Origin of the sequence: Vibrio navarrensis (assembly GCF_015767675.1) — a bacterium.
Taxonomy (GTDB): Bacteria; Pseudomonadota; Gammaproteobacteria; order Enterobacterales; family Vibrionaceae; genus Vibrio.
In genome coordinates, this window is record NZ_CP065218.1 from 1,268,255 (window position 1) to 1,325,925 (window position 57,671).

Sequence of the window (57,671 nt, forward strand, 5' to 3'; positions counted from 1 at the left end):
GCTTTAGAGCAGCAACTTGCGACGCCAGCGAATGTGGAACAGCAGATCGAGGTGAGTATTGCACAGAATCAGCAAGAACTGGTGGCCTTGATGTCGGGCGGCGACGCATGGCAAGTGACCGCAGAAGAGACCACGTTTGTGCACCACTACGCCAACGTACTGTTCAACAGCATGCGCGGCGGCGTGATTGAAAACAACTACCAGCTCGACAAGCGAGATGTGCTGAAAACCATGCGCAAAACTAACCAACAGGTGGTGGCGCGTCAGCAAACCTTCTTCGCTGATCTGCCAGAGAGTTTCACTCACGCAGAACTGGTGCGCCTGGCGAAGCTCACTGGAGACGCGCAGTTGGTGCGTTTGAGTTACGAATATTTGCCACTGACCTTTGGCCGTCGTCATGGCGACCCAAGCCGCCCGTGGAACCACTACGAAATCAAACTCAAAGATGAACACGGCGAACGTCTGCTTTCCTACCAAGGTAACTGGCGAGACATTTTCCAAAACTGGGAAGCGATGGCGCTGAGCTATCCCGGGTTCATCTCTTCGTTTATGGCAAAGTTTGTCAACGCTTCGACCATGGATGGCTACAACCCCTATCGCATCACCAAAGAGGGCATCGACTGGGAACTGTTGGAAGCGGATGACCCGTGGAGCAACATCGGTTACTGGGGCGATCACCAGATCATCTACTTGCTGAAATTCCTCGAGTTAGCGAAGAAATATCAGCGTGAAGAGCTTAGCGAGTTGCTCACTAGCGATCTGTTTAGCTACGCCAATGTGCCGTACGAGCTGTGCGGCGTGGACAAGCTGTTCGCCAATCCAAAAGATACGGTGGCATTTAACTATGCTCGACAAAAGCGCATCGAAGAAAAAGTCGCGCAACTGGGCAGTGATGGCCGCTTAGTTCTCGAAGGGGAAGAGAGCGTTTACATGGTGAACTTGTGTGAAAAAGTGCTGGTGCCTCTGCTGTCGAAACTGAGCAATTTGGTACTGGATGGCGGTATTTGGCTAAACACTCAGCGCCCGGAATGGAACGACGCCAATAACGCGATTGTCGGCAATGGCCTCTCTATGGTTACCTTGTACTACATGCGCCGTTATGTCGCCTTCTTGCAGGGATTAATGAGCGAACTGCCGTCATCTGTCTCGATGTCGAAAGAGGTGTTTGATTGGATGCTCGCCATCACCCGTATTTTGCAAGACGCAACCAAAGAGATCCGTCAAGGTACGGTGAACCGTCAGACACGCAAAGCGATTTTGACCCTGCTAGAAAAATCGGCCGATGACTATAGACAGCGCGTTTACCGCATGAACGGCTTCTCGGGCAAAACCAAGGTGGAGAAAAGCGCGCTAGAGAAACTGCTGGAAGCCAGCCTTGTGGTACTTGATTCGAGCATCGAAAACAACTTGCGTGAAGATGGTTTGTACAACGCTTACAACATCCTGACTTACTCGGGTGAAAGCTTAAATATCGAGAATCTCTACCCTATGCTGGAAGGGCAAGTGGCGGTATTGAGTGCGGGTGTGCTGACTCCGAAACAAGCCGTTGAGTTGTTGGATAAGCTGTTTAGCAGCGACATGTACCGTGACGATCAGCAAAGCTTTATGCTCTATCCAGATCGCCAGTTGCCCGCGTTTGTTGAGCGCAATCGCATCGCGCCTGAGCAAGTTGAAGAAACTCGTGTCATTAGCGAGATGCTAGCGAAGGGTGATCAACGAATTGTGCAACGCGACATTCAAGGCGATTGCCATTTCCACGCTGCGTTTGAAAATGTCGATGGGCTGCGCAAGGCAATCGCACAGGTAAAAGCAGACTATCCTGAGCTTGGCAAAGAGCAGTGGGACGAGCTGAATGCGCTTTACGAGCAAGTGTTCAACCACCGCGCCTTTACTGGCCGCTCCGGCACCATGTTTGGTTACGAAGGTTTGGGTTGTATCTACTGGCACATGGTCTCCAAACTGCTGCTGGCAGTACAAGAAAACTACCAGTTTGCATTGGAACAAGATGCAAACAGCGATGAAACCAAGCAGTTGGCGCACTACTACTACCGCGTTCGTCAGGGCATTGGCTTTAATAAAACGCCGCAAAATTACGGCGCGTTCCCGACCGACCCATACTCACACACGCCAAAACACGCGGGTGCACAGCAGCCGGGCATGACAGGCCAAGTGAAGGAGGAAGTGTTGACGCGCTTTGTCGAACTGGGCATCGAGGTCAAAGAAGAGGCGATTCGCATTCAGCCGACATTGTTGAGGAAGCAAGAGTTCCTTACCCAAGCGACCACGTTTAGCTGTTTGGCGCTGTCGGGTGAAAAGCGCAGTTATGTGCTTGAAGCGGGTCAGCTTGCGTTTACCTATTGTCAGGTACCGTTTATCTACCAGATCAGCGAACAGGCGCAAGGGCATATTGAAGTGATGATGAACGATGACAGTGTGCAGCTTTTTGATCAACTGGAACTTGACCGAAATATCAGCCAAGCGATTTTTGCTCGCACGGGTGAAGTGGAAAAAGTGCTGGTGAGCATACCAGAATCCATGCTTTATCGCGGTTAAATTCTACAAATAAGCCGATGAAAACAAAATGGCCTCACTAAGATGTGAGGCCCTTTTTTCTTTTACTAACGTGCTTTTACTAACATGCTCTTACTAACAAAAGATCAAGGCGGGGAACTCGCTGCTTTTGGATTGAATCGTCGCCGTCTATTGGCAGGCTTTCACCGAATCTCGCACCACCAGCTCTGGCGTCAGTTTGTGCTTTAGTGGGTAGCTCTGCTTGTTGACCAGCGCCAATACCCCTTTGGCGGCTTCGCAGCCCATTTCCATCACAGGGAAGTTCACCGTGGTTAAGCGTGGGCGAATGTGCTGGCTGTGAGTATCGTTATCAAAACCGACCACAGAAAGATCGTCGCCAATCGCCAATCCGCGTTCTGCGGCCACGTCATAAACTGCGAGAGCAATGTTGTCGTTTTGGCAGAAAATGGCGCTGATTTGTGGATCGCGATCGAGCAGACGGCGCGCCGCTTCATGGTTGCCTTGGTGGTCAAAACGTCCTTCAACAATCAAGTTAGCATCATAAGCAATACCAAACTCGGCCAGCGCATTACGATAACCTTGCAAGCGCTCTCGGCTATCGCCTTTGCTCAGTTGTCCTGTAATACACGCCACTTTCTTGTGACCATGTTCTAGAAGGTGTTTGGTCGCCAAATAGCCGCCGAGTTCGTTATCAATAAAAATGCAGTGATCGGCAATTTCAGGAATGTAGCGGTTCAAAACAATCGTGGCGTTTTGACGCTCAACCACCTCAATCAGTTCATCATCAGAGAGCTTGTCGGAATGAACAATCAAGCCATCCACTTGCTTTGAGCGCAGGAAGTTGATCGAATCTTGCTCTTTGGTGTGAGATTCCTGACCACTGGTGACGATCAAGTGAATGTTGTTTTGTCTTACAGTATTTTCCGCGTGGTGCATGAGTGGTCCATAAAATGGACCATCCAGCGAGCCGACTAACATGCCGATGCTGTTAGAGCGGCTTGAAGCGAGCGCCTGTGCAAAGGCGTTCGGTTTGTAACCGAGCTTTTCAATCGCTTCGAAGACTTTCTTACGGTTGGCTTCTTTTACCGTTGGATGGTTATTAAGTGCTCTTGAAACCGTTGATTGAGAGACATTCGCCAGCTCAGAGACTTCTTTAATGGTGATCAATGGAACTCCCCTTATGTTGCCTTTTGAGTTCAAGTCGACAGTGTAACCTCGTGTTCTCACAGCACCTAGCGCTCTTGACATCGAGATTAAAAATATTGGAACTGAACAAGGTTCAGCGCATCTGCGTCAAATTCCATCACAATTAAAACGTGGTAGAAGCGATTATAATGTGATCTATGCATAAAGAAAGCGCTTGCTTGGTGATAAGGGTCGCGTTTTATACGATTTATAGCCGCTACAATGGTCAGTAACGGTGTGTTTCATCGATTGCAATATAACGTACCGCTCATAGTGGTAACAAATTGGTTTCAATGTTATGGCTTTATTAACATTTGGAGCTATTTTTTAAACTTATAAAGAAAGCGCTTTCTTTATGGCTTGCCAAAGTCGAAAGCATTTAATCCAATCGTGATCGCCTTGTAATCAAGGGCTTAGGGACAAAAGGGAGAACCACAGTGGTCAATCAATTTCACTTCATAAAATCGAAACTTGCGCTCGGCGTTGCTATAGGCCTCGCTTTCGCTTCTCAAGCGCATGCCGCGGAGATGAGTAGCATTGAATTTCATGGGTATTTTCGTGCTGGTGTGATTAATAGTGTGGAGAATGATCTAAAACGCTCTAATTTTGCTGGTCAGAAGGAAACGTTAGGTCGTTTAGGCATTGAAGCCGACAACGATTACAAAGCCAACCTCGTTAGCAATTGGGACTTTGACGACGGTAGAAATTTCCGTATTAATTTTGGTGTTGGAGCAAAAGGGAAAGAAGCAGGATTATCCTCCAGCGCGGATGGATTTGATGCCGCGATCACTAATGCGTTCGTTGAGTTAAAGGGTGTTTCACCAACGGGAACGTTTTGGGCTGGTAAGCGCGAATATGGTAAGAGCGATAATTATATTTTCATGACCGACTTCTTTTACACAGATATGTCCGGTATAGGGATTGGCTTAACGGATTTAAGCCTTTTTGGCAATGAATTTGATCTTGCGTATATAGCCAGTGATCGATATGACGAAAATACAGACCGATGGGCAGATTCTCCAACACAAGTTGGTAACAATGGAACTAACTTAAATAATCTTCTCCATGCAATCCATATTGGAACCAGTTTTGATAATCTCTCTGTATCCGCTTTATTAAAGACGATGCCAGACAACTGGGATGCACAGGGGAAAGAGTGGGCTGAAACCGGTTTTGATTTAACACTGACGTATAAAATGTCGAGCTTCTTTGGTCTAGCTGGCAATGGCTTTTCAAATATTATCGCTCAAGCGGGTAAAGGTTTGGGTGCTGGCAATTTGTTGGGTGGCACCATAACGGACTACAACGCTTATGCTCCCGGATCTTTAGCTCAGGGGCAGCATGACGACTGGGGTGCGGCAGGCGATGCGCGTCAGCTACTCTCAAAAGTAGAGGATGATGATACCTCTGCAAGAGTGATGCTCTGGGGGGGCTATACTTTTGATAACGGAGTCGGGTTTTTCCCATCCATTCAAGGTCAGTATAACCATATGGCGTCAGGGGATGCTCGTTCACAGAGCGACTACAACTACTGGTTGTCTGCAATGACAAGAATGACAGTGCCTGTTAGTTCTCATTTCTACGTTCAAGGTGAAGTAGGCTACGCATACAACAATTGGGGTGGGAGTTCGTGGAACCAATCTAAGTTGACCATTGCACCAACGTTTATTTTGCCAACCTCCGTTGGAGTGAATCCGGAAATCAGACTATTAGCCTCATATTTACCTAAATCTTGGACTAATTTAAATGAGGTTTCAGGTAAGCCTGAGGATGACTTTATTGTTGGCTTCCAAGCTGATCTTTGGTGGTAAGTTAATTACGTTAAATGAAATAGCATAAGAAATTATTTAATTAATTTAACTTAAATTTAATTTATATAAGCAGTAAAGCTAAATAATTAAATTTCGAATTTTTATTCGCTCGTAGTCGCTCTTTATTGAGCGATGAGTGACGATTGATCACAACCAAAATTATCATGGATATATTTTAAGGACATTTGGATGAGCAACGAAATAAAGCATTTCAGGCTGACTAATCTTGTGTTGGCCAGTGCGATAGCATTATTGATCAGTGGATGTGGTGAAGAGAGCCTAACGAATCCACCGACAACCCCTGAACCACCAACGACAAATCCGCCAACCACGAACCCAGGTACGGACTTCGTGATTTTTCAAGATCAAGTTAATAGTGCTTGGCCAGCATGGGATTGTTGTGGTGGTACGACACCCACCAATCCCGTGGAGCTGGGGGACTATGGCATTGTGACGGAGTTTACTGTGGGAGCAACACCGGCCGTTTTGGGTTTTGTTCGCTCTCAAACTGCAGGGCCACTCGATATTAGTGCGTATCAAGCCAAAGGGACGGTTGAATTTGATATCAAATTGATGAGCGCGCCGATTGCTGGCCCGACCAACTGGTTTATCAAGTTGGAAAGCAATGGTGGGGCGATTAATGCAGGCAGTGAAGAAGCGGAAGTATCGATCACCGCACCTCAGGTCAACACATGGCAAAAGGTCGCCATCCCGGTGGCGGACTTGGCCAACTTAGGGCTTGATCTGACGAGTGTGGATAACTTCTTGATTTATCCAGCTTGGGGTACAGGAGAAGGGGCGGTATATCGCGTTGATAATATTAAGTTTATCCTCGACGGCGTGACGGAGCCGCAACCAGATCCTGACCCGACACCAAGACCCGATGCAGACAGCGGACTTAAACTGGATCTCACTCAAGCGGTGACGGATTTCGGTGGTTCGGTCTCTCAGTTGGGGGTTGCCGATCCTGCGGTTTTAGCCGCCGCATCGTCGAGCAGTCAAATCATCAAAACCACCAAAACCGACGGCGCTGAAACGTGGGCCGGGACAACCTTGGGCGATCTGGCAGCGATTCCGTTTGCCGACGATCGGCAAAAAGTCTCCGTGTGGATCTACTCTGAAGAGAGCAGCATACCTGTATTGCTCAAGCTTGAAGACCAAAATGACGGAGAAAAATTTGTCGAAGCGCTGGCGACAACCACGATTGCGGGCGCTTGGGAAAAAGTGACGTTTGATTTCTCGCTTCCTCACGCTGGCGTTGTGGATTCCAGTGTCGTTTACGATAAGAAGTCCATTTTCTTCGATTTTGGCCAACCGGGCACTGGGACGGTGTTCTACTGGGATGACATGACTTTCGTTGATGCCGATAGCACAACCAATCCCGATGAACCGGATTTACCCACCGATCCTGCCCAAATCACACTATTTAACGATGCAGCTAATCCCAAATGGGTGGCGTGGGACTGTTGTGGTGGCTCGACACCTAGCGTTATCACAGACTCAGATAGCCAATATGGTGAGGTCACGGAGTTTGTGATTAACGGCCCCACCGTGGTTGGTTTTTCATCGCGCGCTGATGCCGGTGCTGTTGATGGTCAACCAATCGACGTGAGTGCTTGGCAGGACAAAGGAACGGTTTCTTTTGACCTCAAACTGACCAATGATGCGGGCGCGACGGATTGGAAATTTAAAGTGGAGTCTGTGAACGCAGCAACGGCAGTGGAAATGAGCTTGGTTGAAGCACCTGAACTGAATACGTGGAAGCATTACCAATTTAGTCTCAATGATCTTGCCAGTGCGGGATTAGACCTAACGAACATTGACTTGCTGATGATCTTCCCTGCATGGGGCTCGGGTATTGGTTCGAGCTATCTGGTAGATAACGTGGTCTTCTCCTCAACCGGTGCAACGTCGCCTTCAGATCCCACTGATCCGCCACTCCCACCAACACAAGATGGTGCTAATCTATTGATTAATGGCGATTTCTCCTCAAACAAGCTTGACCCTTGGTATCAAGTTGGAGCGGGCAGCGTTGAAGTGATTGATGGTGTGTTGAAGACAGCGGCGTATTCAGGGGGCGAGGCGCGCATTAAGCAACAGCGAATTGGTGCTGGTCAGTTGACGGCCAATCAATCTGTCACTGTGACTTTTAAGATGAAAGGTGAGCTTAGCGATGGCGGCGTGGTTAACGGTATTGTTCACACTGAATCGCCAGCAGGGGTATCGGGTACTGAAGTTCTCTCGTTGCCTGCACCGACATCTGAATGGGTGGAACACAGTTTCACGTTCAACATTGGTAACGATCCAGAATGGGGTCTTGGCCTAACGCTTGGTGGTGTGTGCGGTGCGGTAGATAGCTGTACGGCAAAAGTCGAGTTCGATGACATACGCCTTATCGCCGTTGTGACGCCACCAACAACAGACCCCGATTTGCCAAATCCAGACCTACCACCGGTCGACAACACCGGCAACTTACTGGTTAACGGTGACTTTGCGGCAGATAAACTCGACCCATGGTTTCAAGTGGGCGGTGGTAGTGTTTCCGTGATTAATGGCTCCGTTCGCACATCTGCGGGTTCCGGCGGAGAAGCTCGAATCAAACAACAGCGTATTGGTCAAGGGGCGTTAGTTGCAAATCAATCTGTTACGGTCACGTTTAACATGAAAGGGCAAGTGACCGATGGTGGTGTGGTCAATGGTGTGATTCACACAGAGTCACCTGCCGGCGTTTCTGGTACAGAGGTGCTCTCTTTACCTGCGCCAACCAATGAGTGGGTAGAGCACAGTTTTACCTTCAATATTGGCAACGATCCTGAGTGGGGTCTGGGCTTTACCCTTGGTGGCGTATGCGGTGCGGTAGCGGGCTGCTCGGTTGCCGTCGACTTCGACAACATCCGCTTAACAGCAAACTAATCGGTCGGTCTGTGCGTGTGATTTCACAGACCTAATTCAACGATCACTATCGATGATGACGTCTCAAAGAGTTAGGAAACAGAGATGAAAAAACAGAATTTGAAACTCCTCGCTTTCGCGGTTAGCACACTGTTGTTAAGCGGCTGTGGCGATGAAGCCTTGAGCAGTAATCCCGGAACAAATGATGGCAGTGGAAGCGTCGTGCTCGCGCCACAACCTAAACCGACTCAACAACCCACCTCGCGTAATGGCGACGCCTTATTAGGTAATCCTCAATACCCGGCTATTTCTTATGGGGCTTGGCGGTCAAATGTGCGTGAATCGGGGGATAAAGTTCCGAGTGTTGCGCAGCAGATTGAAGATATGAAAATCCTCTCTGCACTCGGCATTAAGGTTATCCGTACTTACAACACCCAAGGGTTTATTGGCACGGACGGTAAGTCCAACACGGAAAACCTGCTGGAGGCGATAAGCCAACTCAAGCAGCAAGACCCCAATTTTGAAATGTATGTCATGCTCGGCATTTGGATTGATGCTTTGAACTCATGGACCAATCTCACTGTTGAACATGACAAAGACAATCCGAAGAATTTTGATGAAATCGCCAAAGCAAAGGAGCTTGCGCTCAAGTATCCCGATATCGTTAAAGTATTGGCGGTAGGTAACGAGGCCATGGTGGATTGGGCGCCGTACCATGTCACACCGCAAATCATCCTTAATCATGTTGAAGATCTGCAACAGTGGAAGCTTGGCAGCGAATCGACCAAGGACATTTGGGTTACCTCTTCAGACAATTACGCGGTTTGGTCTGGTCAAGATGCCAATGGCAATCAGAGTGAACAGGCGGTGTTGAAAGCCCTGATCAAAGCGGTGGATTATGTGTCACTGCATACCTATGCGTTGCATGATACTCACTATCATCCCGACTTCTCACAGCAGTGGAAAGTGCCGCAAAGTGAGCAGAATCTTACCAAGCAAGAGCAGATTGACTCGGCCATGGATCGTGCCTATCAACATACATTAGGTCAGATACAAGTAGCGCAGAGTTTCATCAATCGTGTTGATGCAATGAAGCCCATTCACCTAGGTGAAACCGGTTGGTCCTCCATCTCGACTGATGGGTTGGGAGTTGGAGGCACACAAGCGGCTGATGAGTATAAACAGAAGCGTTTTTATGACGACATGCGCAACTGGAGTGATCAATTTGGTGCCTCGCTGTTTTTCTTTCAGGCTTTTGATGAGCCATGGAAAGGGGATGCCAACAACCCATCACATTCGGAAAAGCACTTTGGGCTTATTGATATCAATTGTTCCGTGAAGCATGTGCTTTGGCAGCAAGTTGGTGCACTAAACAATCTGGGGTTAACCAGAGATTGCCCGGGAGCAGGCTTTACAGCCAGTTACTCGGGGGATTTCGCAACCTTAATGGACGCGGTTTTAGCACCACCTAAAGCGCCGATTGACACGCCACCCGCCGAGGGAGAGTTCAAAGTGCTGGGCAACAATGTCTATTCGGGCGCCAGTGTCTATGGTTGGGACAACCCCATTACGGCTTGGGCTGGTGTCAATGATGAGACTGGCGTTTTGACTGTGGCGGCCGATCCGGCGTTAGCGGCGGTTTGGGGATGGGGCGCAGGCATTGGCAATAGTGCCAATCCGACCAATCTTTCTTCCTCCAGTAAAATGACCTTTGAGATCCGCGGCCTCGATGGCGGTGAGAGCCAGCTTGCGACATTTGGTTTTTACCTTGGTTTTCAAACCGCGGCGGGCGGCGGCAGTAACCATTGGGTACGTTTTAATGCAGGACAGGGTTACACACTGAGTAAAGATTGGGTCAAGTACACCATTGATCTCAACAAATTTTCTCAGTTTTCCTCAGCTGATCTAACTAAGGTCACCTCGCCATTTACTATCGCTGATATCTATGAAACGTCGGGTGGCAGCGCGCCAACTCGCAGTGATATCGAGGTGAGAAACATCTCTTGGCTTGAATAGTCAACCTTGTTTAATCGGGGATATCGCAAGCTATCCCCACCATAGCCTATTTACACTATTCGTATCCGATCAAAAACGTATCGGAGGGAGATCTATGTTAACTATCAAGTATTTACCCCGTTTAAAGCCAAAGGGTTGTGTTGAGAAAGCGAGAAAACCACCCCGTATTTTTTACCTGTTGGCCCTGCTTTTGTCGAATACTGTGTATGCGGGCTGGGAAGTTCAGTGGATTGATACTTTCGAGGGAGAGGGGGTGAATTGGAGTAACTGGACGGCGCAAACTCAGGCAAATTACAACAACGAGGTGCAATGCTATACCGCCGATGATCACTCCAATCAAAGGAACTACGACGTTTCCAACGGGACTCTTAAGATCATTGCGAGAAAGGAAAGAGTCAATTGCCCCTCGCTCGGCGGCCAAAGCAAATCTTGGACGTCGGGACGCCTTAACTCGAAAGACAAACGCGAGTTTCTGTATGGAAAACTTGAGGCAAGAATTCGTTTTCATAACCTAGAAAAAGGGACTTGGCCTGCATTTTGGATGCTGGAGAACCGCATTGCGGAGCAACCGATAAAAGGCGATGGAGACAGTGCTCAATGGCCGCAAAGAGGGGCTGGGGAAATCGATGTTTGGGAGTGGTATGCGCACCAACCTGATCGCTATATCACCAACTTCTTTAATGCCGAGGGCTGTGGTGCTGAATACCGTTATTCTTATCCAAATGGTGCCGCCGATGTACTGGATTGGCACCGTTATTCGATTGAATGGACAAAGGAGAAAATTGATTTCTTTATCGATCAAACTTTGGTGGTTTCACGAGATATTCGTCAGTGTCAGCAATATCATGAACCGATGTTCGCCTTAATCAATCTCGCGATGGGGGGGATGCTGGGTGGGGCTATTGATCCGAACTTGCAGCAAGCAACCTTGGAAGTGGATTATATCGCACACTGCCAGACGAGTGAGACAAGCCAGTCACTTTATTGTAACGAAGAGGCTCCTCGTAAAGAGCCCAACCAACCAGAACAACCCGCGGTTAATGCCTCATTAAGCATGTATCAAAATGGTCTTGCGACCACAGAGATCAGCCGAACATCAGGGCAAGTGACGGTGCTGGCCGACCTCGAACTGGATCCCGCCGAAGCCGACAATTATAGCCTCTACTGGCAGGCTCAATCGCTACACAACCCAATTATCGACGGTAAGCAATTGCGCTTTGATCCAATCTCGATGGATAAGGGGCAATATCAGGTCGGTTTATCTCTCGTACACATCGATGACCTTGATTCAACCTTCTCAAAACAGCTGTATTTTTCCGTGACTGAGCCAAACAACGCAAACGGGGAAAGTAATACCTCTTCAGCAGGCGCAACACACTTCTTCTCTTTTGCGGCGCTGCTATTACTGGCGATTTGGCGCCGAAAATCCAACCTCTCTATTGATTAATATAAGGAAATAATCTCATGAGAAAGATGCCTTCAATATTGGGTGCATTGCTTTGCTCTACCTTGCTGGCCGGATGTGGTGGTGATTCAGGTACGAAACCGTCACCAGACACAAATCTGCCGTCTTTAAACCAGTTAACCGTAGCCATTCGTAATGCCAATGATCAACAACCGATCGGCAATGCAGAGGTGATCGTCACATCTGAAACGCAAAAAAACTATCGCCGCACCACCGATGCACAGGGAAGAGCGCAGTTTCAGTTAGAAAGCGGTCGTTATCAAATCGCCTCTGCTCCAACAGGTTTTCAAGCTGGCCAACTGAATGTCACGTTGGCCGATAGCGATCAGTCGGTCAATCTTGATTTGGAAAAAGAGGCCATTGTGGGTGGATCCGATTTGTATCTGTTTCACTCCGACTATGAAGATTCCCACTACATGCAATTTTGGGGTGATACTTGGGGATCCGGTGCTAATGTAGAAAATATTAGTAACGATGCAACCTTCACTCGTGCTCTTAAGATATCCAGTGGCACGAACTGGGGATTTGGCGCCGCAATCGCTTGGGGAAATGAGCAAGCTAACGCCATTGATGCGCGAGCTTACAACTATGCGCAGTTCTACCTCAAGCCAAGCGGTTTCACTCAGGTGGAAGTGGTGGTTAACGGGTTTAGCATTCCTGAACAGAAAATCACCTATCCAATGAGCGATGGAGAGGCGATCGGCAATGGTTGGCTCAAATTTGAAGTGCCAATTCCCTCAGTGGCGGATTTGAGTTGGTTTGGTCTTGTTTTTCTCTCGGATCAAAACAGCAGCGTGATGCTGAGCAACCTCTCCTTCATTCATAAAGAGGTACAACTCAGCGAACCAACCGGTCCTGCACCCGTGCCCAATGTGACCGACTCACAGGCGTTCTCTATTTTCAGTGATTCACTGCAAGAGGATAAGTTTGTCTCGTTGTGGAATGAGAACTGGTGGAATGCGCCAATTTACTCATCCGGCGTTATCGAGGGCAACCACTACAGTCGTTATGAAATCGCAGGGGCGGGAAGCAATGGCGGTGTTGTAGGCATTCAGTATGGTATTGAGTATGGCAGTGTCGATGTGTCCAAACATGATGTCTGGAATATTGACCTGTATGCCGAATCTGGCATCGATCGTATCTCTTTACAGCTCGTTTCTACCGATGGCTCGGCAAGCTACGAAATTACCAATCCCTTTACTAACCAGTGGGTTAGCTATGCGATTCCGATGTCCAGTATGCTGGCCAATGATCCCAATGCCCTGAACACCAAACAGATGCAAATGGCTGGTATTCAGATGTGGGGGGCGGCAGGAAAAGCGCTCTTTGTCGATGATTTCTATTTCTCTGGCAGCGCAGAGCAACACCAGTTGGCCGTGACTGTCAAAAATGAAAAAGGGCAACCTTTGCAAAACGCAACGGTTTTTGTCGGTCAAGATGGTGAATATGACACCGCATACAAACAGAGCACCAATGCCAGTGGTGTTGCCAGTTTGCAACTGTCAAAAGGCAAGCAAAAGGTCAAAGCCACGGCAGAGGGGTATGGTGTGGCTCAATGGTTGACAACACTAGATAACTCGCTTCAAACAACGATTTCCCTTGAGCCTCTGAAGCCTGGTCCTACAACGCCAGCACCAGTACCAAATGTTGACAGCAAAGCAGTGATCTCGCTGTTTAGTGATGCATTAACGAGTGATTCATGGATAACCTATTGGTCAGATAACTGGTGGAATGCACCCAAGCATGAATTGGTTAATATTTTGGGCAACCAGAGCGCGAAATTTACACCAACACCTGATGGCGTCAGTGGTGGTGTGACAGGAATACAGTATGGTATTGAACGCCCTGTTGATGCGAGTAACAAATCCGGCATGCATCTTGACCTTTATCTCACCTCTGGCATCAACAAAGTACAGTTTCAGTTACTCTCATCTGGCGGACCACTTATCTATACGTTAGATAGTCTAGAGACGGGAAAGTGGCTGTCGGTTGAGCTGCCTTTTACAGCAGCCGATGGTAATAACGCCAGCTTCGATCAAAGTAAGATGCAGCAGTTAGGTATGGCACTTTGGGGATCAACCAGTGATAGCGTCTATTTAGACAATATCTACTTTTACTAGCGCTTAACGCCAAGGCCATTGTAGGACGCGATAAGTGACTATGTTTTATGATTTCGGAGTGTGTTGGTTTGCCTAAGGGATAAAAATCGATAGAACTGTGATTTAGGTTCATCCGGAAAATCGATACTTCGCCTCATGACTGGCTTTGATTTTTAACTCAAAAAATTCCCAATCACGATACCCATAGGCGACTTTGTTCAGCGTCTTTATTCGGTTGTTCACACCCTCTACTCGACCACTATTCATCCTTTCATCATAAAATGCCAATATCCCATCCTTATGCTTCCTCAGGGTCTTAGTAAACTTCTCTAGCATCACAATGCCTGAGTGGTTCGCTTCATCTATCCAGCTTTCTAGCCATCTCTCACCCTCTATCTTTGATGGCTGCGACCACAGCATTCTTAACTTCTCTTTTAAATAATAAACCACCGCTAAGGGCTGATTGGCTGCGAGTGCTCGCTCCAATCTCGCTTGGCCTTGCTCATCTAACCTATCGGGATTACTTACCAATAACCAACGAGTATTCTTAAGGTATTGAGCGTCATTTTTGTTACTCATCGAATTTTGTAGTTCACGCCTGAACTCTGTCAGCTTTTCATTAAAACGCTTCACCACGTGGAAACGGTCAATGACCAACTTCGCCTTCGGGGCGTGCTGTTTTACCGAAGAGATGTATGCCTGTCCCATATCGGTGGCGACGGCTTCAATCGGCTTTTTACAACGCAGCTTCCGTTTCCAAAAACCGTCAAGGCTTTCGGCCTTCTTTCCTTTCTCTGTATAAATGACGGCACTTGTCTTCATATCAATCACAACCGTCATGAAGCCACTTTTTGAGCCACAGTAAATCTCATCAATTCCAATGTGAGTGACGTTTTTAAGACAAGGTTGAGAGTATCGCTTTTGCAGGTAATGCTTCTGAATATCTTTCACTGTATCCCAACAGACACCACATAGCTTGGCAATGGCATTGATGGTGACGTTCAATGCTGACAGCGAGAGAACATACTGTTCAAAGCCCTTTGTGTAACGCACTTTGGGACGAGGAACAAAGTTAAGCGGCAAATACCCGAGTGTATTACAAGCTCGGCATTCAATCCGCTGGTTTGCTATCTGGATGTAACAGGGGCTAGTGCCGATTGGCGTAGCGATGAAACGGCGAACCTTACCTCCTTTTTTTTATGACATCACGACTACGACATGATGGACATTTAATATGAGGATTGTGTGCTACGTGAAAGATGGTCGCGTCACCATCAAACTCTGTAGAGCAATAATGGAAAGGGCCGCGTATTCCAAAGCGATGGTAAAGAAGTGAAGTTGACATTAACTGGCTATTTTTGGCGATATGGTATCAGAAAAGCCATTCAGGTATCGATTTTCCGGATGAACCGTGATTTACTTCAATTGAAAGCGCTTTCTTTTATTGTTGTCATCACAGTTTTGACCATCTCGGAAACAGTAAGATAGTGGCTGAGTCTCCTCTTGGGGGCGTTTCTTGTGGGCCGTCACGTGCCCACATTTTTTCTCGCACAAAGAAAGCGCTTTCTTTGTGTAAGGGATAAACGTGCACATTAGACGAATTAGCATGATGAAATACTCTTGAGGGATAAAACATGAGAAAAAACAAATATTTTCAGTGCCATCAAATCGCCATTGCCATTTCAATCGGTTTGCTAGCGGGTTGTAGCCAAACAGGTTCGAGTGAGAGCGCTTCCGGTACCGATTTTGTTCAAACTAAAAAGCCAGTGATGCTACAAGATAAACCTACGACACCGAGCGCAAAGTGGCAGCTGGTATGGGCGGATGAGTTTGATGGGAGTGAAATCAACAAACGCAATTGGAGCCTTGAACAAAACTGTTGGGGTGGTGGCAACAACGAGCAGCAGTGTTATACCAAGCGCAGTCGCAATGCTTTTGTGCAAGATGGCTACTTGCACATTGTGGCGCACAAAGAGAGTTTCACTGGCCCGGATGATGCCGATGGTAAACCGGGGATGAACAAAACTTTGCCGTTTACCTCGGCACGTCTGCGCTCTAAAGACAGGCGTGACCACAAATATGGCCGCTTTGAAATTCGCGCCAAACTGCCATCTGGTCAGGGAACTTGGCCAGCAATTTGGATGCTGCCGACCGATAACAAATATGGCACTTGGGCGGCCTCTGGTGAAATCGACATTATGGAAGCGGTTAACTTAAAAGCACAATCCGATGCGCCGGGAGCGCAAGCGGGTGATGCTGAAAATCGCATTTACGGCAGCCTGCACTATGGCAAAACGTGGCCAGACAATGTCTACAGTGGTCAAGGCGCTTCGCTGCCGAACAATATCAACCCAGCAGATGACTTCCACACCTATGCGATTGAGTGGGAAGAAGGGGAAATTCGTTGGTACGTCGACAACATTCACTACGCCACACAAACTCAAGATGAGTGGTACAGCCAATACAAAGTCGATGGTTCTTTGGTCAACGCCAAAGGCGCAGCACCGTTTGATGAGCGTTTTCATTTGCTGCTCAACCTTGCCGTGGGCGGCTCTTGGGCGGCCAATGCGAATGAGAAAGGCGTGGACAAGTCGGACTTCCCCAAAACCATGCTGGTGGATTACGTGAAGGTGTATCGCTGCTCGGTTGATCGCTGGAAAGGCAAAGGTTGTGCGAGCATCGGTGAGCAAGCGGTGAAGGTCAAAGGGCATAAAGCCCCAGCGATTTTGGCGCAAGACGATAGCTACGCCGATGGGCCAATGTTGGATATTTTCTCCGATAGTCTCAACAGTAACTTGGCCTACGGCAGCTATGATCCAATGGATATCGTGTCTCACCAAGAAGTGGCCGATGGCGAACACGGTCAAGTGTTGAAGATCACCAAACAAAATGGCGCAGGCAACCTCTATTTCCGCTCACCCACCACCGATGTGAGCCATTGGTTAGAGAGTGGTGAGTTGATCTTTGATATCAAGGTGGAGTCGATGACCGATGGCAGTGAGTTGATGGTGAAAATCGACAGCGGCTGGCCAAAAACCAGTGATATGACGGTGGCACTACCACCGACGGGTCAGTGGGGCGAAGTGCGTATTAAGCTGGCGGATTTGCTGGCGCAGTCCAACCGCTTTGCGGCTGGCAACAAAGCAGATCCGAGTATAATCAATAATTTATTGGTGTTTGAGCCGACAGCCGCGATGACGTTCAGTTTGGACAACATTCGTTTCGAAAAGCGCTAATTGGCGTGTATCAAAAAGCTCGTGGTGAAAATCACGAGCTTTTTCGTTTTTCACTATGATAAGCCGAGAGAAATCTTTTCTTCATTGATTGATTAGTGAAATAGCAATTTGTGATAAATGTCCGAGAAAGCGCTTTCTTTAGTGGGGACGATCACGGTTTTACGGCAGAGGATCCTTTTATACTTTACCTGCACTGAACAAAGCCTTTAAGGCCTTATTTTATTAGCCTTGCTTGATGAAATAGATGTGGAGTGTTGGTCTGCATCTTTTTATATATGTTCAGTTTTTTTATACATAACAAAGAAAGCGCTTTCTTTAAGGGCTGATGATGGAACATGGAGTTAATATGAAACTTTCTAAGCTTACCCTTGCTTGTCTAGTCGCGACGGCAGGTTTATCCGCTACACCGATGGTTCACGCTGAAAAATCCGATGGTTTTGAGTTCCACGGTTATTTCCGTGCTGGTGCGCTTTACAGCGAAAACGACGATTTCAAACGTGCGAAATTCCCAGCATCGAAAGAACGTCTAGGTCGCTTAGGTATTGAATCGGATAACCACTTTGAGCTTGCGCTACAGAAAAATTTTGAAAACGATGACGGGCAAAAAATCCGCATCAAAACCCGCGTCGGTGCCGATAACGCACAGTCAGCCGGCAACAACCAACTTGGCACTAACGCCGATGCGGCGAACAGCAGCATCGGTATGGTGGAAACCTTCGTTGAGTTTGATGGTGTGACCGAAACGGGCACGCTTTGGGGCGGTACGCGCTTCTACGGTAAAGACAACTACATCTTCATGACCGACTTCTTCTATACCGATATGTCCGGCACCGGAGCGGGTATCGAAGGTGTTCAACTTGGTGGTTACAAATGGGATTTCGCTTACATCGCCAGTGACAATGCCGAAGGTGAGTGGTGGGCGCTGAATGCGAACAACCCAATGCACTCTGTTCACGTTGGTGTCGATTTAGATGGCGTTGAATTGCATGCCATGGCGAAATATTTACCAGATAACATGGTCGATGGTAAAGAGTACGCGAGTAATGGTATGGAAATGACGGCCATCGTCCATACAGATAGTGTGTTTGGCCTGTCAGACAAAGGCTTTACTAAGTACATCGCGCAAGCAGGTAAAGGCCTTGGCTCTGGTCAGCTACTTGGCGGCACGCTCACCACTTACAACGCATGGAAACCGGGCAATGGCGCGTTGGAAGGTCCGGCCAACATGAAAAAAGTCGAAAGTGGCGATATTTCTGCTCGAGCACTGGTCTGGGGTGGTTACTTCTTTGAAAATGGCGTGAGCATCTTCCATTCGATTCAAGGTCAATATAATGATCTGGATAACGGTGGCAAAGACAGCTGGGCATCGGCGATGATTCGTCCTTCTTTCCCGGTTTCAAAGAACTTCTTCATCGCGACAGAAGCGGGTTATCAGTACAACAAGTGGGAAGACGCAAACGGCGTGGGTGACGATGCGACCAACTACAAACTGACGGTTGCACCAACCATTATCGTCCCAACCGGCTTTGGCCCTGCGCCGGAGATTCGTTTCCTCGCTACGTACCTCGACGGTTCTGCGCGTGACAAAGCGGACCTTCTAGTGGGTATTCAAGCAGACATGTGGTGGTAAACCACACGAGGTAATGGGAGAGATTACCTAGTAGGGCGTGAGATCGTTGGGGAACGCCACGCCCATTTTGCGACAAGCAAGTCGACGACACGGGGGAACTTGTTTTTGTTGCATGAATGCAAACCACTGCCATTCATCACGCCGCTCAACCGAGCGGCTTTTTTTCATTTTTGTTGCGCCACGTATTGGCGTGGGCTTTGACCAAACTTCTGTTTAAAGCGTTTGGAAAAATAGTTGCTGTCACTGAACCCACACTGCTCCGATACTTGCTGAATTGACATACCAGGTTCGTTACTCAAGAGATCGCGCCCGTAATTGAGCTGCATTTCACGCAAATAAAGGTTAGGCGAGGTGTTGAGAAACTGCTTAAACAGCCGCTCGAGTTGTCGCTGGCTGACAAACGCCGCTTGGGCAATTTCTCCGCTGTGAATGCTGCCATCGGCAAAATGCTGCTCAATAAAAATCAGCGCGCGGCTCAGTGCCAGTGTGGTTTTCGGCAGATCGTGCGTTTGCTGCTGATACATACGCGCCAGAGTAATCACCAATTGCTGCATCAAACTGGTGAGCATGGTTTCAAAGCCGCTTTCCCCGTTCTGATACTCACGGTGAATCGCTTCAATCAACTGGGCAATTTGCGGCAGTTGCTCGCCATCGAGCGTGAGCTTGGCGCGATATTCACCGGTTTGGCGAGCAATCGGCTCGACCTTGAACATCGCCTGATAGCCAGAAAGCATTCTCAATGAAGGCGTTTCGAAAAAGGGCGTGCCTGCTTCAAACATCAAATTGATGATGATTAACTGATCGACATCCTGAAAAGCGTGCTCAATATCGCCGTTGATCACAAACACATCCCCAGCAGTGAGCGGATAGACATGAGAAGCAACAAGGTGGTTGCCTTTGCCACTCACCACCAAGAACAGCTCAGAAAAATCGTGTTTATGCAGGCCAAAATCGCTGTGGTGGTGGCCATCAACGTAAGCAAATTTGAAGTGGGGATAGCGAAGATGATGGTGCAACTGATAGGTGATGCTCATGTCGCTATTTTCCTTTTATTTGTCGGTATATTGGTAGAATTGCGCATTTGGCAAGCTTACACTGAAGCTCCATCAATGAGAATGCCGCAGGCAAAAATAAGGCCAAGATAAGGCAAGAAGAGGTTAATAAAGCGATGAGAAATCCAGCGATAGAAAAAGCGCAGCAAGCACTGGTGTCAGTGAGCCGACAAGCCGCGGCAGAAGGCATTGTCCTGCTGAAAAATGATGACCAAGCACTGCCGATTCAGCCATCGCAGGTGCTCTCTTTGTTTGGCCGTTGTCAGATAGATACCTATCGCAGCGGCACGGGTTCTGGCGGCGCGGTGAACGTGCCTTATGCGGTGACTGCATTGCAAGGTTTGCAAGCCAACCCCACTATTCAACTCAATACTTCGTTAGTCGCCCTGTATCAAGATTGGCTAGCCCACCATCCGTTTGATGATGGCGGCGGTGGCTGGGCGGCAGAGCCTTGGTTTCAACATGAAATGCCACTGACCGACGAGGTGGTGGCGCAGGCTGCGTCGCAGTCAGACAAAGCGCTGGTGTTTATTGGCCGCACCGCCGGTGAAGACAAAGATTACGCCGATGAAGCAGGCAGCTACCGCTTAACGGAATTGGAAACGGACATGCTAACCAAAGTATGCCGCCATTTCTCCTGTGTGATCGTGGTGATGAACGTCACCAACATTATCGATATGTCGTGGTTAACTCGCCTTGAAAACCATCACGCGATCAAAGCGGTGCTCTACAGTTGGGCGGCGGGAATGGAAGGCGGTCATGCGCTGGCCGATGTGCTGTCTGGGGCTGTCTCACCCAGTGGCCGTTTGACCGATACCATCGCCAATCGTTTGCAAGATTACCCTTCATCTGCCCATTTTGGCCGCAAAGATTTCAATCTCTATGCGGAAGATATTTACGTTGGCTATCGCTACTTTGAAACCTTTGCCCCAGAAGTAGTGCAGTTTGAATTTGGTGCGGGCTTATCCTACAGCCAATTTGAGCACCGTTTGCTGCAGTGCTCGAGTGACGTGGTCGACGCTGGCGGCGATCTCACCAATGCCAAGTCGCTCTATTTTGAGATTGAAGTGCGCAACATCGGCCAGCAATTTAGCAGCAAAGAAGTGGTGCAGCTGTATGTTGAAGCGCCTCAAGGCCAACTTGGCAAACCGGCCAGAGCGCTGTGTGGATTTGCAAAAACCAGCGAACTAGCGCCAAACGGCAGCGAAGTGGTGCGCATCAGTGTACCGGTGGCTTTGCTGGCGTCGTTTGATGATAGCGGCGCGAGTGGCTACCCAAACAGTTATGTGCTTGAAGCAGGGCAGTATCATTTCTACTTTGGCGGCAGCGTGCGCCAAGCGCAGAAAATCGACGCGACATGGTGGGTTGAGCACACCACCTCACTGGAAACGCTCAGTGAAGCCTGCGCGCCAACCCGTCAGTTTGAGCGTCTTGTGCCTGCCGAGCGCCACGCCAATGGCGTCTATCAACCCCGCTATCAGCCTGTGCCACAGCGTACGGTGGATCTGGCGCAGCGAATTGAAGCCAACTTACCGCCAACCTATGCGTTCACGGGCGATCAAGGCATTAAGCTGGCCGATGTCGCCCAAGGCCGCGCCAGCCTAGAAGCGTTTGTTGCCCAACTCACAGCTGAACAACTGGCCATTCTGGTGCGTGGTGAAGGCATGTGCAGCCCGAAAGTGACGCCGGGTACCGCCGCGGCGTTTGGTGGGGTATGCACTTCACTGTTTGAGTTTGGTATTCCGGTGGCCGCGGCGGCCGATGGCCCATCGGGCATTCGTATGGACAGTGGCCATCAAGCGACCCAAGTGCCGATTGGCACACTGCTCGCATGCACGTGGAACACCGAGCTCAATCAGCAGTTGTATTATTTGCTGGGCCAAGAGTTGCAAGCCTACCAAATCGACACCTTGCTCGGCCCGGGTATCAACATTCATCGCCATCCACTCAATGGCCGTAATTTCGAATATTTTTCGGAAGACCCACTGTTAACCGGTTGGATTGCGGCTGCGCAAACCACAGGCTTAAAACAAGCGGGTGTTTCCGGCACCATCAAACACTTTGCGGCCAACGATCAAGAAACCGCACGAGTGGATGTAGATAGCGTGATGTCGCAGCGCGCGCTGCGTGAAATCCACATCAAGCCGTTTGAAATGGCGGTGAAGTATGGTCAGGCTTCCACCATCATGACTTCCTACAATCCGGTCAACGGCCATTGGGCGGCGTCCAACTACGATCTCAACACCACCATTTTGCGTGGTGAATGGGGTTACACCGGCATCGTGATGACCGACTGGTGGGCGAAAATGAATCACCCCGTGGATGGGGGGGAAGAGAGTAAGCGCTTTACTGGCTATATGCTGCGAGCGCAAAACGATCTCTACATGGTGGTGGAAAACGATGCCGCCGAGCGCAACCCGATGGAAGATGATACGTTGCAGGCGTTAGACCGAGGTGAGTTAACCTTGGGCGAGTTGCAGCGCAGCGCGATGAACATCTGCCGCTTTATTTTGCAAGCGCCAGTTATGAATAGACCGCTGCAGGCGTATCAGGCGGTGAAACCTTTTGCGCCGCTAGCGGACGCATTGCCCGATGCCGCTCTGCTGTTACCGGTAACGCAGCGCATGGTGGTGAACAGCCAAAACCATTGCGAACTCTGGGTGGAAGCAGCGCAAGCAGGGCATTATCTCTGTTTTGCCGAAATGGCCTATGATCGCGAGCCATTGGCGCAATCCTCTTGCAGTGTGAGCATCAACGGTGAATTTGCTATGTCGCTGCCTACCAATGGCACCGAGGGAAAAACCGTTGAAATCGAGGGCATCGCCATCCTTTTACAAGCGGGGATTTATCGAATCGACACCCAATTTGTGAAGAAAGGAGCCGAGCTGAAAACCTTGCGTTTTGAGTGGCAAGCGTAATGCCACTCAACCATAAAATTTGTGTGCCTTTGTGCGCGGTTCCTATACAATAAGGCACACATTTCAAATCATCATTTTTGACTGCTCCGCATCCTTTTTGTGGAGCAGTTTTTGTTTTACTGACAGTGTATTTTCAACCTTAAGGTCAACAACATGGCTAAAACCCAAAATATCAACCAACGCATGTCTATCGTGACGCTCGCGTGGCCGATATTAGTGGAAATTTTGCTACGGACAGCGCTTGGCACTAGCGACGTATTCATGCTTTCTGGTTATTCAGACAAAGCGGTTTCCGCGGTGGGCGTGATCACCCAACTGACATTCTTCCTCATCATTGTCTCTACCTTTGTTAGCAGTGGCACTGGGATCCTGATTGCTCAATACAACGGAGCTGGGCGCGATCAAGATTCCACCCATGTAGGGGTGGCGAGTATTGCGCTTTCCAGCGTCATCGGCGTGATGCTCAGCGTGTTGGCGGTGCTCGGTGCGATGCATTTGCTCCCTTACTACGGCTTGGAAGCTCAGGTGGAACAATACGCGCAAGAATACCTGCTCATCAGCGGGGCGATGACCTTTAACGTCACCATTGGCATTGTGTTCACCACCATTTTGCGCAGCCACGGTTATTCGCGTTCGCCCATGACGGTTAACCTCATCAGCGGCGTGCTCAATATCATCGGTAACTACATTGCGCTCTATCAGCCGTTTGGTTTGCCCGTGTATGGCGTGCAAGGCGTGGCGATTGCAACGGTAGCCAGCCAGGTGATCGGCACAACGATTCTGGGCGTGCTGCTGTGGCGCAGTTCCATCGCCTTGCCGATGCGTTCCCTCGCGCAAGTGCCCAAAGCGGTCTATAAGAAAATCCTCAAAATCGGCGGCATGAACGCAGGGGAAGTGCTTTCGTACAATATGGCGCAAATCACCATCGTCTATTTTGTGGTGCAGATGGGCACTTCGTCTCTTGCGGCGTTTACCTACGCGCAGAACATCGCACGTTTCTCTTTTGCGTTTGCCTTAGCCATTGGCCAAGCAACGCAAATTCAAACCGGTTACTACATTGGTAAAGGCTGGGTAGAGATCATCACCAAACGGGTGCAAATCTACTTTTTGGTTGGCTTTGCCTCTTCGGTCACGGTGGCGAGCATCATCTACGTTATGCGCGATGCGATCTTAACTCTGTTCACTCAGCAGCCGGAGATCCTCTTGTTGGCGGGTTCCCTAGTTATGGGCTCCATTGTGTTGGAAGCGGGGCGTGTGTTTAACCTGATTTTCATCTCGGCGCTCAAAGGGGCAGGAGACATCAAGTTCCCAGTGCAAATGGGCATTTTGAGCATGTGGGGCTTAGGCGTGGTGTTTTCATATCTGCTTGGTATTCACTGGGGCTATGGCGTATTCGGTGCATGGATGGCGATTGCCCTCGACGAGTGGTTCCGTGGTCTTATCATGGCAAGGCGTTGGCGCTCGCAAGTTTGGACGCGTTATAAGCTCAGTTAGCGCATGACATCTAGTCGTAAACATTAAACGGATGCGACGCTTGTGAATATCCGAATTGATATGGCTTTGGTGCCGAGTTGATCCGCAGAGTGATGAGACGTTACTGAATAACCCATGCGAGTCAGATGCAATGACTGCATGGGTTGATTTTTGATGTCAACAATAGTGACTAAGCCGTTGAACTAGATGATCGTTTTTCGGGTTCTATAGTGGTTATAGGCGGTGCCTGGAAGATCGCTATTTTGATTCGATGGTTGGCGATTGTACTTTTGCTTTATATTGATCAACTTTTCATAATGGTCTAAGAAGTAGGTTTTAGTAGGAATCGAGCTGTCTTTGAAGCTAATAAATGCGCCTTTGGTGCCATTAATTTCGCTATCGCGGCAAACTTCCATCCAATCTAAAGCACGATTAACGTAGTTGAAAACGGCATTGTTTTGTCCTAGCGCTTTTTGGTTGAAGCACTCATTCCACCATGTTTGATATTGAATGGTGTACTGTGATGTTGCGTACGGGAATGCCATTCGTTCACTGGCTTTGGCTGAATCTTCGTCGGCATAGAATGGGCCGTTTATCGCACCAAGCGTCACATAACTAAATAGCCCTAACTCTTGATTTTTTTCAAAAAGTAGCGATGAGGTGAGGGATTTTAATAGCTGTGTTCTACCAAGATCCTCAAGCCCTTGCTCGCTCACTACTTTTGAGGTGATTTTATGGGGTGCGGGTTCATCATAGTCAGGTTTAAATGGTTCATGAGCGTCTTTTAAAGAGGTGTTGAGTTTACCACCGAGTGATTTACGTGCCCAATTTCCCATTAAAGAAGGTGAATAAGATTTGGGTGTATCAGTGCCAGTAATGCGGTGCTTGCTGCTGGGAAAATATTTGTTTGTAAATTGACTGAGGGATTGTGGGTCGCCTTCCCAGTAACCATACATGGTACAAGGGTGTTTTAGTCTATTAATCAGTATTTGAGCATTTGTATCTGTCTTGGCAATCGCATCGATTTTTAAATTTGTGCCAACTAAGCCTATTGTGCTGGGGTCATTAATGGCCTTTTCCCAATATGATAGAACTTCGTAGGTCGTTTCCTCGGTTGAATCTGTGTCATCGTCGTTCCAATGAATCTCAAATCGGTGGATTTCGTTAGGGATGACAAAAGCCTTAACTGAAAACTCTAGCACGATACCATAGCTGAATGCCCCGCCACCACGCAGTGCCCAGAGCAAATCGCCGTGAGATTGTTCATTAACCTCTAAGATGCTGCCATTTTCTACAAGCACTTTAGCGCCGATAAGGGATTCGCAGCACATTCCATGGCGGCGTGTCCATGGCCCCCAGCCGCCCCCTTGGATGTAACCAGCTAAACCAACGGTTGCGCAAGTGCCGTGGGGAATGGTGATTGGAGGTGAATGAGCTGCAAGTTTAGGTACTAACTGATAGAAACGATAGCCAGATCCAATGTGAGCAATAAAACCAGACTTTTCATCACCCTCTACGCACAATTTCTTTAACCCACTCAAATCTAGCAATATCACATCGTTGCCTGTGCACTCGCCTTCGTGATCGTGCCCACCCGATCGCACTCGAATGGGTAGGTTTAACGCAATCGCATGTTGGTAAGCCTGGACGACATCATCGTTGCTTTTACACATCACGATCACCGCAGGATAGGCACGTAGACGGGTGTTAAAAATCACTGTCTGAGCGAGATATTTAGTTAGCCCTTCTGTTTCTGAGTCAGGGGTGTGAGTCGAAGTCAGATACTCTATTTTTAGGGCTTGGAGTTGCTCAATAAACGCAGTGAGCAACTGCTGATAGCTGGCCATTAATTGTTCCGCTCTGAGCAGTTGCTCATATGGTGTATTTTGATCTTCGTATCTGACATTTTGCATCATGTTGTTCATGTTGTTCATGTTGTTCATGTTGTTCATGTTGTTCATGTTGTTCATGGTTCATCCTTCATTCTTATTTGTACGTTTGGCAGTGGGCAATTTTTTTTCCTGTCACAGACTCAGCTAATGCTTTAATCGCTGGTGCTAGGTCGTGCTTATTGATTTTGACCTCGACAAGAGTGGGGTGGGTGACGAGCGGACTAATGTGATCAAGTACTTTTTCTAAGCAAGCGACACTTTCTACGGCGAAGTAATCAATTTTGCTTTCACTATTGCTAAAGGCTTTTGCTAGGCTCTCGTAGTGCCATTGTGGTAGTTCATCAAAGGGGGCAAAATCCCCGTTGGGAGTGAACGCACAAATGTCGACAAAGGATTGCTCAATCGCATAAACCCTGTTGCTCATGACAAACACGACACAATTGCATTGATTTCGGGCAAGTGTTGAAAGAGCTTGTGCCATCATCATAAAGCCCCCGTCGCCTGCGATGACGATCGTTTGCCGTTGGCTTGCTAATTTTACCCCAAGTGCACAGCCCGTTTCATGGCCTAACGATCCCCACGCTGCATCACTGATAAAATGATTTTGGCGTATCCCTGTGAGACGAGCGGCCATATAGAGCGAAGAGCTTTCACCGAGGATGAGGTTCGCCTCTTTAATGGTTTTTTTTTGCCGCAAAGCGGCTTGAAATACATCAAAAAAGCGTTCATAGGTTATCAGCTCGTCTTTGTTGGTTATCGTGCAATACTCCTCATGGCAACTATAGTTTTTTTGAAGCGATTGTAGCCATGTGTTGTTAAGTGGTCTGCTTACAAAACGTTCTATGAGCTGATCGATCGTTTCTTCAAGGCTAATGTGAAGATAGGTACTATTCAATCCAACTCGAGCCTCACTCATGTTTACACGAGCAAGCTGAGCACTTTGAGTTGTGAGCATGGTTAAATAGTCATCGGTAAAAATTGCGCCTAGCGCGATTATGGCGTCGGCTTTGTTCACTAAATAAGACGTTTCAGGATTAGACGCTTCTGCGGCATAAGTACCGATAAAGTGGCTTTTCCCAGTGCCTTGAGATTCGTCCAACACAGATTTAGCGAGTGTTGTCGTGGTATAAGGAACGTTCAAAACGTCGAGTAATGTTGCTGCTTTGTCCTCGAGCCCTAATCGAGCCACTTCAATACCAAAGAGAAGTAGCGGATAAGAGGCAACGCGCAAGCGACTTTCGATATCCTCAACGAGTTGTGTTTGCATGTTTAGGTTAACGTTAAGTAGAGGAAACAAAAGGGGAGCGGTCGGCGCAGGCACTTTTTCGCCCCAAACGTTTTGCCAAGCTTCGAGATAAATAGGGCGCTTTTCAGTCATGGCAAGCGTAAGCGCTCGGTCAATTTGACAAGGCGCTTGCGCTTTGTCACTTAAGATCTCCGAGGCGACAGTGACCGATTCAAATACACGTTTATCTGCCTGCAAATCATCCGTAGCATGATGGAATAAAGCGCCTGTTTGGGCGATGACTGCACGGTCATCTAGGGAAGGGCTTGCCGTAATAACGACAATAGGATTTCGTTCCACATAGGCGCCAGCAATGGCATTGAGCACACTGAAGGTACCAACGCCATACTGCACCGAGACAGCACCGATACCCTTGCATCTGGCATAACCATCTGCAGCATAACCTGCGCCTAACTCAGTGAGATCGCCAACAGCGTCTATGCATTCAAACTCATCAAGCGCGGTCATGAATTCTTGCACATAATCGCCAGGCACTTGGAAAACTTTCTCAAGCCCGAGCTCTTTTAGGCGCAGTAGAAGGTAGTCAGCGACACGGACCATTTCAATACTCATGATTGATTCCCTCATACGCAAACTCAGTGACTTCATTTAGGGTATCTGCTAACGCGTTGGGCTGCGACGTTGCAGAGGTTAAACTGCATTTCCCGTTGCCGCAGTCAATCGGTAAGTAGTTGAAATGGGTTTTCTTCCACTCATTGTAGTTTTTATGGGCGACAACCCAGTTTGGGGTCGGCAGGGTGAAGAATTCGGCAAGCGTCGATTCAGCGGTGTTTAAGGCACCTTCGACCCAGCCTTGTTCATAAGAATACGCTTCACCGATGATGTAGATTTTTTGCTCTTTGACTGGGTGACGCATTCGGCAAATTATCTCATCCAAACGATAATTTGCTTTCCACTCGTGCCAACCACCACCGTACGGATCATCTCCCCACTGCTGGTAAATTGCTGAATAGGGCATTTGTAGGTTCTTTTGGTCGTGTAGGGCTTCTACTTGACGATGCGCAGCGATGACCATGTCATGTGTTATCTGGTATTGGTTACGAGGCACAATGTCGCTTTCAGTAAATTCTTCACAACCATAGGCGGGTCTGTATCCGAGGTAAGGCTCGCCCGATTCGAGACCTTTCCAGTACGGGATGGTGCCAATATCGTTGTAAGAGGCCATGAGTAATGAATTTGTGTTGTGTTCGCCGTTAAATTGGTCGCACTCGGTACCCATGTAGTAAGTTTGACGAATTGGTAAGTCAGTGACCGAGCGACCAGCGACTAAACCTAGGCTGCGCCACCAAGGCTGCTCGTATGCCATAAACATCTTAATGGCTTTTTGAATCAGCACAGAAGGCAAGTTTTCTTTGAGCCAAGGATCGTTGAAAAATGGCGATTCGATCAATTCGAGCGAACGCCTTGGCATTGCAAGTATCACTTGCTTAGCTCGTACGGCAAAGTGAGCTCGACAGGCATCTTTGGTGTGACCTTTGTCACACGTTGTGGTCGGCTGGAAAACTAATTCATAAGGGAAAGCTTCTTCGTTATCGATATTGATTGAGACTAAGCGATGATTCATGTTGACCCGCTCGTCTTGAGGTAGGCAACCACACATTGCCTCAAACTGCTCGCAGAGCGTTAAAGGCAGAGCTTGAAAACCATCTTCTAAAGTCAAAAAGGTCGTATCATCGCTGTACTCGGTAGCCGGTAATTGAGTTACAGCACTGGCATTAGCAACGTTTGCATCGTAACCCCCCGCTTCTTTCATAAATAAATAGGCTTCGTTGCTTAGGACTTGTTCGAGTAAGTTCCAAAATCCATACCGCCAGATTTCTTTACCATTAATCTTGACTTTCATTTGTTCGCTGAGAGTCATGTCGGCAAAGCCAGGACAGATTAAGTTCATGACTTTGACTTGCAGATCTTCCGGCCCATAACCTCTCTCTGAGCTAGTCAGCTTGTATGGGATGCGGTCTGGATATTCGGTAAAATCACGAAAACGAAAGTAATGACCACGTAGATAAAAGAGGTTGTTTGCGCTGCCTGCTTTGACGTTTTCTTGGCTGGGGTCGCTTGATTTTGGATAAAGGGGTAAATCAGATCCCATAGGAAAATTTTTTGTTTTAAGGCCCAGTTGGCCAACGAGTGCATCCACCATTAAATGCGATTCAGGAATAAAACGCATTCCTCCCAATTCCGCAACCACATTAGGCAGTCCTGGTAGTTTGCGACTATAAAGCCGGCCACCAATCCGGTTGCTGTATTCAAATAGAGCAATACGTTTGTCGCAGCCTTGGTGCTGTTGTAATCGCCACGCGCTGTAAACGCCAGAAACGCCACCACCGACAATGGCAATATCAAGAGTTGTGTTCATATCAATGCATCCTTTGCGAGTCCATAGACAGATGAGCTATGTATGACGAGAGAATCGCCGCCAATGAAGCCTCAAAGACGGCCGAAAACGGCCATCCCATGTGGAAATAGTGATTTAAAATCAGACATATAATTTATATATAGGAATGGTCTTTGTGGTTGACGATTGGATCGCGCTCATTCGCGTTGTTATTCAAGGCGACACCGGGATTGGTGCTGATAACAAGCTCTGTAACGCTGTTGTCTATATGGCCCAATTCATTATTATAAAAATCCAACACCACGATCCCGAACCTGTTTCCTTTTTTCTTGCCACGTAAGAACTCGGCAAGACCTGGATTCATTTTCGGGCTGATTTTACCGATGCCACCCCCCAAGCGTACTGGTAAGGGGTATGGCCAAGTAAAGAGAAACTAATGCTATTGTAGGTCAGATGCATCACACCATCGTCAGGTGCTGCTATGGCACTGTCAATTGAAGCTTGGACGGCTGCCATTTTCTTCCGTGTGTCGTGTTCTTGATACTGATCTTCTATCGCAAACACTTGGTTTTCTGGCGTTGTTAGCGTGAAGGTTTTATTTTTTTTCCAACCTTTGGACAGGTCTATTCCCATGTTGCCAGGGAAGCGTCTGAGTAGGACGATCTTACTTTGAACTGCTGTCAATGTCGGTATTCGTGACCCTAAATAAAAAAGATGCTGGTACTTTTTCTGAGCGATGTATTCATCAAACTTTACCTGTATATCGTTCCCGTTACCTGTCGCCGCATTCATGAGCATAACGATCGTTTCTGTCGGATTTTCAGAAAGGAATTGCTGGCAATCATCAAGCACATCTGCGAAAGAAATATCGCAGTTGACGATGCCATGGAAAATGCTTAGAGGGTCAAGCTTGGAATCGTTTGCTTTGACACGGATGTCAAGAAAACGAATGCCGTTATTTAGCTGAGTATAAATACCAAAATTTTGCGTTCGGGCAGGGCCAGCAGGTGCTTTCTGTGTACCGGAGTCATGAGTACCAGGCAGAGAAATTTGGTCCAGTGTCAATTGATGATCTAGCGCACTCATCCAGTTACGAGTCTCTACGTAAGTCATATCTTTCTCCAATGTCGATTGTTTATCGAGATGCACCTTTAATGGATGGGCGCTCTCACAAGCAAAAAACTCGCTATTTTTATGGTATGAATTTATGAGCAAATGTGGTCTAACTGCGTTTACCTGCCGTCAAGCCAACTTAGCTTGGGAAACGTTATGGATGTTGGTAACGACCAGTCATGCTTGCGTTGGTATCAGAATTATCCATTTGAAATAAAAACAGCTCGACTTCGGTGTCGGACTCACTGGTTTGCGCTGCGATAGAGCCAGAGCCAACTTTGCGTTTGCCTAGAATATCAACGATGAGCTTGGCGCTGCCGACGATACTACCAACAGGGTTTTCGGAAATAATGTTTTTGACAACACGCAGAGAGTCTTTCACTAAATCTTCGGCGTAGTGCTGGTTTACATTGCCCCACGTTACGCCGAACATCTCCTTTGAACCAATCCACCAATTATTGTTCGATAGAAAGTGGCCTTGTCCTATCACGAAGTCATCGATAGTGTAAGTGATGCCATGAATATAAAGAGATAGCTTGCCACGAACGGCAAAATTGAGCTCTTCAGGTCGTTTGTCATTGAATGTTTTTGCTATACATCCGCCTTCTCTGGTGTTGTCTTGGAACCACTTCGCTACCCCCTTTGAGTTATGACGTCCGGCTTTTACGATAAGGGTTTTTCCCTTGCAGCTAACCCCCTTATATGGTTGGCCGCTGGTGACTTTGTGGTCTGTTTCAACAAAGGATATTTCTGATAGGCCTTCAATGTTGAAGGAAAACTCGTTGTTGTGCAGTTCTGTCATGCGTTTTTTCTCCTAGCTCAACGATATCATTGCAGTTTTATCGGTCGGTTGAATCAATCAACCAGACTGCTTATTTCTGGCTATCAAAAAGTAGTAGGCAAAAATCGGTTATGCAACTTTTTTTATAATAACTTGATGCTTGAAATATTTATTCCTAGTGAGAAGTGTTCATTGCGAAGAGTTGGGAAGGGGATCCTTTGTTAAGCATTCGTTATAGTTACAAGGAGTGATTTCTCTTTTTGAACTTGCGTGAAATGAAGCATGTAGCTTGTCCATATGTTGGCGACCCAAAATTCCTCTGTGGTTAACTGGCGCCGCTCATCCCAGAAGGTTAAACAGCGCTTTTAAGATGGGGAGTTCAACGTGCCTTTTCGCGGTAATGGCATAAAAGCTTTCGGTGACGGTCTCTAACGTCGCGTAGTTTTTCAAAAGACCCGCCTGAATCTCATCTTGCACCACCACTTCCGGGATCACGGCAACGGCGCCTGAGTCCCGCGCCAGAAGTCGCAGCATGGCCATGTCGTCAACCTCGGCATACGGGCGGACAGTGAGTGCGTGTTGTTCACAATAGAGATCAAATTGAGTGCGGATCTCGCTCTCTGGGCCGGGCAAGATCACTTTGGTTTTGTCCAAATCTTGTGGGAAACGCAGGGCGTTCAACGCGCTGGTATTGGGGCCGACAAGGCAGACACCTTGCTGCGCGATTCGTTTGCAGCGCCAAGGGGTAGTGGAGTCGGAGGGAACCGGGCGATTAGACAAAACCAAATCCAATTTATGCACACGAAGCTGCTCCAGCAAATCGTCGAAATTTGATGACTTGAGCGCCAGCGTGACGTTATTTTGCCCAATCACCGGGCGCAGAAAGTTTTCCTGAAAGTTACGAGATAACGTCGCGACGGCGCCAACACGCAGTTGCTGCACTCGGTGCTGCTCACCACTTTCCATCACGGAAAGCAGTTCACTGCCTAAGTTAAAAATACTCTCGGCATACTCAAGCACCAAGTGACCTACATCGGTGAGCAGCAGCGCACGCCCTTGGCGATGAAACAGATCGTGCCCCAGTTGGCCTTCTAACTGTTTGATCTGAGAAGACAAGGCGGATTGGGACACGTTGAGCTTTTGTGCCGCGCGGGTTAAATGCCCCTCTTTGGCGACCGTCCAGAAGTAGTGCAGATGATGAAAATTCAGCGTTCGCATTTTATCGTTCACAATTAAAGAATGGTTTGTGCATATCTATCTATTTTACATCTCAATTCGCTCGCTGCAACATACCACTCCTGAGCGTTTATTTTTTCCAGCAGGAGTGTTTATGCTGTTCACATTGGGCGGTTCACTGTTTGCCGCCGTTTACGGGAGTGGCTTTTTGCTTAGTCTGATGAGCAGAAAGCATCATTGGCTGATGGCACGAATCACCACCTTAGTCGCGCTACTTGTGGCGTTTTGTTTACCCATTTTAGTCGTATCGCAGGTCAATGTGACGCTGCCTCTGCTCAATCTGCTGATGGTGATCTTAGTCGCCCTGCTTGGTTGGGTGATTGTTGGTTACGCTTCACGCTACCTTGACGGCGACAAAGGGCAGCCGCGGTTTGTTCGGGCGATGCTGTTTACCCTGTTTGCGGTTGCCGTGTTAGTGACGAGTGACAACTTGCTACTGATGGCAGGCGCGTGGAGCGCGACCAGTTTCGGTTTGCACTTTTTGCTCACCCACTATCGCGATCGCAAAGCGGCCAAAATCGTCGCGCACAAAAAGTTTATCGTTAGCCGACTGGCCGACCTCTGTCTGCTTGGCGCGCTTGGTTTGCTTTACCATGCTTTGGGCACATTCTCCCTTTCCGCCATCAGCCAACAACTGGCGCAGTGGCAACATCTTCCTCTTTCATTGAACTTGGCCGCACTGCTGTTTGCTTTTGCCGCGATTTTAAAAACCGCCCAATTGCCGCTGCATGGCTGGTTAATTCAGGTGATGGAAGCGCCGACGCCGGTCTCTGCACTGTTGCACGCCGGGGTGGTCAACATGGGGGGATTTGTCTTGATATCGCTGGCGGCGTTAATCAGTTTGGCCCCCGCTGCGCAAACCTTACTGGTGGTGGTCGGCAGTTTGACGGCGCTGTTAGCCGGATGGGTGATGATGACGCGCATCAGCATTAAAGTTCGCCTTGCATGGTCAACCTGCGCGCAAATGGGCTTTATGCTGATGGAAATTGGCCTTGGATTGTACGAGTTGGCACTGCTGCATTTGCTCGCTCACTCGCTGTACAAAGCCTACAGTTTCCTCTCAGCGGGCGACGTGGTCGAGCAAACGGTACGGCAAGATTATCAGCCGCAGGCGCAAACCATCCAAGGGATGTTAAGTGCAGTGCTGTTCTCCGCCGCCCTCGTTACTGGCACCTTGTTTATTTGGCAACTTTGGTGGCCAAGCGTTTCCCTGCCTGTGGCGGTGAGCGTTATTCTCATTGTTGGCCTTTCGCCGCTGTTTTGGCGTCGCGCATCGACATCACTGCCTGCCATCGCATTGGGTGCGTTGCAAAGCAGTTTCGTCTTGCACCTTTACCTGCTGTGGCACAGCGCCTTTGCCCACATCGCCCCTAGTCATGCTCAAACCCAGCCGATGCTGTTAGCTTTTGTCTGCGCCGTGTTCTGCTTGTTCTATGTTGGGCAGGTGGCAATACGTCATTACGCGCATCATGCTCTGGTCAAACGCCTTTATCCGTGGGCTTACAACGGATTTTATTTGGATGAACTCTTCACTCGCTTCACCTTTAAAGTCTGGCCCGTCACCTTCAGCCATGAACAGGCGCAAACGCAGGTGAAAGGTCAAAAAACAACCTATGGAGAACTGATATGACCGCCCAGCTTCGTGATGAACGTGACTTTACCGCGCTGCTGCACTCGGCGATTTCGTCCGCCTGCAACAGTATCGCGCCAAACTGGCCGTTGGATCGAATGATTGCGGTCAATCCTTATTGGTCATGGGTTGACAAGCCCTTCAACCAAGTGGCTCACCACCTTGCGAAACTGGCTGGTTCGCCGCTGGCAATGCCGCTGGCCTACTATCGCCAGCTGTGGGAGAGCGGTGCGATTAGCGCGCAAGATCTCTCGCACGCGCTGACGTCGCCCTGTTTTGCCCAAGAATGGAATAGGGAGCGCGCGCTAACTGCCCTCAATGGCAACGATGAATTTTCTTCGCCAGCCCCTTTGCTGTGCGATACCTTAGATAGCCAGCGAAACTTACTCAAACAACCAGCCTGGTGTGACACCGTCACTCATCAGATCGCGCAATTTTGCGCCGCCTATTTCGACCAAGATCAAGCTGACTGGCATCCTCACAGCGACATTGGCCTTTATCAAAGTTGGCGCGAGACGCTGCGCCACGATCACAGTGTCGCGCTATTGATGAAAGCGCCGCACATTCCGGCGCTCGCCAATCAAATGGCGTTAGACGCACAAGAACAAATTCGCCAAGCGTTAACTCAACTAAATATTGCCCCCGAGCACTGGCACGATTATCTACAAGCGTTGATGTATCGTGTCAGCGGTTGGGGGGCGTGGTGCGCTTATCTAAAATGGCAGGCTAACTTGTCGCAGCAAGAGGAGAACTCACTGGTCGATTTACTGGCGATCCGCTTGAGTTGGGAGTGCTTGGTGGATGACAAAGCGCGCCATTCTGGCTCGGTATGGCAGCGCTGGCAGCAGCAATGGCAGCAACACTTTCAGCAGTATGATCCGCGCAAGAGCGAGGTGCGGCTGATTTGGCAGCGTGCCCATGAGCTGAGCTATCAGCGTCAGCTGTGCCAACAGTTGGCGCTTCCAGTGACAAAAGTGTCATCGCAGCCCAGCGTGCAAGCGGCATTTTGTATCGATGTGCGCTCGGAGGTGATTCGCCGGCACCTTGAAGCGCAGTCGGATCAGATTGCCACCTTGGGTTTTGCTGGCTTTTTTGGCCTCCCCATCAGCTACGATCCGATTGGCACACAGATCAAGCGTCCGCAATTGCCGGGCCTGTTAGCACCGAGTGTTTCCGTGTGTGATAGCTCTGGCTGTGCGGAGCAAGACGCCAAGATCGCCAAGCAACGGGAACAAGCGCTAGAGCGGGAGACGGGCTGGTCGATGTTTCAGCGTATGCCTGCCTCGACCTTTACGCTGGTGGAGGCGTTAGGTTTGGGGTATGTAGGAAAACTGGTCAAACGGGCGTTGCCTTTGACAGCGAAGCGCAAAAACGCCGCTATGCCGGGGCTCTCGCTTGCCAACACGAAACAACTGCGCCCGACGTTGTTTGCTGATACAGAGCAACAAGTGATGCTGGCAGAAAATGCCTTAAAAGGGATGGGCTTGACCGAGTACTTAGCGCCGATCGTGCTGTTAGTTGGACATGGCAGTGAAACCGCCAATAACCCGCAGCGCGCTGGTCTGGACTGCGGTGCCTGCTGCGGCCAAACTGGTGAAGTCAACGCCCGCGCGTTGGCGCAGATACTCAATCAACAAGCGGTGCGTGAAGGCTTGAGTCAGCGGGGTGTGGTGATACCAGACAGCACACATTTTGTCGCGGCGTTGCACAATACCACCACAGAGGCGCTGCGCTTGTTTGATATCGGTAGCCTAGACGATCCGACAAAAAAACAACTGAGCGAATTGCAAGCGACGTTGGATGCTGCCTCAAGCAGTGCAAGGGCAGAGCGCGTGCCACAAATCGGACTCAAAGCGGATTCAAATCAGCCCAGCAAGGTAGCCAAAGAGATGGAGCGTCGCAGCGTCGATTGGGCGCAAACCCGTCCGGAATGGGGGCTAGCGAATAACGCCGCGTTTATCATTGCGCCCAGAGAACGCACGCGCGGCATCCCATTGCATGGCCGCACGTTTTTGCACGAGTATTGCAGTGAAGCCGACCTCGACGCCACTTTGCTGGCGCAAATCATGACTGCGCCGATGGTGGTGACCAACTGGATCAATATGCAATATTACGCCTCCACGGTTGACCCGCGTCGTTACGGTTCGGGTAATAAAACGCTGCACAATGTGGTGGGTGGTCGTTTGGGGGTGTTTGAAGGCAATGGCGGCGATTTGCGCATCGGTCTCTCTCTTCAGTCGCTGCATGACGGTTCGCGGTGGCGTCATGAGCCGTTGAGATTGACGGTGGTGATCGATGCGCCGGAAAAAGCGATTGAATCGGTCATCAGGCAACATGCGATTGTCAGACAACTGGTGGAAAACCAGTGGCTCTATCTGGCGCGTTTTGAGCAAGAAGGCTTGGCCTTTTTCGAGCAGGGAAGATGGGAGCGGCGCAGCCTTAACTAGACTACGCCTCGACGATTCTCACTCTCATCGCGAGAGTGAGAATCGCGCTCTCTTTTCGCTCTGGCTTGAGGAAAAACTCAGTTAGGCCGCTTCAAGCTCGCCTTGCGCCTTGTCAAGCAGGGCAAACTCCTCTTCGGCGGTTTTGGCAATTAAATTGTTCTGACCAATGAGCAAGTAATAGAGCATACCGATAGCGAACAGCGCCAGCGTAAAGAGGAAGGCGCGTACGTCATAGGCGTAGACACCGGTTAGCGCGACAATCGACAGTACGAAGGCTACAGCAGACGTGACGATGCCACCGGGGGTTTTGTATGGACGAGGCATCTGTGGGAACTTAATACGCAGCAGGATGTGGCTGGCCGACATCATCGCATACGAGATCGTTGCCCCAACCACCGCCATGGCGAGGATCAAATCTCCCTCACCCGTGAGCGAAATGATAAAACCGAGCATCGCCGGATAGATCAGCGCGCGAACCGGTGCTTTGCGCTTGCTGGTGAGTGAGAGATTTTTCGGCAAATACCCAGCGCGGGACAGAGCAAACACCAAGCGGCTATAGCCATAGATAATCGAGAAAAACGAGGCAACTAACCCTGCCAGACCAAGAATGTTCACAAACGTTGCCAACTGTGCGTGGCCTGAAAGGTTTAATGCGTCCACCAAAGGAACCGCGCTCTCGCCAATCACTTTGGCACCGACCGCGCCGCTGAGTAATACCACAACCAAAACCGCGGTAAACAGCAGAAACAGCATTGCAGCGATAATCCCTTTCGGCACATCCTTTTGCGGATCTTTGGCCTCTTCCGCTGCGAGTGGTACGCCTTCAACAGCAAGAAACAACCACATCGCAAAGGGCAAGGCTGCCCACACGCCGTAGAGCCCCATAGGCATCATTAAACTGCCGCCTTGGGTGGGTGCAATATCAAATAGGTTGGCGCTGTTAAATTCGGGCACAAGCGCAACGGCTGTGGCGAGAATCGCCAACACCGCTAGGCCGCTGATCACCATCATCACTTTCAGTGCTTCGCCAACGCCAAAAATGTGTATGCCGACAAAAGCCAGATAGAAAAGTGCATAAACCAGCGGACCATCAAGGCCAATCAGTTCATTGACTGCTGAGCCAATAAAAATGACGATGGCGGCTGGAGCCAAAGAGTACTCGATGAGTACCGCCAGGCCTGTTAAAAAGCCGCCCATCGGCCCCATGGCTTGGCGTGCAAAACTGTAACCGCCGCCTGCAGCGGGGATCGCGGCAGACATTTCTGCCAACGACAGCACCAAGGCCAGATACATAATTCCCATCAGCACCGCGGCGATAACAAAACCGCCCCAGCCAGCTTGAGCGATACCAAAATTCCAACCGGCGAAATCACCGGAGATGACGTACGAAATGCCCAAGCCAGCCAGCAAGATCCAACCTGCGGCACCCCGCTTAAGCTGGCGTTGTGCCAGATAGTCGTTTGATGTGGTCATATGAATTTCCTTATTTTATGACGTTGAAGTTAAAGAGAAAAATTGAGTTCGTTGCTGTTCGAGAATCGCATCGTCGGAGCGATCTTTTAGTCCAACACCGGTGAGTTTGAGCCGCCGCGATTCCGCCAGCAGATAGAAACATTTCATCGCGGCTGCTTCATAAGGAAGCCCTTGCGGCCGCACGTTGGAAATACAGTTGCGCAGTGAATCTTCGGTACCACGCTGCGGGTGCCAAGTCAGATACAGTCCCAAGCTATCGGGGGAACTTAACCCCGGACGTTCGCCCACCAACACCAACACCTCGCGTGCGTTGATCGCTTCACCCACGTCATCACCAACCGCCACACGGCCCTGATGCACAATACAGAGCGGTGCGATACGCCAATCATGTCGTTGGTCGGCATGGAGCTGCGTGATTAAGGCGTCAATAAACGGCGCTGCGTGATGACTGATGGCGTAAGAGGACAAACCATCGGCAATGACAATCGCCAGATCGTAAGGGCTTGGCGTGCTATCGCTGTGCTGCTTCAAACGTTCAATCGAGGCATCATTGAGCTTGCGGCCCAAATCGGGCCGTTGCAGATACGTGAGGCGATCACGGGCTTGGCTATGCAGCGAAAACGCTGGCAAATAGGGCACAATGGCCGGTTTTTGCGCTAAGGAATCAATCAGATCCGCTTCGTTGAGCGGCACATGCACCGCATCCATCGCTTGAGCGTGCGAGAGCTGAAAACGCAATAGCTCTTGGGTTGGAATGCTGGTGCCCACGCGGCCAAGTCCGATGCGCGCCTGGGTAAACTGGCGCAACTTGTGCCATGGATCCTCATGGATCAACGAGGAAGTCGGCGTTTTGCTCATACGGCCTCCTGAATCAGTCGCAGTGGCTGGCTAAAGTGCGGCGACAACTGGTCGGCGAGTTGCTTCCCTTCATCCTGATGGAAGATTTCCATCTTCTTCAGCCAGGCCTCAAATTCTGGAGCAGGACGGGAACCCAACACTTGGCGGGCGTAGAGCGCGTCATGAAACGAGGTGGTCTGGTAGTTGAGCATGATGTCATCCGAGCCCGGAATGCCCATGATGAACGAGCATTCAGCGACGCCGAGCAGCGTCAGCAGATTGTCCATGTCGTTTTGATCGGCGTAAGCGTGGTTGGTGTAGCAGATGTCACATCCCATCGGCAGGCCAAGCAGCTTGCCGCAGAAGTGATCTTCCAGCCCGGCGCGGGTTATCTGCTTACCATCAAACAGATATTCCGGGCCGATGAAGCCGACCACGGTGTTAACCAGTAACGGTTTGAACTTGCGCGCCAGTGCATAGGCGCGTACTTCGCAGGTCTGTTGGTCGACGTTGTGATGGCCGTTGGCTGACAGCGCGCTGCCTTGGCCGGTTTCAAAATACATTACGTTGTTGCCGACCGTACCGCGATTGAGGCTAAGAGCGGCATCATAGGCTTCGGCAATCACATTGAGGTTGATACCGAACCCTTGATTGGTCACTTCGGTGCCGCCGATGGATTGAAACACCAAATCGACAGGCGCCCCTCTCTCAATTGCTTCGATGGTGTTCGTTACATGGGTCAACACGCACGACTGAGTCGGGATGTCATAATACTGAATCACTTCATCCATCAGCTTCATCAGTTTAATCGCCTGACTCACGCTGTCTGTGGCGGGGTTGATGCCAATCACGGCATCGCCGTTGCCGTACATCAGGCCATCAAAAATCGATGCTGCAATACCGCTCATATCATCGGTCGGGTGATTAGGCTGCAAACGGGTGGATAAACGACCGGGCAGACCGATAGTGTTGCGAAACGCGCTGGTCACCTGACACTTCTTCGCCACTAGAATCAGATCCTGATTGCGCATGATTTTGCTGACTGCCGCGGCCATTTCGGACGTGATGCCAGCGCAAACCCGCGCCAACTCCATATGAGTGGTGGTTTCTTGCAGCAGCCAGTTGCGAAAATCGCCAACCGTGAGATGCGCGATCTCCAAGAATGCGCGGGCATCATGCTCATCGATGATCAGACGGGTAATCTCATCGTCCTCGTACGGAATCAAGGTTTCGTTGAGGAAGGTTTTAAGGGGCAGATCCGCCAACACCATCTGCGCAATCACACGCTCTTCTGCTGATGTGGCGGCCACCCCCGCCAATTGGTCGCCGGAGCGCAGCGGCGACGCCTTCGCCATCACTTCTCTCAAAGAAGCAAACTGATAGGTCTGACTGCCTAATTGATATCGGTAGCGTGAACGCATTGTGCCTCTCTACATCGTTACAGTTTGGTTGTGTTGGTTTGCTCAGGGTTGTGCGGCCTGAACCTTGCAATTTGTCTTGGAATATCACTGCAAGAACTACTGCGAAAACTGTTCCGCGAGCATGACGGAAATAGGCAAAGTTAAATAAATCAATAAAAACAGTCAGATAGGTCGGGTGGCGCTTAGCGCTGGTGCAAGAGGGTGAAAATGAATTTGGTTCAATTGCTTCATGAAGGGAATTCATGCGCACCAATGAGGTGCAAACAATACAGTTTTGATGTCAATCAGCAGGCACAAAGCCTAAGTGCTTGGGAGCAAAAATATAATCAACACAGTGCAGGGCAGTTCCATGGCTATCTGGACGAAATAAAGTTGCCCGGTTTGCATTTGTTTGAGGAGTACACCAGTCACGCCGTCCATCAGGAGTGTTGCGTCAACCCTAGCGCCGTTTGGATTGGTTTTTCGATGGACAGTCAACGGCCTAAAGTAAATGGTCTGCAAGCGCAGACGCATCAATTGATGATTCGTCCGGCGAAGGAGTCGTTTGAATTGGCCACGCCACAGGATTTTCATATTTTTGGCATTGTCATTGAGCGCGATCTGCTGTTGGACGGTTTGCAATATGGCGGTCAAGAACAATGGGAGAACGCCCAGTGGGAAACGGCGGTATTGGTTGAAAACAGCGTGCCGCAACACGGTTGTTGGTCGCTGGTGAATTTGATTCGAGATGCGTTGAGTCCGCTGTCGATACTCGGACAGAAGTTGCTTGAAGAAGGGGCTGCACAAGCGCATCTGCACGCCATGCTGCGCACTGCGGTGATGGATCGTCTTAGCGCGTTTCAAGTGTCGCCTGAACGTGAACCGCGCAGTTACCATACTCGGCGTCAGGCGCTGCGGCGCCTATATAAATACATTGATCACAACGGTGAATATCCATTGAGTATTAGCGAGATGTGTGCCATCGCCTGTGTCAGCCAGCGCACCTTGCACAACTGTTTTGAACAAGAACTTGGCGTGAGCCCAGCGACGTTTTTGCGAGAGTGCCGTTTGAACGCAGTGCGACGGGTATTACTGGATCAATCGCAGCAGCGGGCAATCTCCGACGTTGCACTTGGCTTTGGCTTCTATCATCTCGGTACGTTTAATCACTATTACAAGCGGCTGTTTGGCGAAACGCCCAGTCAGACGCGAACCCGCGCATCTCAGTATCAAAAAAGTGCGGTGGTGAAACGGTTTGCGGCGGCTCAATCTCTCACATTCCACGTCGATTGAAGCGCTTCGCAGAGCTTGGTAAACGCTGCGCCGCGAAATCGAGTTAACGGCATAAACTTGCTGTTCATTTTTCTCTCTTGGTCCTTCGAAAACACCGATTGTCTTGTTGTGCGACAAGCAGACAAAGCGCAAAAGTCTCTCTGACGCGAGAAAAGAGACAACTCATGAAATAATTTCACGGTGTGATATAAAACGTAAAGAACTTCCAATTATTACTGACCCACTGAAATAGCGCCTAGTTTCTCGTGATGAAGCTCACGATCTCACGGTCATGAATCCTGAATAATCGATTTGTAAGCGATTTCAAGGATGGGTTCTGGGTGATCACAATAAAGCATGTATCCGAACGCGCAGGGGTGTCACAAGCGACAGTCTCGCGGGTTATCAATGGTACAACTCCAGTGAGTTATGACAAGAAAGTGAAAGTAGAGATGGCGATAAAAGAGTTAGGGTATCGCCCGAACTCAATCGCCAAAGCGTTGGCGTCAAGTCGAACTGGAAGCGTCGGTATTGTGGTGCCTGAGCTGGGCAGCTCCTTTTACTCGGGTTTGTTGAATTGCATTGAAAGCAAACTACGGCGTTTAGGCTATCACGCTGTGGTTACGGCAGGGTCGAATACTGAGCAAGGTCAACGAGAGTCGGTAGAGTTCCTCTTGGGTCGTCAAGTGGATGCGCTAATTCTCCATACTCAGTATCTCTGTGATGACTATTTACTCAGTCTGGAAAAACAGGGTATTCCTCTCGTCGTCATAAACCGAGTGATCGCTGATATGTCGTCCAGCTGTATCGATATCGATAATGAAGCTGGTGGAAAGCTGGCGACGCAACACTTGCTGCAAATGGGGCACCAGAATATTGCTTGTATTACCGGGCCTCTAGATAAATCAGATGCCAGTGGGCGGTTACGGGGGTATCGCCTAGCACTAGAAGAAGCGGGGCTTGAGTACAACGAAGCACTGGTTTGTGCGGCTGGATTTACCGAAGAGACGGGAATGCTTGCGATGCAGCAACTGCTAAACCGCGATGTGAAGTTTACCGCCATATTTGCCTCTAACGACCATATGGCGGTTGGGGCACTGGAGGTTTTGAAAAATAAAGGGATCTCAGTACCTGAGGAAATATCATTGGTGGGGTTTGATAACGTTCTTTTTGCACGTTACCTCACACCACGCCTCACCACTATCCATTTTCCAATTGAGGAAATGAGCACAGAAGCTGTGCAGTTAACCATTAAAAAACTTAATAACCAGAAGAACGACGTGAACTTCATCTTGTCGCCGTCACTAGTGACAAGAAGTTCCGTTAAGAACTTACTCAACTCTATCTAACCCTAAGGACAGACCATGAACTTTAAGACCTTAGCGCTAACAAGCGCGGTTCTATTAGGACTTGCTAACACATCTGCTGCCGCTGAAAACACTATCCGCTTCGACGGATTCCCAGATTTTGATAGTAGTTTAAAGGTACTGCTACCTGATTTTGAGAAAAAAACAGGTATTAAAGTGGACTACCTGATGAACAACCACGGTGATCACCATACTAAGTTGACCACCAACTTAGCCACTGGGTCTGGCGCTGGCGATGTGATTGTTGTCGATGTGGAAAAAATTGGTCCGTTTGTCGCCTCTGGTGGTTTAGTGAACCTATCGCAACAGTATGGCGCGAACAAGTTTGAAGACCGTTTTGCCCCGTATGCGTGGGCTCAAGGAAAAGGCGCAGACGGCGATGTCTACGGCATGCCTGTTGATCTCGGGCCGGGTGTTATGTACTACCGTACTGACCTGTTCGAGAAAGCGGGTATCGATATCAATCAGGCCATCAAGGATTGGGACAGCTACATTGCGGCAGGCGAAAAGCTCAAAAAACTCAACATTCAGTTGATCCCGTCAGCCGCCGATGTGGCTCAAGCAATCATCTTTACCACCGTACCTGAAGGTGAAGGATTGTATTTTGACAAAGAGGGCAACCCTGTGGTCACCTCTGAGCGTTTTGTACATGCGTTTGAGGTGGCGAAGAAAATTCGTGACAAGGGGCTAGATGGTCGAATTCTTGCTTGGTCTAACGAATGGTATGAAGGTTTTCGTAACGCGACTTTTGCCACTCAGCTATCAGGAGCTTGGTTGCTTGGTCACTTGAAGAACTGGATTGCACCAGATACCGCGGGTAAATGGGCGGTGTCACATCTGCCGGATGGCATTTACGGTAGCTGGGGTGGTTCTTTCCTTTCTATTCCTAAGCAGTCCAAGCATCAGGATGAAGCGTGGAAACTTATCGAATACATGACGACAGAGCGTGATGTTCAGTTAAAGCACTTTGAAACGATCGCTGCCTTTCCTGCCAATGTCACCACTTATGACGATGCGTTGTTTCAACAAGAAGTTCCATTTTTAGGTGGACAAAAAGCGCGACTTCTTTTCGCCGATGTTGCGAAAAACATTAAACCTGTTCAGCCAGCAAAAGGGGATCACGTCGCTCGCTCTATCGTTTTGGAAAACGCGCTGATGGAAGTGCTTGATGAAGGAAAAGAGATCAAAACTGCGCTTAAAGAAGCAGAGCGTCTCATCAAGCGTCGAACTCGCAATTTATAACAAAATTACATATTCAATTAGGAGACGTGATCTCGCGTCTCCTTTTGTAAGAGGTCGTTACTATGAAATCAGCAACAAGCAACGTCATGGGAACAGGATTGGCTGCACGCATTTTTTCATATCTAAATTTGAAAGCGCTTACACCCTATACTTTTCTTCTGCCGTTTCTCCTTATTTTCTCTATTTTTGGGGTTTTTCCACTCCTGTTTTCGATTTATCTCTCTTTTCACGCTTGGAATCCGGTGGAAGGCTTGGGCGCGATGAGCTTTGTCGGTTTGGAAAATTACCAAGTCGCACTCACCGATCCGTGGCTTTGGCGTTCACTCGAAAACACCTTTTGGCTGGCGATCACCTCTGGCGTGGCGCAGCATCTTATCGCCATCCCAATCGCGTACATTCTCGTTTCATTAGGGGGCCGTTTACGTCACTGGCTAACTTCAGCTTACTTTCTGCCGTATATCACGTCGACGGTCGCGGCTTCACTGATCTTTTTCAACATGTACTCGCCCAGTTCCGGGATCATAAACCAGACTTTGATAGCTCTCGCGGACAACACCTTACTTGGGTGGGCATTTTCCTGGGTAAATGATTTTCAGCCTATCCGCTGGCTAGATGATGCCACCATGATTAAGCCGTCGATTGCGATTATGGTTTTCTGGAAGTACACCGGTTTTAACATCGTGCTCTATACCACGGGCTTAATGACCATTCCGAAGGAAATTTTGGAAGCGGCGAGAATGGATGGTGCCAATGCGTTTCGTCGGTTCTGGAATATTTCATTGCCGATGATCCGCCCATTCATCTTCTTCGCTGTCACGATGACCATCATCGGCAACTTACAACTGTTTGAAGAACCGTTTGTGCTTACTCGCGGTGGCGGTGGTACCGGGCAAGCTGGCTTAACCATTTCTATGTACTTGTACAAAGTGGGTTGGGAATGGTTAGAGATGGGGACGGCATCGGCCATTTCATGGCTCCTGTTTGCCCTTATCGCAACATGTACCTTAGTTCAATTCTTCTTTTTTGGTAAAAAAGGCTTAGGGGAGCATTAAGATGTCTACACAATCGGTTAAGGCTGTGTCAATGGGTGTGCATAAATCAAGAGACAACACGGTCGAAATGGTCACCAAAATGATGATGATACTGTTGGCCATCATCCTGATTATCTCCGCCATCGTGACCGTTTTCCCATTTGTTTGGTCAGCCTTGCTTTCCACTCGGGATCGTGCAGAGATTTTTGGAACAGGGATTAGTTTCGCCCTTGGCGACAGTCTCGCCATCAACTACGCCAAATTGAAAGAGATCATGCCTTTTTGGCAGGCGATGTTTAACTCCGTGTATGTCGCCTTCATCGGTACAACCATCTCACTACTGTTTTGCAGTATGGGGGGATATGCATTCGCTGTATTCAAATTTAAAGGGAGAAATATTCTATTTGGAATGTTGGTAGGTTCGATGATGATTCCGCCTGTTCTGAGTCTAATCCCTTACTTCATGATCGTGAAATTTATCGGCTTGATGGATAACCATGTGGCGGTGTGGCTGCCATTTACCACCACACCTTTTGGAATATTCCTCGTGCGTCAACATGTGGTGGCATCGATTCCTAAGGAGTTGTTGGAAGCCGCTAAGTTAGACGGTGCCGGTGAGTTTAGAACCTATTGGAGTGTGGTGTTGCCATTGATGAAGCCCGCTCTTGCTACCTTGGCCATCGTCCAATTTGTCTTTTTCTGGAACATGTTCATGCAGCCACTTGTTGTGCTCACCACACCAGAAAACTACGTGATTACCCAAGCGTTAAGAAGTGTCCAAGGTATACCGAACACCCCGTGGGGGGCGGTGATGCTCGGTACTACAATTTCGATTTTGCCCTTAGTGGTTACCTATTTGTTTGCCTCAAAGCAGATGATCAGTGGGCTAACGTCTGGTGCAGTAAAAGGTTAGATTTATAAGGTTATGACAATGAATAAATATGAGCTTCCTCATTCCTCGCGATTGCGTAGCAGCGATTTTATATTTGGTGTCGCCACCTCCTCTTATCAAATAGAAGGTGGAGTGGCAGAAGGAGGACGTACACCGTCTATATGGGATACCTTTTGTCAAAAAGAGGGCAAAGTGGATAAAGGTGAAAATGGGGACATCGCTTGTAACCATTACCACCTGTGGCAGCAAGATGTTGAAATGATCAGCAGTTTGGGTGTTGATGCTTATCGCCTTTCCATCGCCTGGCCGCGCATCCTCCCGCAAGATGGGGTGGTGAATCAGGAGGGACTCAAATTCTATGAGCAGATTATCGATGAATGTCACGCACATGGTATGAAGGTGTTTGTCACCCTCTATCACTGGGATCTGCCGCAGTATCTGCAAGATAAAGGGGGATGGCTCAACCGAGAAACGGCTTACAAGTTTGCTGATTATGCCGAGGTAGTGAGCCGTCATTTTGGCAATAAGATAGAGGTGTACACCACGCTAAATGAACCGTTTGTCGCCGCGTTTTTAGGCTACCGCTGGGGAGTGCATGCGCCTGGCATTTTGGGGGAACGTGAAGGTTTTCTGGCGTCCCATCACCTTATGCTGGCCCATGGGCTAGCGATGCCGGTTCTACGCCGCAATGCACCGAAGGCAAAACACGGAGTGGTATTCAATGCCTCACCTGCCTATGCGCATTCGGAGAAAGACATTGGAGCGGCAAAATACAGTGAAGCAGAAAACTATCACTGGTTTATCGATCCCGTTTTAAAAGGAGAGTATCCAGCGCTTGTCACCGAACGCCATTTTATCAACATGCCGATGGTACTTGCAGGAGATCTTGAGATCATTTCAGCACCAGTCGACTATATCGGAATCAACTACTACACCAGAAACGTTGTACGTTATAACGAAAGTGGTGATATTGAGACGGTGACGCAGGCAGAGAGTGAACACACCTATATCGGCTGGGAGATCTATCCGCAAGGATTGACCGACTTGCTGCTCAGTTTAAAAGAGCGTTATGCCAATCTTCCGCCTATTTACATCACTGAAAACGGCGCGGCGGGTGACGATCACTACCTCAACGGTGAAGTAAACGATGAACAGCGTGTGCGCTATTTTCAACAACATCTAAAGGCGTTAGATGAGGCAATTAACGCCGGTGTACAGGTCGATGGTTATTTCGCCTGGAGCTTGATGGACAACTTTGAATGGGCGTTTGGCTACTCACAGCGCTTTGGCATGGTATACGTCGATTATCCAACTCAGAAAAGAACATTAAAACAGAGCGCGATTGCTTATAAAAACATGTTATTAGAGCGTGCCAAGGAGACCCAATAATGGCTAAAGTTGAATTCAAAAATATTAAAAAATCCTTTGGTGATGTTGATGTGGTTAAGCATTTCGACTTTACCGTACATGACGGTGAGTTTGTGGTTTTCTTAGGCCCATCGGGTTGTGGCAAATCGACCACGCTGCGCATGCTGGCTGGTTTAGAAACCATTACCTCGGGGGAGATTTATGTCGGCGATAAGCTGATGAATAAAGTCGACGCAAAAGATCGCGATTTAGCGATGGTTTTTCAAAGCTATGCGCTGTATCCACATATGACCGTTTACGAAAATATTGCCTTTGCACTGAAGCTGAAAGGCATGTCGAAAGTGGATATTGATGCTGAAGTACGTAAAGCGGCGAAAATGTTGGAGCTTGAGCCTCTGCTTGACAGAAAGCCAAAGGAACTTTCCGGTGGACAACGCCAACGCGTTGCTATGGGACGTGCCATGGTGCGAACGCCTAAAGTCTTTCTATTCGACGAGCCGCTCTCAAACCTGGATGCCAAATTGCGTGGCGTCATGCGTGAAGAGATCAAACAGCTTCACCGTGAACTGAAAACGACCACAATTTATGTCACGCATGATCAAATTGAAGCGATGACGCTGGCGGATCGCATTGTGATACTCAAAGATGGCTACGTGGCTCAGGTAGGGACGCCGACGGATGTGTTTCAGCGCCCAGCCAATAAATTTGTGGCCCAGTTCATTGGTAGTCCATCCATGAACATGCTCGATGCCAAATTGATCAGTAAAGACAACGCATTTTATATCGAACTTGGGGAAACACAGATTCCGCTTCCTGAACGATTTAAAGCGTTGGCATCAAAGAATCTTGCGTTGCACCTTGGTATTCGCCCAACGGATATTCATTTGCGCGCAGAACATATTGACCATGATCGTGTATTACCATTTTCAGTAAAAATTAAAGATAAAGAGTTGCTGGGAGCCAGTATCTTATTAAAAACAGAAATAGCTAAACAATCTTTGATTATTGAAACGCAAGCTGCCGAGGTGACAACAAGTGAATTAACCTTGTACTTAGATCTCGATGCAATTCATCTTTTTGACGCGTTGAGTGAAAATTCGCTTGCCAGTTAATTAGAATATATACAGCAGACAGTTATAAACCATTCAATTTAACTCCTTCACTTTGTGAAGGAGATAGGAATAGTGACGATGAAATTCGGGTATTTTGATGATGAAAATAAAGAGTACGTGGCAACAACGCCTTGTACACCTATTAAATGGTGTAATTATGTTGGCACCTTAAATTTTGGCGGGCTGGTTGATAGCAATGGTGGTGTTTTACTGTGTAAAGGCGATCCTGCGCTCAATCGCATCACCAAATATATTGCTCAACTACCAAACTCCGACTTCAAAGGTTCAACCATATATTTGAAAGTGCGCAATAAAGAAGGGCATGAGGTGATTTTCTCCCCTTTTTATACGCCGACACTGAAACCACTGGAACGTTTTGAAAATCATACCGGCTTGTCTTACACCACAATTATTTCTCAAGGTTACGGAGTCCGCTGCGAATGCACCTTCTTTGTGCCCAAAGACGATCAAGTATTACTGCAAGATATTAAAATTACTAACATCTCGGATAGCGAGTTGCACCTTGATGTCGTTCCTGTTTTTGAGTTTTCTCACTTCGATGCATTGAAACAGCTGCTCAATGCCGATTGGGTTCCTCAAACCATGATCGTCAAAGCGCATCAACAAGAGAGTGGTCACACAGTGCTAGAGCAATATGCTTTCATGAAGAGGGACTACGCAGTCAACATCATGACGGCTGATCGTCCAGCCACTTCATTCTCTGGTGACCGGCAGAAGTTCATCGGGAATATGGGCTATGGAAGTTGGGCGGCACCGGAGGCTCTTAAGCAACAAGAACTGGGCAACGACGAATGCTTGAGAGGTGACAATATCGGCGCTCTCAATTTAAGACTCGGCTGGTTAGCGCCAAACCAGACGGAACGAACCGTGGTGCAACTGACGCAAATGGCGAGTTTGAATGCGGCGAAAGCGATGTTAGAAAAGTATCGAGATCACCATCAGGTCGATTTCGCGTTTGCTGAGCTTGCGCGTTTCTGGCAACGCTATCTCGCCACCATCCAAGTTGAAACGCCTGATCCGGCGATGAACTCCATGCTCAACGTGCACAATCCGCGTCAGTGCCATACCACGAAAAACTGGTCACGTTACCTATCGCTATACCAGCTAGGATATGGCGCTCGTGGAATCGGTTTTCGTGATTCATCGCAGGATATCCTCGGTGTTATCGCGCATATGCCCGATGAAGCGCGTGAGTTCATCGAACGCTTGCTTTCGGTGCAGAATACCAATGGCTCTGCGATGCACCAGTTTTTCCCTTCGACGATGGAAGCCAATGCTGGCGACTCAAGAGAAGAAGAGGATCGCCCAGACTATTATGGGGATGACCATCTCTGGATAATCTATGCCGTAACTCAGTATGTGAAAGAGACGGGCGATACCGACTTTCTGGATAAGGTCATCCCCTTTTACCAGAAAGATAAGCGCGGCAATCCGCTGGAAGTGGGGAAGGTGTGGGAGCATTTGTGCCGGGCCATTCATTTTACCCAAACCAACACTGGGCAGCATGACTTACCTTTGCTTGGTTTTGCCGATTGGAACGATACGGTCAATCTGCCGCGTGGTGCAGAATCGTTGATGGTTGCGAATATGTATGGCAAGGCGCTACTCGACATGTTGGACCTTTGTAAGGTACGAGGCGAGCAAGCATTAGCAGAACAGTACCAATCACACTATGAGCAGATGAAGAGCACCGTCAACTCCTTTGGCTGGGATGGCGAATGGTATGTCCGCTATTTCGACGAACGAGGTAAGCCAATCGGCTCAAAGCAAAATCAACAGGGGCAGATTTACACCAATGGCCAAAGCTGGCCTGTTATTTCAGGCTTTGCACCCCAAGAGCGTGCAACCCAAGCTTTGAACTCGGTATATTACAAGTTGAATACCGTTAACGGCATTAAGCTATCTACTCCTGGTTACAACGGCTTCGACCCGGATCTTGGCGGCGTTTCCACCTATCCACCCGGTGCAAAAGAAAATGGCGGCATTTTTCTTCATTCCAATCCTTGGGTAATGATTGCTGAAGCGAAGATGGGCAACGGAGATCGTGCCTACGAATACTATCGTCAAATTAACCCTGCTTCGAAGAATAACCAGCTTGATCAGTTCGAGTCGGAGCCCTACTGCTATCCGCAAAACATCCTTGGCGATGAGCACCCGCAGTTTGGCCTAGGACGAAATGCCTGGTTATCGGGGACCTCGTCATGGACCTATGTAGCAGCGACTCAGTGGATATTAGGTGTTCGTCCTGAAATGGATGGATTACTTATTGATCCCTGTATCCCGCGTCATTGGCCTGAGTTCAAACTCACTCGGAAGTTTCGCGGTGCGACTTACCACATTCATGTCAGCAACCCACAGAATGTGAGTAAAGGTGTGGTCGAAATGCGCGTCGACGGCGAGCTAGTGCAAGGAAATAAGGCACCGATTTGCAACTCTGGCGAACATGTAATTGAGGTGCGATTAGGTTAATAAACCAAAGGGCATGCAGCATGCCCTTTGTTCTCAACTTGTTATCGCGCTTGGTAATTGGCTTGGCATTGCCAGCGAAAGGTCTGGTGCTGTTTGGGGGCCAACTCCAGTAAACCAATATGGTGGTTGAAGGCATCTGCCGGGCAACTCATGGGTTCAATGGCAATAGACGCTTCGGAGTTAGGCGTGTAAAGCTGAAGATAAGGGTAGCTGGGATCTTGTTGGTAATTCAGTGAGGCAACGTGGTCTTGTCGCTGTAAGGACAGTTGAATAGGCTCACTAGTATCGAAATAAAAACAATGATTTAGCGTAACTCCATCCAGAGAGGTTGCCTGTAAGAATTGTTCGTTTGGAAAGGTGAGAGCAGTTGGCATGTCATCAATATGCTCAAGTTCGTGACAAAAAGGCATAGTCAAAGAACATTGTGAAAGTGGGGCTCCTAAAGAGAAATAGGGGTGCCAAGCATCTCCAAAAGGCATGGCTGTGACTCCTTGGTTTTCCACTGTCGTGGTGCAACTCAATAAGCCGTCGATGGTGATTGAGAATCTAATATCGATTTGAAAAGCAAATGGATATCCGGGATGCAAACAGGAGGTTGTAAAGCGTAGATCCACCTCTGCTGACTGTTCACTTGTTTGGCAGTGAAGGAGTTGAAACGGCTGGTTATAGAGTAATCCGTGAACAGCGTGTTCCGACCAAGGAAAATTAGCTGGCAACTGATAATGATGACCTTTGTAGCAATAACGACCGTGTTTAAGGCGATTCGGAAAAGGAAAGAGTTTTGCACTACGTGAAAAATAGGGGTGTTCATTTATAAGCTCATCACTGGCTTGATAACCTGATATAAAAGAGAAGGGGCTGTGGTTGAATATAAATTTATTTATAACAGCACCAAATTCTGTAATTAACTCAATTTCAATACCTATCTCTGGATTGTTAATGACTATGCTATCGAACATGCCGAATTTTTCTTTACTAATTTTGAACATTGTTAATATCTCCATTTTTTATTGATATTAACAGTTGAAATTAAATATTCAATATTGGATTTAAACTATGAAGAATAAAATCCCATACACAACTTATCATGGCATAGCGCGTGATTTGTGTGCGAAAGGTGACGCAGTTGAATTTATTCAACCTTGGTATACTCCCGTATCTACAACACCGGAAAATACGGGAATGGCAGTAGGGGGAATAGGCTCGACGTTTACCCTTACACCCAAAGGCGAGACACCAAACTTTAGCTTTATTCCTGGTGTTTATGTTGACTGTTCGGAAAGCTCTATTAAAAGCTCTATTAATTTCAATGATTTCTATATTTCAGTGATGGAACCGATAAATATTGACAATATAGCAATAAGAGATCTTGAAGAATTAAAACGTTTTTTGCATTTCTATCCAGCACTATTTAATGGTCAAAAGCTCGACTGTGTGAGTGAAGAACGTGCCATCGAAACAATAAAAAAGAGCCTAATTAGTTCGAATTTCTACAGTGACAATCAGTCCAATTTTTTGCGTTGGAAGGTGGAGTTTACTGAAAAAACCCAAAAGCACATTGAGCAAGATGCCAACTCGCTGATGACACAGCTTTTGGTTGCACTGGATTTTTTTGACGGTTTGCTCATCAACGCTTCGGCTGATTGTGTCTCTCTTACCGGTAAAAGCGTTGATCAAGTTCGCTCAATGAATAGCGAAGATATTCACTATCAAGCCTTGTACCCGATTGCTCAGTATCAGTATGCAGGCATCGACACGCTCAAAGTGACCCGCAAAGTGGTTTCACCGATAGTGAAAAATGAGCAGAAATTGTGCTCATTGCCGCTGCACTGGAATCAATTCGAACTCACCAACCTATCAGACTGCACCAAACTGATCACGCTGGCACAACCACTGGAAAACTTACTCGGTTCTACCTATCAAAAAGCCCGTCACGGCGTGCAGGATTCGGCATGTTATTTGATCAGAAATGCGATTTTACATAAGCATAGTCAGAGCAACATTGAGGATGGCGATGTCGAGTTTATTGGCGCCAGTTTACGAAGCGATTCACCTTACTCATCCGATATAGAAGGAGAAGTACAGTATGGCGTTGTCGCTAGAAAAGCCGATCTTGAGTCTGGGAAGATAACGGTAACGGTAAAGCCCTCTGTCTACAGTAGTAAAGTCGAAACCCAGCTTATAAATGCATTAAAAACAGGACGCACCAGTAGCCATTTTGATCGCGGTATTTATAGTGGACGTGAGAGTGTGACTGCCTTGATATGTGTGCAAGTGGAACTGCAGCCGGGTGAAACGGTCGACTTGCGTTATTTACAGGTAATGGATCATAGCAAGATATGGCTTGATGATTTGAGAACAGAGAAAGCGTACTCCAATTTCTTTCCGAAACATCAAAGAGCCACATGGATGATAAAAGAGGTGTTGCCACAGCTTGACAAAATTGAAGAAAAAATTGTTAAGCAGCAAAATGACTTTTTATCTCTAGCCAATCAGAACATGCAGGATAAAGAGACGGCAGAGCGTTATTCAACCATGGCGATGAATACCTTGTCATTTCTCTCCGAGTCAACGGTGTGGGATTGTGAAAATAGATTTCTGGTCAAGGAGTGTGTGGATTACCCATTTTTCAATTCATTAGATGTTTATTTCTACGGTTCATTCTCAATTTTGTATCTGCTCCCTGAACTTGATGGTAGCGTGATGCAAGCGTTTGCTGACGCGATATTATCGACTGATGACACGAAACGGAGATATTGGGAATATGAAGACAAACCGTTTGCTGATCTGAATGACGCAAAATATGAAGGCCCTCGAGCATTGTATGGTGCCGTTATTCATGATTTAGGCAGCCCGTTTGATATTAAGCCAGATGCGTACAGTTGGCATAATGTAAAAGAATGGAAAGATCTCGCGCCTAAATTTATTTTGATGGTGTACCGCCACTATCAACAAACCAAAAATAAACAACTTGTGGAGTATTGTTGGCTCGCGGTCAAAGAGAGCATCCACTATTTATCGAGCCTGATAGAAGAGGGCGATTCGCTACCTTTGGTTCATGGTACGGATGACACCTTCGATAATCTTTCGTCTCATGGCATCTCGATCTATTGTGCGAGTTTATGGGCTGCTGGCCTTAAAGCGGCGGGAGAGCTTGCGCATATTATGCAAGAGCCTAGTTTAGCAGAAGAGTACAAGCAGCAATCTCAGCGCGCATTGAGTACGATTGAAAGTAGCTTATGGGATGAAAAAAATGGTTACTACCATTTTTATGCCACGCCTATTCAAACTAAGCATTTAACCGGAAAAGATTATCAGCCACTGGAAGCGTTAGGGATAGTACTGACCGGGGATTTAGTCACCGACAAGTTAATACTGAATACCTATCTTGATCGAGTGGATGAACAAAGTGATGTACCGAGAATTGAGCAAAGATTACGCAAGAAGCAGAATCTTCTTGCAACGGCTCCGTTAGCGTTTACGCGACAGTATCAAGTGATGATTCTGGATTCAGACAACAGTTTTGGTGATGCTTTGGTTGCCGATACCTATTTGAAACTGGTTGGTCTGGATGGTCTATTTCAAGCAGAGCGCATCGAAAGAACGTTGGAATTTATCTATGAACGCAATTTCCATCGCAATAGCCCTAACTTGGGGGTGGCAAACATGACACTTTCTGATGGTTCCCCGCATGATGCTTTTCAAGCTCAAGATGTTTGGGGCGGGATCCAGTTTAGTGTGGCCACGGCGCTTAAGTATGCAGGAAAGAAACAGTATGCGGAGAGACTATTAGATACCGTGTATCACACCCTTTATCGTTCGGCGAAAATTCCATTTGCAGCACCTGAAGGCTTTAACTGCTCGTTCCAAGTCACGCATGAGCAATTGCAAACACAGTTTTCACTGAGTGAAGAGGTCGCGACACGCTGGCTAGACGACTTAATTTCCTATCGGGCACTTCGGCCTGATCTGCGGGTCAGTCATGATTTGCTGTCGAGCAAAGCCGCGTTTTTGCAGAATCTTGCGATTTTAGGTGTTGGTGAGGAAACGCTGGAGCAGCTATATCATTGGTTGCTCAGTTGCGGTATGAAGTACACTGCGGGTCGATATTTTAGGCCTGGAATGATTTTTTCCTATCTATATTGTTAAATTCAATACTACAAGAGGTTGATTTTTATAATTAACCTCTTTTTTGTTGTTTTGGGCGAGTGTAGAATGGTATGTTAAAAAAAAGAGACTAACTTGGTTGTGAGCTTCAGTGGTTTTATGAAAAGAACAGATAAAGTAAAAATGCCGACGGCTTATGAGGTTGCGAGGCTAGCCAACGTTTCTCAAAGTACAGTGTCACGCTATTTCAATCGAACCTCTTATGTATCAAATGATAAAACAGAGAAGATTGAGCAGGCGATAAGAGAACTGGGCTATAAGCCGCCAAAATATGCTGATAAATTGATCAAAACACGCTCAATGACGATTGGTGTCCTCGTGCAAAATCCCGATAGCCCTTATACGAGTAGTATTCTCATTGACATGGAAAAACTTCTAGCGAAACACGGCTACTCTTTGCTAATTTCAGTCAACAGTTGGCAGGAAAGTTTGGTGGCGTACTCGTTAGAATATTTAATGAAGAGTGATGTTGATGCGATTATTATTATTTCTGGCAATGTTGATAAAAAATTAATAGTTAAAATTTCTGAAACAATTCCCGTTGTTGCTGTTGGTTACAACATTGTTGCAGATAAGGTACGTTCAATATCGCTAGATAATAATCTAGGTGGATATTTAGCGACACTACATTTAATACAGCTTGGTCATGTAAACATAGCTCATATAAAAGGTTTGCCAAATCATGACGATGCCATCTATCGTTACAATGGTTATGTTCGAGCACTAAACGAAGCGGGAATTAATATCAAAGAAAAGTTAATACTTGACGGTGATTTTAGTATTAAGAGTGGTTATGAGAAAACGATCGAGTTGATCAAATCGAAGGTCTACTTTTCTGCTATATTCGCTGCAAATGATCTAAGTGCTTATGGTGCGATAAAAGCATTGCATGACAATGGATTCAAGGTGCCAGAAGACGTTTCTGTGATTGGGTTTGATGATTTACCCACGTCACCGTATTTTACTCCTTCTTTAACCACGCTGCGTCAGCCTCTTGAGGAAATTGGAGCGCTTAGTGCGAAGTGTGCGTTGAATTTGCTCAGTGGTGAATCGGAAGCTATCCGCTTACCGCCTATTAGCCTGATTGCGCGAGAATCAACAAAATCTCGCTACCGATAGAAACAGCCGATACAAAAATAACCCATATAAAAACAAGTAGCCGAGAATATTTTCTCAACTACTTGTCTGCCATTTAAAACGATATTGCTCTATTGAATATATTCATCAAGGAAACTCACTGCCCAGAAGAAAGGGGCATTCCAGTTAATCGTGATTTCATTTAAAGTCCAAGCGCCAATATCATCTTTCCAGCATGTTTGTCCTATGCATTTTCCTTTCATTGACGAGGCAACAGGATCACTGAAGTTGATTGAGTTTGGTCCACCAGACATCACACCAGGTGGAACCAGAGGTGATGAAGAGTCAGCAGCATGCGCCCAGAAACGGTGATGTGGATTGATCAATTGACGGCTTCCGTAACCCGAGACATAAGATTGATCGAGCGGGTTTCGACCGAGAATGTAATCCATCGCATCCATTATCGCTTGGGCGTACTTTGTATCCTTGGTGAAGTCGTAGGCAATACCTAAGAAAATGCTTCTGTTCATTAGGTTAGAGTTTGAACCCCATGGATACTCGCTTGCTTGATAGGGGATACGATAGCCTTCTTTAGCTATCGCCTGCTGATAAGCATCTGCTGTTGCAACGATATTCGCGCGCGCTTTACGCACTGCGTCATCTGAGAGACGATTTGGAACAATAGCCAGTGTGAGAGTTCCCGCACCGCTCACCCCTTGCCAATATAGATCTCCGGTCGCCTCACTATCTCCAGTCGGGGTGGTTAAGTAGTAAGGAGAGCGCTGAATGGCTTCTTTGTATTCTGCCTTACCGGTGGTGGCAAAAAGCTCTGCCGCTGCCCAATAGAACTCATCGTCTACCTTGGTATCATCGTAAGGACCAGAACCGACA

The 57,671-nt window shown here is 48.2% G+C and carries 36 protein-coding genes and 1 pseudogene (2 of these 37 running past the window's edge); 22 read left to right on the forward strand and 15 right to left on the reverse strand.

What is annotated here, in order from left to right:
• Window positions 1-2,553, forward strand: the 3' portion of a protein-coding gene (locus I3X05_RS22410) for a hypothetical protein (protein WP_045569123.1). Its footprint begins 897 nt before the window's first position; only the last 2,553 of its 3,450 coding nucleotides appear in the window; its start codon lies off the left edge, out of view; the stop codon is at window positions 2,551-2,553.
• 147 nt (window positions 2,554-2,700) lie between these two features.
• Here the strand turns inward: I3X05_RS22410 and I3X05_RS22415 are convergent, their stop codons facing one another.
• Window positions 2,701-3,699, reverse strand: coding sequence for a LacI family DNA-binding transcriptional regulator (locus I3X05_RS22415; protein ID WP_039442893.1), 999 nt, complete (start codon window positions 3,697-3,699; stop codon window positions 2,701-2,703).
• 455 nt (window positions 3,700-4,154) lie between these two features.
• On the opposite strand from I3X05_RS22415, the gene I3X05_RS22420 reads away from it, so the two are divergent.
• The 5 genes from I3X05_RS22420 (at window position 4,155) to I3X05_RS22440 (ending at window position 14,021) form a co-directional block, all read left to right on the forward strand.
• Window positions 4,155-5,528 (forward strand): carbohydrate porin, encoded by a 1,374-nt coding sequence (locus I3X05_RS22420; RefSeq protein ID WP_337971277.1) that lies wholly within the window; start codon window positions 4,155-4,157, stop codon window positions 5,526-5,528.
• A 189-nt stretch (window positions 5,529-5,717) separates the two neighbouring features.
• Window positions 5,718-8,441, forward strand: a complete 2,724-nt coding sequence (locus I3X05_RS22425; RefSeq protein ID WP_193166877.1) for a carbohydrate binding domain-containing protein — start codon at window positions 5,718-5,720, stop codon at window positions 8,439-8,441.
• A gap of 84 nt (window positions 8,442-8,525) precedes the next feature.
• A complete protein-coding gene (locus tag I3X05_RS22430) occupies window positions 8,526-10,436 on the forward strand; it encodes a hypothetical protein (protein ID WP_337971278.1) in 1,911 nt (636 codons plus the stop codon).
• A 94-nt stretch (window positions 10,437-10,530) separates the two neighbouring features.
• Window positions 10,531-11,883, forward strand: a complete 1,353-nt coding sequence (locus tag I3X05_RS22435; RefSeq protein WP_337971279.1) for a glycoside hydrolase family 16 protein — start codon at window positions 10,531-10,533, stop codon at window positions 11,881-11,883.
• A 17-nt stretch (window positions 11,884-11,900) separates the two neighbouring features.
• Window positions 11,901-14,021, forward strand: a complete 2,121-nt coding sequence (locus I3X05_RS22440; protein ID WP_226972237.1) for a carboxypeptidase-like regulatory domain-containing protein — start codon at window positions 11,901-11,903, stop codon at window positions 14,019-14,021.
• Window positions 14,022-14,129: 108 nt separating this feature from the next.
• Here the strand turns inward: I3X05_RS22440 and I3X05_RS22445 are convergent.
• A pseudogene (locus tag I3X05_RS22445) lies at window positions 14,130-15,173 on the reverse strand (ISL3 family transposase); the annotation flags it as partial.
• A gap of 461 nt (window positions 15,174-15,634) precedes the next feature.
• On the opposite strand from I3X05_RS22445, the gene I3X05_RS22450 reads away from it, so the two are divergent.
• Window positions 15,635-17,236 (forward strand): glycoside hydrolase family 16 protein, encoded by a 1,602-nt coding sequence (locus tag I3X05_RS22450; protein ID WP_337971280.1) that lies wholly within the window; start codon window positions 15,635-15,637, stop codon window positions 17,234-17,236.
• A 346-nt stretch (window positions 17,237-17,582) separates the two neighbouring features.
• Complete coding sequence (locus I3X05_RS22455) at window positions 17,583-18,866, forward strand: carbohydrate porin (protein ID WP_039463197.1); 1,284 nt, start codon at window positions 17,583-17,585, stop codon at window positions 18,864-18,866.
• Window positions 18,867-19,030: 164 nt separating this feature from the next.
• On the opposite strand, the gene I3X05_RS22460 is transcribed toward I3X05_RS22455, so the two are convergent.
• Window positions 19,031-19,900, reverse strand: coding sequence for a helix-turn-helix domain-containing protein (locus I3X05_RS22460; RefSeq protein WP_193166881.1), 870 nt, complete (start codon window positions 19,898-19,900; stop codon window positions 19,031-19,033).
• Window positions 19,901-20,034: 134 nt separating this feature from the next.
• Here I3X05_RS22460 and I3X05_RS22465 point away from each other — a divergent pair, with 134 nt between their 5' ends.
• Together I3X05_RS22465 and I3X05_RS22470 are read left to right on the forward strand one after the other, a co-directional pair.
• The gene (locus tag I3X05_RS22465; protein ID WP_337971281.1) at window positions 20,035-22,836 is read left to right on the forward strand and encodes a glycoside hydrolase family 3 protein; all 2,802 of its coding nucleotides are present in this window, start codon (window positions 20,035-20,037) and stop codon (window positions 22,834-22,836) included.
• Between the two features lie 153 nt (window positions 22,837-22,989).
• On the forward strand, window positions 22,990-24,330 hold the full coding sequence (locus tag I3X05_RS22470) for an MATE family efflux transporter (protein WP_337971282.1): 1,341 nt from the start codon (window positions 22,990-22,992) through the stop codon (window positions 24,328-24,330).
• Window positions 24,331-24,512: 182 nt separating this feature from the next.
• On the opposite strand, the gene I3X05_RS22475 is transcribed toward I3X05_RS22470, so the two are convergent.
• The 7 genes from I3X05_RS22475 to I3X05_RS22505 all read right to left on the reverse strand — a co-directional run bounded on the left by I3X05_RS22475 (window position 24,513) and on the right by I3X05_RS22505 (window position 32,957).
• The gene (locus I3X05_RS22475) at window positions 24,513-26,279 is read right to left on the reverse strand and encodes an FAD-binding oxidoreductase (RefSeq protein ID WP_226972235.1); all 1,767 of its coding nucleotides are present in this window, start codon (window positions 26,277-26,279) and stop codon (window positions 24,513-24,515) included.
• Between the two features lie 16 nt (window positions 26,280-26,295).
• Complete coding sequence (locus tag I3X05_RS22480) at window positions 26,296-28,059, reverse strand: thiamine pyrophosphate-binding protein (protein WP_045569130.1); 1,764 nt, start codon at window positions 28,057-28,059, stop codon at window positions 26,296-26,298.
• Window positions 28,049-29,866: a flavin monoamine oxidase family protein gene (locus I3X05_RS22485; protein WP_045569131.1), complete on the reverse strand. Its 1,818-nt coding sequence runs from the start codon at window positions 29,864-29,866 to the stop codon at window positions 28,049-28,051. The genes I3X05_RS22480 and I3X05_RS22485 overlap by 11 nt, the downstream gene beginning before the upstream one ends.
• 133 nt (window positions 29,867-29,999) lie before the next feature.
• Window positions 30,000-30,209: a hypothetical protein gene (locus I3X05_RS22490; RefSeq protein WP_337971283.1), complete on the reverse strand. Its 210-nt coding sequence runs from the start codon at window positions 30,207-30,209 to the stop codon at window positions 30,000-30,002.
• The gene (locus tag I3X05_RS22495; RefSeq protein ID WP_337971284.1) at window positions 30,206-30,958 is read right to left on the reverse strand and encodes a phosphatidylinositol-specific phospholipase C domain-containing protein; all 753 of its coding nucleotides are present in this window, start codon (window positions 30,956-30,958) and stop codon (window positions 30,206-30,208) included. Before I3X05_RS22495 ends, I3X05_RS22490 begins: the two co-directional genes overlap by 4 nt.
• Window positions 30,959-31,112: 154 nt before the next feature.
• Window positions 31,113-31,760 (reverse strand): hypothetical protein, encoded by a 648-nt coding sequence (locus I3X05_RS22500; protein WP_045569133.1) that lies wholly within the window; start codon window positions 31,758-31,760, stop codon window positions 31,113-31,115.
• Window positions 31,761-32,078: 318 nt separating this feature from the next.
• Window positions 32,079-32,957 (reverse strand): LysR family transcriptional regulator, encoded by an 879-nt coding sequence (locus tag I3X05_RS22505; RefSeq protein ID WP_045569134.1) that lies wholly within the window; start codon window positions 32,955-32,957, stop codon window positions 32,079-32,081.
• A 112-nt stretch (window positions 32,958-33,069) separates the two neighbouring features.
• Here I3X05_RS22505 and I3X05_RS22510 point away from each other — a divergent pair, with 112 nt between their 5' ends.
• Window positions 33,070-34,605 (forward strand): NADH-quinone oxidoreductase subunit L, encoded by a 1,536-nt coding sequence (locus I3X05_RS22510; RefSeq protein ID WP_045569174.1) that lies wholly within the window; start codon window positions 33,070-33,072, stop codon window positions 34,603-34,605.
• Complete coding sequence (locus tag I3X05_RS22515) at window positions 34,602-37,052, forward strand: YbcC family protein (protein WP_052702502.1); 2,451 nt, start codon at window positions 34,602-34,604, stop codon at window positions 37,050-37,052. Before I3X05_RS22510 ends, I3X05_RS22515 begins: the two co-directional genes overlap by 4 nt.
• 81 nt (window positions 37,053-37,133) lie before the next feature.
• Here the strand turns inward: I3X05_RS22515 and eat are convergent, their stop codons facing one another.
• Genes eat through I3X05_RS22530 form a run of 3 tightly spaced genes read right to left on the reverse strand, consistent with a single transcriptional unit; the run spans window position 37,134 to window position 40,783 of the window.
• Complete coding sequence (gene eat / locus I3X05_RS22520) at window positions 37,134-38,525, reverse strand: ethanolamine permease (RefSeq protein ID WP_045569135.1); 1,392 nt, start codon at window positions 38,523-38,525, stop codon at window positions 37,134-37,136.
• 15 nt (window positions 38,526-38,540) lie between these two features.
• Complete coding sequence (eutC, locus tag I3X05_RS22525; RefSeq protein ID WP_337971285.1) at window positions 38,541-39,383, reverse strand: ethanolamine ammonia-lyase subunit EutC; 843 nt, start codon at window positions 39,381-39,383, stop codon at window positions 38,541-38,543.
• Entirely contained in the window at window positions 39,380-40,783 is a 1,404-nt protein-coding gene (locus I3X05_RS22530) for an ethanolamine ammonia-lyase subunit EutB (protein ID WP_337971286.1), read from the reverse strand. The genes eutC and I3X05_RS22530 overlap by 4 nt, the downstream gene beginning before the upstream one ends.
• 252 nt (window positions 40,784-41,035) lie before the next feature.
• Here I3X05_RS22530 and I3X05_RS22535 point away from each other — a divergent pair, with 252 nt between their 5' ends.
• The 8 genes from I3X05_RS22535 to I3X05_RS22570 all read left to right on the forward strand — a co-directional run bounded on the left by I3X05_RS22535 (window position 41,036) and on the right by I3X05_RS22570 (window position 51,536).
• Entirely contained in the window at window positions 41,036-42,055 is a 1,020-nt protein-coding gene (locus tag I3X05_RS22535; protein ID WP_337971287.1) for a helix-turn-helix domain-containing protein, read from the forward strand.
• 320 nt (window positions 42,056-42,375) lie between these two features.
• Complete coding sequence (locus I3X05_RS22540) at window positions 42,376-43,383, forward strand: LacI family DNA-binding transcriptional regulator (RefSeq protein WP_045569138.1); 1,008 nt, start codon at window positions 42,376-42,378, stop codon at window positions 43,381-43,383.
• A 15-nt stretch (window positions 43,384-43,398) separates the two neighbouring features.
• Window positions 43,399-44,643: an ABC transporter substrate-binding protein gene (locus I3X05_RS22545; RefSeq protein ID WP_045569139.1), complete on the forward strand. Its 1,245-nt coding sequence runs from the start codon at window positions 43,399-43,401 to the stop codon at window positions 44,641-44,643.
• Between the two features lie 62 nt (window positions 44,644-44,705).
• The gene (locus tag I3X05_RS22550; RefSeq protein WP_413470292.1) at window positions 44,706-45,695 is read left to right on the forward strand and encodes a carbohydrate ABC transporter permease; all 990 of its coding nucleotides are present in this window, start codon (window positions 44,706-44,708) and stop codon (window positions 45,693-45,695) included.
• A gap of 31 nt (window positions 45,696-45,726) precedes the next feature.
• Complete coding sequence (locus I3X05_RS22555; protein WP_413470293.1) at window positions 45,727-46,587, forward strand: carbohydrate ABC transporter permease; 861 nt, start codon at window positions 45,727-45,729, stop codon at window positions 46,585-46,587.
• An 18-nt stretch (window positions 46,588-46,605) separates the two neighbouring features.
• Window positions 46,606-47,955, forward strand: a complete 1,350-nt coding sequence (locus tag I3X05_RS22560) for a GH1 family beta-glucosidase (RefSeq protein WP_337971288.1) — start codon at window positions 46,606-46,608, stop codon at window positions 47,953-47,955.
• The gene (locus tag I3X05_RS22565; protein WP_337971289.1) at window positions 47,955-49,046 is read left to right on the forward strand and encodes an ABC transporter ATP-binding protein; all 1,092 of its coding nucleotides are present in this window, start codon (window positions 47,955-47,957) and stop codon (window positions 49,044-49,046) included. The genes I3X05_RS22560 and I3X05_RS22565 overlap by 1 nt, the downstream gene beginning before the upstream one ends.
• 78 nt (window positions 49,047-49,124) lie before the next feature.
• The gene (locus I3X05_RS22570) at window positions 49,125-51,536 is read left to right on the forward strand and encodes a GH36-type glycosyl hydrolase domain-containing protein (RefSeq protein WP_193166944.1); all 2,412 of its coding nucleotides are present in this window, start codon (window positions 49,125-49,127) and stop codon (window positions 51,534-51,536) included.
• Between the two features lie 41 nt (window positions 51,537-51,577).
• On the opposite strand, the gene I3X05_RS22575 is transcribed toward I3X05_RS22570, so the two are convergent.
• Window positions 51,578-52,525, reverse strand: coding sequence for an aldose 1-epimerase (locus I3X05_RS22575; RefSeq protein ID WP_337971290.1), 948 nt, complete (start codon window positions 52,523-52,525; stop codon window positions 51,578-51,580).
• 67 nt (window positions 52,526-52,592) lie between these two features.
• On the opposite strand from I3X05_RS22575, the gene I3X05_RS22580 reads away from it, so the two are divergent.
• Window positions 52,593-55,685, forward strand: coding sequence for a GH116 family glycosyl hydrolase (locus I3X05_RS22580; RefSeq protein WP_337971291.1), 3,093 nt, complete (start codon window positions 52,593-52,595; stop codon window positions 55,683-55,685).
• A gap of 117 nt (window positions 55,686-55,802) precedes the next feature.
• Window positions 55,803-56,822, forward strand: coding sequence for a LacI family DNA-binding transcriptional regulator (locus I3X05_RS22585; protein WP_171816690.1), 1,020 nt, complete (start codon window positions 55,803-55,805; stop codon window positions 56,820-56,822).
• Between the two features lie 89 nt (window positions 56,823-56,911).
• Here the strand turns inward: I3X05_RS22585 and I3X05_RS22590 are convergent, their stop codons facing one another.
• A protein-coding gene (locus I3X05_RS22590; protein ID WP_337971292.1) for a glycoside hydrolase family 9 protein crosses the window boundary here: on the reverse strand, window positions 56,912-57,671 show its final stretch. 1,688 nt of this gene lie beyond the right edge of the window; the window shows 760 of its 2,448 coding nt (coding positions 1,689-2,448); its start codon lies off the right edge, out of view; the stop codon is at window positions 56,912-56,914.

Coding starts and splice junctions, on each gene's coding strand:
- I3X05_RS22425 (WP_193166877.1), top strand. CDS start 5,718: ATGAGCAACGAAATAAAGCATTTCAGGCTGACTAATCTTGTGTTGGCC.
- I3X05_RS22430 (WP_337971278.1), top strand. CDS start 8,526: ATGAAAAAACAGAATTTGAAACTCCTCGCTTTCGCGGTTAGCACACTG.
- I3X05_RS22435 (WP_337971279.1), top strand. CDS start 10,531: ATGTTAACTATCAAGTATTTACCCCGTTTAAAGCCAAAGGGTTGTGTT.
- I3X05_RS22440 (WP_226972237.1), top strand. CDS start 11,901: ATGAGAAAGATGCCTTCAATATTGGGTGCATTGCTTTGCTCTACCTTG.
- I3X05_RS22450 (WP_337971280.1), top strand. CDS start 15,635: ATGAGAAAAAACAAATATTTTCAGTGCCATCAAATCGCCATTGCCATT.
- I3X05_RS22455 (WP_039463197.1), top strand. CDS start 17,583: ATGAAACTTTCTAAGCTTACCCTTGCTTGTCTAGTCGCGACGGCAGGT.
- I3X05_RS22460 (WP_193166881.1), bottom strand. CDS start 19,900: ATGAGCATCACCTATCAGTTGCACCATCATCTTCGCTATCCCCACTTC.
- I3X05_RS22465 (WP_337971281.1), top strand. CDS start 20,035: ATGAGAAATCCAGCGATAGAAAAAGCGCAGCAAGCACTGGTGTCAGTG.
- I3X05_RS22470 (WP_337971282.1), top strand. CDS start 22,990: ATGGCTAAAACCCAAAATATCAACCAACGCATGTCTATCGTGACGCTC.
- I3X05_RS22475 (WP_226972235.1), bottom strand. CDS start 26,279: ATGAACAACATGAACAACATGAACAACATGAACAACATGAACAACATG.
- I3X05_RS22480 (WP_045569130.1), bottom strand. CDS start 28,059: ATGAGTATTGAAATGGTCCGTGTCGCTGACTACCTTCTACTGCGCCTA.
- I3X05_RS22485 (WP_045569131.1), bottom strand. CDS start 29,866: ATGAACACAACTCTTGATATTGCCATTGTCGGTGGTGGCGTTTCTGGC.
- I3X05_RS22490 (WP_337971283.1), bottom strand. CDS start 30,209: ATGAATCCAGGTCTTGCCGAGTTCTTACGTGGCAAGAAAAAAGGAAAC.
- I3X05_RS22495 (WP_337971284.1), bottom strand. CDS start 30,958: ATGACTTACGTAGAGACTCGTAACTGGATGAGTGCGCTAGATCATCAA.
- I3X05_RS22500 (WP_045569133.1), bottom strand. CDS start 31,760: ATGACAGAACTGCACAACAACGAGTTTTCCTTCAACATTGAAGGCCTA.
- I3X05_RS22505 (WP_045569134.1), bottom strand. CDS start 32,957: ATGCGAACGCTGAATTTTCATCATCTGCACTACTTCTGGACGGTCGCC.
- I3X05_RS22510 (WP_045569174.1), top strand. CDS start 33,070: ATGCTGTTCACATTGGGCGGTTCACTGTTTGCCGCCGTTTACGGGAGT.
- I3X05_RS22515 (WP_052702502.1), top strand. CDS start 34,602: ATGACCGCCCAGCTTCGTGATGAACGTGACTTTACCGCGCTGCTGCAC.
- eat (WP_045569135.1), bottom strand. CDS start 38,525: ATGACCACATCAAACGACTATCTGGCACAACGCCAGCTTAAGCGGGGT.
- eutC (WP_337971285.1), bottom strand. CDS start 39,383: ATGAGCAAAACGCCGACTTCCTCGTTGATCCATGAGGATCCATGGCAC.
- I3X05_RS22530 (WP_337971286.1), bottom strand. CDS start 40,783: ATGCGTTCACGCTACCGATATCAATTAGGCAGTCAGACCTATCAGTTT.
- I3X05_RS22535 (WP_337971287.1), top strand. CDS start 41,036: ATGAGGTGCAAACAATACAGTTTTGATGTCAATCAGCAGGCACAAAGC.
- I3X05_RS22545 (WP_045569139.1), top strand. CDS start 43,399: ATGAACTTTAAGACCTTAGCGCTAACAAGCGCGGTTCTATTAGGACTT.
- I3X05_RS22550 (WP_413470292.1), top strand. CDS start 44,706: ATGAAATCAGCAACAAGCAACGTCATGGGAACAGGATTGGCTGCACGC.
- I3X05_RS22555 (WP_413470293.1), top strand. CDS start 45,727: ATGGGTGTGCATAAATCAAGAGACAACACGGTCGAAATGGTCACCAAA.
- I3X05_RS22560 (WP_337971288.1), top strand. CDS start 46,606: ATGAATAAATATGAGCTTCCTCATTCCTCGCGATTGCGTAGCAGCGAT.
- I3X05_RS22565 (WP_337971289.1), top strand. CDS start 47,955: ATGGCTAAAGTTGAATTCAAAAATATTAAAAAATCCTTTGGTGATGTT.
- I3X05_RS22570 (WP_193166944.1), top strand. CDS start 49,125: ATGAAATTCGGGTATTTTGATGATGAAAATAAAGAGTACGTGGCAACA.
- I3X05_RS22575 (WP_337971290.1), bottom strand. CDS start 52,525: ATGTTCAAAATTAGTAAAGAAAAATTCGGCATGTTCGATAGCATAGTC.
- I3X05_RS22580 (WP_337971291.1), top strand. CDS start 52,593: ATGAAGAATAAAATCCCATACACAACTTATCATGGCATAGCGCGTGAT.
- I3X05_RS22585 (WP_171816690.1), top strand. CDS start 55,803: ATGAAAAGAACAGATAAAGTAAAAATGCCGACGGCTTATGAGGTTGCG.